This window comes from Enterobacter sp. Bisph1 (genome assembly GCF_000814905.1).
In the GTDB taxonomy this organism is placed as follows: domain Bacteria; phylum Pseudomonadota; class Gammaproteobacteria; order Enterobacterales; family Enterobacteriaceae; genus Kosakonia.
This window is the reverse complement of sequence record NZ_JXAG01000043.1, coordinates 1-57,671: the sequence shown is the minus strand read 5'-3', so window position 1 is coordinate 57,671 and position 57,671 is coordinate 1. Positions and strand designations below refer to the sequence as shown.

52 protein-coding genes and 1 pseudogene (1 of these 53 running past the window's edge) are annotated in these 57,671 nt (G+C 54.3%); 34 read left to right on the top strand and 19 right to left on the bottom strand.

Annotation, left to right across the window (positions count from 1 at the left end):
• The 5 genes from mrcB to fhuB all read left to right on the top strand — a co-directional run.
• Positions 1-1,573, top strand: the 3' portion of a protein-coding gene (mrcB, locus tag RW65_RS14095) for a bifunctional glycosyl transferase/transpeptidase (RefSeq protein ID WP_039057405.1). 947 nt of this gene lie to the left of the window's left edge; the window shows 1,573 of its 2,520 coding nt (coding positions 948-2,520); its start codon lies off the left edge, out of view; the stop codon is at positions 1,571-1,573.
• Positions 1,574-1,824: 251 nt separating this feature from the next.
• A complete protein-coding gene (fhuA, locus tag RW65_RS14090) occupies positions 1,825-4,077 on the top strand; it encodes a ferrichrome porin FhuA (protein ID WP_039057404.1) in 2,253 nt (750 codons plus the stop codon).
• Positions 4,078-4,124: 47 nt separating this feature from the next.
• Positions 4,125-4,922 carry a Fe3+-hydroxamate ABC transporter ATP-binding protein FhuC gene (gene fhuC / locus RW65_RS14085; protein WP_039057403.1) on the top strand — a complete coding sequence of 266 codons (798 nt, stop codon included), beginning with the start codon at positions 4,125-4,127 and terminating at the stop codon, positions 4,920-4,922.
• Positions 4,922-5,812, top strand: coding sequence for a Fe(3+)-hydroxamate ABC transporter substrate-binding protein FhuD (gene fhuD / locus RW65_RS14080; RefSeq protein ID WP_039057402.1), 891 nt, complete (start codon positions 4,922-4,924; stop codon positions 5,810-5,812). The genes fhuC and fhuD overlap by 1 nt, the downstream gene beginning before the upstream one ends.
• A complete protein-coding gene (fhuB, locus tag RW65_RS14075) occupies positions 5,809-7,791 on the top strand; it encodes a Fe(3+)-hydroxamate ABC transporter permease FhuB (RefSeq protein ID WP_039057401.1) in 1,983 nt (660 codons plus the stop codon). Before fhuD ends, fhuB begins: the two co-directional genes overlap by 4 nt.
• 33 nt (positions 7,792-7,824) lie before the next feature.
• Here the strand turns inward: fhuB and hemL are convergent, their stop codons facing one another.
• Positions 7,825-9,105, bottom strand: coding sequence for a glutamate-1-semialdehyde 2,1-aminomutase (gene hemL, locus RW65_RS14070; protein ID WP_039057400.1), 1,281 nt, complete (start codon positions 9,103-9,105; stop codon positions 7,825-7,827).
• Between the two features lie 168 nt (positions 9,106-9,273).
• On the opposite strand from hemL, the gene clcA reads away from it, so the two are divergent.
• A complete protein-coding gene (clcA, locus tag RW65_RS14065) occupies positions 9,274-10,680 on the top strand; it encodes a H(+)/Cl(-) exchange transporter ClcA (protein WP_039057399.1) in 1,407 nt (468 codons plus the stop codon).
• An 81-nt stretch (positions 10,681-10,761) separates the two neighbouring features.
• Positions 10,762-11,106: an iron-sulfur cluster insertion protein ErpA gene (gene erpA, locus RW65_RS14060; RefSeq protein ID WP_039057398.1), complete on the top strand. Its 345-nt coding sequence runs from the start codon at positions 10,762-10,764 to the stop codon at positions 11,104-11,106.
• A gap of 44 nt (positions 11,107-11,150) precedes the next feature.
• Here erpA and RW65_RS14055 read toward each other — a convergent pair whose 3' ends face one another.
• From RW65_RS14055 to mtnN, 3 genes are read right to left on the bottom strand one after another with little or no spacing between them, the layout of a single operon-like run.
• Positions 11,151-11,777, bottom strand: coding sequence for a TRIC cation channel family protein (locus RW65_RS14055; RefSeq protein WP_039057397.1), 627 nt, complete (start codon positions 11,775-11,777; stop codon positions 11,151-11,153).
• Positions 11,778-11,791: 14 nt separating this feature from the next.
• On the bottom strand, positions 11,792-12,592 hold the full coding sequence (gene btuF / locus RW65_RS14050; RefSeq protein ID WP_039057396.1) for a vitamin B12 ABC transporter substrate-binding protein BtuF: 801 nt from the start codon (positions 12,590-12,592) through the stop codon (positions 11,792-11,794).
• A complete protein-coding gene (gene mtnN / locus RW65_RS14045) occupies positions 12,585-13,283 on the bottom strand; it encodes a 5'-methylthioadenosine/S-adenosylhomocysteine nucleosidase (RefSeq protein ID WP_039057395.1) in 699 nt (232 codons plus the stop codon). Before mtnN ends, btuF begins: the two co-directional genes overlap by 8 nt.
• A 106-nt stretch (positions 13,284-13,389) precedes the next feature.
• Here mtnN and dgt point away from each other — a divergent pair, with 106 nt between their 5' ends.
• The 3 genes from dgt to cdaR all read left to right on the top strand — a co-directional run bounded on the left by dgt (position 13,390) and on the right by cdaR (position 17,788).
• Positions 13,390-14,904 carry a dGTPase gene (dgt, locus tag RW65_RS14040; RefSeq protein WP_039057394.1) on the top strand — a complete coding sequence of 505 codons (1,515 nt, stop codon included), beginning with the start codon at positions 13,390-13,392 and terminating at the stop codon, positions 14,902-14,904.
• A gap of 135 nt (positions 14,905-15,039) precedes the next feature.
• On the top strand, positions 15,040-16,473 hold the full coding sequence (gene degP, locus RW65_RS14035; protein ID WP_039057393.1) for a serine endoprotease DegP: 1,434 nt from the start codon (positions 15,040-15,042) through the stop codon (positions 16,471-16,473).
• 157 nt (positions 16,474-16,630) lie between these two features.
• Positions 16,631-17,788 (top strand): DNA-binding transcriptional regulator CdaR, encoded by a 1,158-nt coding sequence (cdaR, locus tag RW65_RS14030; protein ID WP_039057392.1) that lies wholly within the window; start codon positions 16,631-16,633, stop codon positions 17,786-17,788.
• 53 nt (positions 17,789-17,841) lie between these two features.
• Here cdaR and RW65_RS14025 read toward each other — a convergent pair whose 3' ends face one another.
• The 7 genes and pseudogenes from RW65_RS14025 to map form a co-directional block, all read right to left on the bottom strand.
• Positions 17,842-18,231: a DUF3461 family protein gene (locus RW65_RS14025; protein ID WP_039057391.1), complete on the bottom strand. Its 390-nt coding sequence runs from the start codon at positions 18,229-18,231 to the stop codon at positions 17,842-17,844.
• A 121-nt stretch (positions 18,232-18,352) separates the two neighbouring features.
• Positions 18,353-19,177 carry a 2,3,4,5-tetrahydropyridine-2,6-dicarboxylate N-succinyltransferase gene (gene dapD / locus RW65_RS14020; protein WP_039057390.1) on the bottom strand — a complete coding sequence of 275 codons (825 nt, stop codon included), beginning with the start codon at positions 19,175-19,177 and terminating at the stop codon, positions 18,353-18,355.
• Between the two features lie 32 nt (positions 19,178-19,209).
• Positions 19,210-21,885, bottom strand: coding sequence for a bifunctional uridylyltransferase/uridylyl-removing protein GlnD (gene glnD / locus RW65_RS14015; RefSeq protein ID WP_039057389.1), 2,676 nt, complete (start codon positions 21,883-21,885; stop codon positions 19,210-19,212).
• A 349-nt stretch (positions 21,886-22,234) separates the two neighbouring features.
• The gene (locus RW65_RS14010; protein ID WP_039057514.1) at positions 22,235-22,660 is read right to left on the bottom strand and encodes a hypothetical protein; all 426 of its coding nucleotides are present in this window, start codon (positions 22,658-22,660) and stop codon (positions 22,235-22,237) included.
• The gene (locus RW65_RS22030; protein ID WP_231564392.1) at positions 22,638-23,051 is read right to left on the bottom strand and encodes a polymorphic toxin type 44 domain-containing protein; all 414 of its coding nucleotides are present in this window, start codon (positions 23,049-23,051) and stop codon (positions 22,638-22,640) included. Before RW65_RS22030 ends, RW65_RS14010 begins: the two co-directional genes overlap by 23 nt.
• Positions 23,048-23,539 (bottom strand): annotated as a pseudogene (locus tag RW65_RS14005) (Hcp family type VI secretion system effector). The gene RW65_RS22030 and the pseudogene RW65_RS14005 overlap by 4 nt, the downstream one beginning before the upstream one ends.
• A gap of 360 nt (positions 23,540-23,899) precedes the next feature.
• Positions 23,900-24,691, bottom strand: coding sequence for a type I methionyl aminopeptidase (gene map / locus RW65_RS14000; RefSeq protein WP_039057388.1), 792 nt, complete (start codon positions 24,689-24,691; stop codon positions 23,900-23,902).
• 308 nt (positions 24,692-24,999) lie between these two features.
• Between map and rpsB the strand changes: the two genes are divergently transcribed.
• The 20 genes from rpsB (at position 25,000) to tilS (ending at position 48,554) form a co-directional block, all read left to right on the top strand.
• The gene (gene rpsB, locus RW65_RS13995; protein ID WP_039057387.1) at positions 25,000-25,725 is read left to right on the top strand and encodes a 30S ribosomal protein S2; all 726 of its coding nucleotides are present in this window, start codon (positions 25,000-25,002) and stop codon (positions 25,723-25,725) included.
• Between the two features lie 140 nt (positions 25,726-25,865).
• Positions 25,866-26,717 (top strand): translation elongation factor Ts, encoded by an 852-nt coding sequence (gene tsf, locus RW65_RS13990; RefSeq protein WP_039057386.1) that lies wholly within the window; start codon positions 25,866-25,868, stop codon positions 26,715-26,717.
• Positions 26,718-26,865: 148 nt separating this feature from the next.
• A complete protein-coding gene (pyrH, locus tag RW65_RS13985) occupies positions 26,866-27,591 on the top strand; it encodes a UMP kinase (RefSeq protein WP_039057385.1) in 726 nt (241 codons plus the stop codon).
• Between the two features lie 149 nt (positions 27,592-27,740).
• A complete protein-coding gene (frr, locus tag RW65_RS13980; protein ID WP_039057384.1) occupies positions 27,741-28,298 on the top strand; it encodes a ribosome recycling factor in 558 nt (185 codons plus the stop codon).
• Between the two features lie 97 nt (positions 28,299-28,395).
• Positions 28,396-29,592 carry a 1-deoxy-D-xylulose-5-phosphate reductoisomerase gene (ispC, locus tag RW65_RS13975; protein ID WP_039057383.1) on the top strand — a complete coding sequence of 399 codons (1,197 nt, stop codon included), beginning with the start codon at positions 28,396-28,398 and terminating at the stop codon, positions 29,590-29,592.
• A gap of 186 nt (positions 29,593-29,778) precedes the next feature.
• The gene (ispU, locus tag RW65_RS13970) at positions 29,779-30,537 is read left to right on the top strand and encodes a (2E,6E)-farnesyl-diphosphate-specific ditrans,polycis-undecaprenyl-diphosphate synthase (RefSeq protein WP_039057382.1); all 759 of its coding nucleotides are present in this window, start codon (positions 29,779-29,781) and stop codon (positions 30,535-30,537) included.
• Between the two features lie 12 nt (positions 30,538-30,549).
• Positions 30,550-31,407, top strand: a complete 858-nt coding sequence (gene cdsA / locus RW65_RS13965; RefSeq protein ID WP_039057381.1) for a phosphatidate cytidylyltransferase — start codon at positions 30,550-30,552, stop codon at positions 31,405-31,407.
• An 11-nt stretch (positions 31,408-31,418) separates the two neighbouring features.
• The gene (gene rseP / locus RW65_RS13960; RefSeq protein WP_039057380.1) at positions 31,419-32,768 is read left to right on the top strand and encodes a sigma E protease regulator RseP; all 1,350 of its coding nucleotides are present in this window, start codon (positions 31,419-31,421) and stop codon (positions 32,766-32,768) included.
• Positions 32,769-32,799: 31 nt separating this feature from the next.
• On the top strand, positions 32,800-35,217 hold the full coding sequence (gene bamA, locus RW65_RS13955; RefSeq protein ID WP_039057379.1) for an outer membrane protein assembly factor BamA: 2,418 nt from the start codon (positions 32,800-32,802) through the stop codon (positions 35,215-35,217).
• A 120-nt stretch (positions 35,218-35,337) separates the two neighbouring features.
• Positions 35,338-35,832 (top strand): molecular chaperone Skp, encoded by a 495-nt coding sequence (gene skp, locus RW65_RS13950; protein WP_039057378.1) that lies wholly within the window; start codon positions 35,338-35,340, stop codon positions 35,830-35,832.
• A 3-nt stretch (positions 35,833-35,835) separates the two neighbouring features.
• Positions 35,836-36,864 carry a UDP-3-O-(3-hydroxymyristoyl)glucosamine N-acyltransferase gene (gene lpxD / locus RW65_RS13945; RefSeq protein WP_039057377.1) on the top strand — a complete coding sequence of 343 codons (1,029 nt, stop codon included), beginning with the start codon at positions 35,836-35,838 and terminating at the stop codon, positions 36,862-36,864.
• Between the two features lie 159 nt (positions 36,865-37,023).
• Complete coding sequence (fabZ, locus tag RW65_RS13940; protein ID WP_039057376.1) at positions 37,024-37,479, top strand: 3-hydroxyacyl-ACP dehydratase FabZ; 456 nt, start codon at positions 37,024-37,026, stop codon at positions 37,477-37,479.
• 3 nt (positions 37,480-37,482) lie between these two features.
• On the top strand, positions 37,483-38,271 hold the full coding sequence (gene lpxA, locus RW65_RS13935) for an acyl-ACP--UDP-N-acetylglucosamine O-acyltransferase (protein ID WP_039057375.1): 789 nt from the start codon (positions 37,483-37,485) through the stop codon (positions 38,269-38,271).
• The gene (lpxB, locus tag RW65_RS13930) at positions 38,271-39,419 is read left to right on the top strand and encodes a lipid-A-disaccharide synthase (RefSeq protein ID WP_039057374.1); all 1,149 of its coding nucleotides are present in this window, start codon (positions 38,271-38,273) and stop codon (positions 39,417-39,419) included. The genes lpxA and lpxB overlap by 1 nt, the downstream gene beginning before the upstream one ends.
• Complete coding sequence (gene rnhB / locus RW65_RS13925) at positions 39,416-40,012, top strand: ribonuclease HII (RefSeq protein WP_039057373.1); 597 nt, start codon at positions 39,416-39,418, stop codon at positions 40,010-40,012. Before lpxB ends, rnhB begins: the two co-directional genes overlap by 4 nt.
• 38 nt (positions 40,013-40,050) lie before the next feature.
• Positions 40,051-43,533 carry a DNA polymerase III subunit alpha gene (dnaE, locus tag RW65_RS13920; RefSeq protein ID WP_039057372.1) on the top strand — a complete coding sequence of 1,161 codons (3,483 nt, stop codon included), beginning with the start codon at positions 40,051-40,053 and terminating at the stop codon, positions 43,531-43,533.
• A 12-nt stretch (positions 43,534-43,545) separates the two neighbouring features.
• Entirely contained in the window at positions 43,546-44,505 is a 960-nt protein-coding gene (gene accA / locus RW65_RS13915) for an acetyl-CoA carboxylase carboxyl transferase subunit alpha (RefSeq protein WP_017458011.1), read from the top strand.
• Positions 44,506-44,609: 104 nt separating this feature from the next.
• Positions 44,610-46,748: a lysine decarboxylase LdcC gene (locus RW65_RS13910; protein WP_039057371.1), complete on the top strand. Its 2,139-nt coding sequence runs from the start codon at positions 44,610-44,612 to the stop codon at positions 46,746-46,748.
• Positions 46,749-46,806: 58 nt separating this feature from the next.
• Complete coding sequence (locus RW65_RS13905) at positions 46,807-47,196, top strand: VOC family protein (RefSeq protein ID WP_039057370.1); 390 nt, start codon at positions 46,807-46,809, stop codon at positions 47,194-47,196.
• Positions 47,197-47,258: 62 nt separating this feature from the next.
• Complete coding sequence (tilS, locus tag RW65_RS13900) at positions 47,259-48,554, top strand: tRNA lysidine(34) synthetase TilS (protein WP_039057369.1); 1,296 nt, start codon at positions 47,259-47,261, stop codon at positions 48,552-48,554.
• 29 nt (positions 48,555-48,583) lie between these two features.
• On the opposite strand, the gene rof is transcribed toward tilS, so the two are convergent.
• Positions 48,584-48,844 carry a Rho-binding antiterminator gene (gene rof, locus RW65_RS13895; RefSeq protein ID WP_039057368.1) on the bottom strand — a complete coding sequence of 87 codons (261 nt, stop codon included), beginning with the start codon at positions 48,842-48,844 and terminating at the stop codon, positions 48,584-48,586.
• Entirely contained in the window at positions 48,831-49,031 is a 201-nt protein-coding gene (locus RW65_RS13890; protein ID WP_039057367.1) for a YaeP family protein, read from the bottom strand. Before RW65_RS13890 ends, rof begins: the two co-directional genes overlap by 14 nt.
• Before the next feature lie 195 nt (positions 49,032-49,226).
• On the opposite strand from RW65_RS13890, the gene RW65_RS13885 reads away from it, so the two are divergent.
• The 3 genes from RW65_RS13885 to nlpE are packed head-to-tail and all read left to right on the top strand — an operon-like array spanning position 49,227 to position 50,924.
• Positions 49,227-49,775, top strand: coding sequence for a YaeQ family protein (locus RW65_RS13885; RefSeq protein ID WP_039057366.1), 549 nt, complete (start codon positions 49,227-49,229; stop codon positions 49,773-49,775).
• On the top strand, positions 49,772-50,194 hold the full coding sequence (gene arfB, locus RW65_RS13880) for an alternative ribosome rescue aminoacyl-tRNA hydrolase ArfB (protein WP_039057365.1): 423 nt from the start codon (positions 49,772-49,774) through the stop codon (positions 50,192-50,194). The genes RW65_RS13885 and arfB overlap by 4 nt, the downstream gene beginning before the upstream one ends.
• A 34-nt stretch (positions 50,195-50,228) precedes the next feature.
• Positions 50,229-50,924, top strand: coding sequence for an envelope stress response activation lipoprotein NlpE (nlpE, locus tag RW65_RS13875; protein WP_039057364.1), 696 nt, complete (start codon positions 50,229-50,231; stop codon positions 50,922-50,924).
• Between the two features lie 128 nt (positions 50,925-51,052).
• Here nlpE and proS read toward each other — a convergent pair whose 3' ends face one another.
• From proS to metN, 6 genes are all read right to left on the bottom strand, one after another.
• A complete protein-coding gene (gene proS / locus RW65_RS13870; RefSeq protein ID WP_039057363.1) occupies positions 51,053-52,771 on the bottom strand; it encodes a proline--tRNA ligase in 1,719 nt (572 codons plus the stop codon).
• A gap of 112 nt (positions 52,772-52,883) precedes the next feature.
• Positions 52,884-53,591, bottom strand: coding sequence for a tRNA (N6-threonylcarbamoyladenosine(37)-N6)-methyltransferase TrmO (gene tsaA / locus RW65_RS13865; RefSeq protein ID WP_039057362.1), 708 nt, complete (start codon positions 53,589-53,591; stop codon positions 52,884-52,886).
• Positions 53,588-53,992, bottom strand: a complete 405-nt coding sequence (gene rcsF / locus RW65_RS13860; protein WP_039057361.1) for an envelope stress sensor lipoprotein RcsF — start codon at positions 53,990-53,992, stop codon at positions 53,588-53,590. The genes tsaA and rcsF overlap by 4 nt, the downstream gene beginning before the upstream one ends.
• Before the next feature lie 108 nt (positions 53,993-54,100).
• Positions 54,101-54,916: a MetQ/NlpA family lipoprotein gene (locus RW65_RS13855; protein ID WP_039057359.1), complete on the bottom strand. Its 816-nt coding sequence runs from the start codon at positions 54,914-54,916 to the stop codon at positions 54,101-54,103.
• Positions 54,917-54,958: 42 nt separating this feature from the next.
• Positions 54,959-55,612, bottom strand: coding sequence for a methionine ABC transporter permease MetI (locus RW65_RS13850; protein ID WP_039057358.1), 654 nt, complete (start codon positions 55,610-55,612; stop codon positions 54,959-54,961).
• Complete coding sequence (metN, locus tag RW65_RS13845; RefSeq protein WP_039057357.1) at positions 55,605-56,636, bottom strand: methionine ABC transporter ATP-binding protein MetN; 1,032 nt, start codon at positions 56,634-56,636, stop codon at positions 55,605-55,607. Before metN ends, RW65_RS13850 begins: the two co-directional genes overlap by 8 nt.
• Positions 56,637-56,826: 190 nt before the next feature.
• On the opposite strand from metN, the gene gmhB reads away from it, so the two are divergent.
• Positions 56,827-57,393, top strand: a complete 567-nt coding sequence (gene gmhB, locus RW65_RS13840; RefSeq protein ID WP_039057355.1) for a D-glycero-beta-D-manno-heptose 1,7-bisphosphate 7-phosphatase — start codon at positions 56,827-56,829, stop codon at positions 57,391-57,393.
• Positions 57,394-57,671 lie beyond the last annotated feature (278 nt).

Genomic DNA, 57,671 nt, shown 5'->3' with positions numbered 1-57,671 from the left:
CGATAACGAGATCCGCGGCTTCCCGCTGGCGAGCCTCTACTACTTTGGCCGCCCGGTTGAAGAGCTGAGCCTCGATCAGCAGGCGTTGCTGGTGGGGATGGTGAAAGGTGCGTCTATCTATAACCCGTGGCGTAACCCGAAACTGGCGCTGGAACGTCGTAACCTGGTGCTGCGTCTGCTGCAGCAGCAGAACGTGATCGACCAGGAAATTTACGACATGCTGAGCGCCCGTCCGCTGGGCGTGCAGCCGCGCGGGGGGGTGATTTCACCGCAACCGGCGTTTATGCAGATGGTGCGCCAGGAGCTACAGGCGAAGCTGGGGGATAAAGTTAAAGATCTCTCCGGCGTGAAGATCTTCACCACCTTTGACTCCGTGGCGCAGGATGCCGCTGAGAAAGCCGCCGTCGAAGGCATTCCGCTGCTGATCAAGCAGCGTAAACTGACGGACCTTGAAACGGCGATGGTGGTCGTTGACCGCTTTACCGGCGAAGTGCGCGCCATGGTCGGCGGGGCAACGCCGCAGTTCGCGGGCTATAACCGTGCGATGCAGGCGCGGCGCTCGATTGGTTCGCTGGCGAAACCGGCGACCTATCTCACGGCGCTAAGCCAACCGAATATCTATCGCCTGAATACCTGGATTGCCGATGCGCCGATCTCACTGCGCTTGTCCAATGGCCAGGTGTGGGCGCCGCAGAACGATGACCGTCGCTTCAGTGGTCAGGTGATGATGGTAGATGCGTTGACCCGCTCAATGAACGTACCGACGGTGAACCTCGGTATGGCGGTAGGTTTACCGGCGGTGACGGATACCTGGGAAAAACTCGGCGCGCCGAAAGATCAGCTGACGGGTATGCCGTCGATGCTGCTCGGTGCGCTGAACCTGACGCCTATTGAAGTGGCGCAGGCTTTCCAGACTATCGCCAGCGGCGGTAACCGCGCACCGCTCTCCGCGCTGCGTTCGGTGATTGCGGAAGATGGTACGGTGCTCTATCAGAGCTTCCCGCAGGCGGAACGCGCCGTTCCCGCTCAGGCAGCCTATATGACGCTATGGACGATGCAGCAGGTTGTCCAGCGCGGAACGGGCCGCCAGCTGGGTGCGAAGTATCCGGGGCTGCATCTGGCAGGCAAAACCGGTACCACCAACAATAACGTTGATACCTGGTTTGCCGGTATCGACGGGCGTGAAGTGACCATTACCTGGGTGGGTCGTGATAATAACCAGCCGACCAAACTGTATGGTGCCAGCGGTGCGATGGCGATTTACCAGCGCTATCTGGATAACCAGTCGCCGAACCCGCTGAACCTGACGCCGCCGGAAGATATTAATACTATGGGCGTCGATGAGATGGGCAACTTTGTCTGCGGCGGCGGTGGCGTGCGCCAGCTGCCGGTGTGGACCACCAACCCGGATTCTCTGTGCCAGCAAACCCAGCAGCCGCCGCAAACCGGCAACCCGTTTGATCAATCTCAGCCAGAGCAGCAACCGCAGCAGCAGCCTCAACAGCCGCCGCAGAAGGAGCAGAAAAGCGATGGCGTAGCGGGCTGGATTAAAGATATGTTTGGTGGCAATTAATCCTAATCCGTAATAAAAGCAGCAACCCCGATGGCAACATCGGGGTTTTTTCACCGTTGTTAAACATGCCAATAACGCTGGTTTAATTCCCTCGTAACTCCCTGCAAATACGCTGGTTACTTCTTCATCCCTTATCGCTTTTCCGGCTGCTTACTGCTTGCTATGCGCACAACGCTTCGCATATTATGCTGCGGTCATAATAATAATTCTCGTTTACGTTATCGTTCACTTATTTGATTAGAGAAAAATCCATGGCGCGTCCTAACACTGCTCAGCCAGTTAACACTACGCTGCGTAAAATCGCGGTTGTAGTAGCCACAGCGGTTAGCGGCATGTCTGTTTACGCACAGGCTGCAACCACCCAAAAAGAAGAAACTATTACCGTCACCACCAGCGCTGCACCGCAGGAAAGCGCCTGGGGACCGGCGGCTACGATTGCCGCGAAGCACACGGCAACGGCGACGAAAACCGATATGCCGCTGGAGAAAACACCGCAATCTATCTCCGTGGTGACCAGCGAAGAGATAGCGCTCCACCAGCCGAAATCCGTTAAAGAAGCCCTGAGCTACACGCCGGGCGTTGCGGTCGGTACGCGTGGCGCATCCAATACCTATGATTACCTGATTATTCGTGGTTTTGCCGCCGATGGGCAGACGCAGAACAACTACCTCGACGGTTTGAAGATGCAGGGCAACTTCTATAACGACGCGGTAATCGATCCTTATATGGTTGAGCGTGCAGAAATTCTGCGCGGCCCAACCTCCGTTTTATACGGCAAAAGCAGTCCTGGCGGCCTGTTGAATATGGTCAGCAAGCGCCCGACGACCACGCCTCTGTATGAAGTACAGTTTAAAGCAGGCACGGATAATCTTTTCCAGACCGGCTTTGATTTTAGCGATGCGCTGGACGATAACGGCGTATTCTCTTATCGCTTAACCGGGCTTGCGCGTTCCGCTAACGCACAGCAGCAGGGGATTAAAGAGCAGCGATACACGATTGCGCCGTCCTTTAGCTGGCGTCCTGATGACAAGACCAATTTCACCTTCTTGTCCTACTTCCAGAACGAGCCGGATACCGGCTATTACGGCTGGTTGCCGAAAGAGGGCACCGTTGAGCCGCTGCCAAACGGCAATCGTCTGCCGACAGATTTCAACGAAGGCTCGAAAAACAACACCTATTCACGTAATCAGAAAATGGTGGGTTACAGCTTCGAACACGCGTTCGACGATACCTTTACCGTGCGTCAGAATCTGCGTTATGCCGAGAATAAAACAGCGCATAACAGTACTTATGGCTACGGCATGTGTTCCGATAAGCTCTACGCGAACAGCCCATCAACCAGTCCATGTAAAAATATTGCGCAATCCGAATGGGGCCATTATCTGACGCGTCAGTACGTTATCGATCATGAGAAGCTGCAGAACTTCTCCGTCGATACGCAGCTGCAAAGCGCGTTCTCTACCGGCGCGGTGGATCATATCCTGCTGACCGGCGTTGATTACATGCGGATGCGTAACGACATTAACTCGTGGTTCGGCTATGCCGGTGCTGTCGCACCGTCTGATATCTACAATCTCGACCGCAACGATTTTGATTTCAGCGCGCATTCCACACCGTCCGGTGCCTATCAAATCCTCAATCGCCAGCAGCAAACGGGCCTGTACGCACAGGATCAGGCGCAATGGGATAAGGTGCTGGTCACGCTGGGCGGCCGTTATGATTGGGCTAAACAGAGTGCGTTTAACCGTACCACCAATGTGACCTCGCAACGTGACGATAAGCAGTTTACCTGGCGCGGTGGCGTTAACTACCTGTTTGACAACGGCGTTACTCCTTACTTCAGCTACAGTGAATCCTTTGAACCGGCTTCGACCACCGGCGCGAGCGGCGCTATTTTTACGCCGTCCAAAGGTAAGCAATACGAAACCGGCGTGAAATACAGCCCGAAAGACCAGCCAATTGTCCTGACCGGCGCGCTTTATCAGCTCACCAAGAGCAACAACCTGATGGCCGATCCAAATGGATCGATCTGGTCGGTTGAAGGGGGCGAGATCCGCGCGCGCGGCGTTGAGATTGAAGCGAAAGCGGCGTTGTCAGCCAACCTGAATATGGTCGGTTCTTACACTTATACTCAGGCTGAATACACCACTGATACCACTTATAAAGGCAACACCCCGGCCCAGGTGCCAAAACATATGGCATCTCTGTGGGGTGATTACACCTTCTATGATGGTGCGCTCTCTGGCCTGACGTTGGGCACCGGTGCACGCTTTAGCGGCTCCAGCTACGGCGATCCGGCTAACTCCTTTAAGGTAGGCAGCTACACGGTGGTTGATGCGCTGGTTCGTTACGATCTGGCTCGCTTCGGCATGGCCGGTTCGAACGTGGCGGTGCATGTTAATAACCTGCTTGATCGTGAGTACGTTGCAAGCTGCTTTAACACCTACGGCTGCTTCTGGGGCGCAGAGCGCCAGGTGGTGGCGACCGCAACCTTCCGCTTCTAATCTCTCTTCGGGCACGGTTCGCTGTGCCCGCTTATAAGTTGGCGATCATGCAGGAAAACAAAGCGCTTCCCGATACTACCTTTCAGCTGAGCGATGTCACCTTTCGCGTGCCTGGCCGCACGCTGCTGCATCCGCTTTCGCTGACCTTTCCGCTGGGCAAAGTCACCGGCCTGATTGGTCATAACGGCTCCGGTAAATCCACGCTTTTGAAAATGCTTGGCCGCCACCAGCCGCCAACCGACGGCGATATCCTGCTGGACGGGCAACCGCTGGACAGCTGGAACAGCAAAGCCTTCGCCCGCAAAGTGGCCTACCTGCCGCAACAGTTACCGCAGGCGGAAGGGATGACGGTACGTGAACTGGTGGCGATTGGCCGTTACCCGTGGCACGGGGCGTTAGGGCGTTTTGGCATTGCCGATAGAGAGAAGGTAGAAGAGGCCATTGCACTGGTGGGACTTAAACCGCTGGCGCACCGGCTGGTGGATAGTCTCTCCGGTGGCGAACGCCAACGCGCGTGGATCGCGATGCTGGTAGCGCAGGATAGCCGCTGTCTGCTGCTGGATGAGCCAACCTCGGCGCTCGATATCGCCCATCAGGTGGATGTGCTGGCGCTGGTGCACCGTTTAAGCCAGCAGCGCGGCCTGACGGTAATCGCCGTGCTGCACGATATCAATATGGCGGCGCGCTATTGCGACTATCTGGTGGCGCTGCGCGGCGGGGAAATGATCGCTGAAGGCGCGCCGGAGGCCATCATGCGCGCCGGGACGCTGGAACAGATTTACGGTATCCCTATGGGCATCCTGCCGCACCCTGGCGGGGCAGCCCCGGTGAGTTTTGTTTACTGATGGCTGAATTACTCTCTCTTAGCCGTCGACGTCTGCTGATGGCGATGGCGCTTTCACCCGTAATGTGGAACATGCGCAGTGCGAAAGCGGCTGCCATCGACCCCGCGCGTATCGTGGCGCTGGAGTGGCTGCCGGTAGAACTGCTGCTGGCGCTCGGCGTAATGCCTTATGGCGTCGCTGATGTGCACAATTACAACCTGTGGGTTAACGAGCCTTCATTGCCCGCATCGGTAATTGATGTAGGTCTGCGAACCGAACCGAACCTCGAACTGCTGACGCAGATGAAACCGTCGTGGATGGTGTGGTCGGCGGGCTATGGCCCGGCAGAAGAGAAGCTGGCAAAAATCGCGCCGGGCCGCGGCTTCACCTTTAGTGACGGTAAAAAGCCGCTGACCATGGCGAAACGTTCATTAATGGAGATGGCGCAAATCCTCAATCTGGAGGCGGCGGCCAAAAAACATCTCGACGACTTTGATGCACTGCTTGCCGAAAGAAAACCCCATTTTGCGCGGCGTGGCGAACGTCCGTTACTGATGATAACGGTGCTGGATCAGCGCCATGTTCTGGCGTTTGGGCCGAACTGCCTGTTCCAGGAAGTGCTTGATGAAGTCGGGATCCGCAACGCCTGGCACGGGGAAACCACCTTCTGGGGCAGCGTGGCGGTGGGTATCGACCGGCTGGCGGAATACAAAGATGTGGATGTTATCTGCTTCGATCACGGTAACGAACTGGAGATGCAGAAATTGATGGCGACACCGCTGTGGCAGGCGATGCCGTTTGTGCGCGCCGGTCGTTTTCAGCGCGTGCCTGCCGTCTGGTTCTATGGCGCGACGCTGTCGGCGATGCATTTCACCCGCGTACTCGATAGTGCGCTGGGAGGCCGGGCATGAGCCGACGCATATTACCTTTCCCGGCATTGCTGCTGGCGGTGTTGTTTATGGCCGCCGCCTGGCTGAGCTGGACCAATTTAACCCTTGCCCTGCCGCGTGCGCAGTGGGCGCAGGCGGTGTATGCGCCGGATATCAACCTTATCGATCAAATGCTGTTTCACTACAGCCTGCTGCCGCGTCTGGCGATCTCCTTGCTGGTGGGGGCCGGGCTGGGTCTGGTTGGCGTGCTGTTTCAACAGGTGTTACGAAACCCATTGGCCGAACCCACAACGTTAGGCGTGGCGACCGGCGCGCAGCTGGGTATCACCATTACCACGCTGTGGGCGATCCCCGGCGTTATGGCTGCGCAGTTTGCCGCACTTGCCGGTGCCTGCGCGGTGGGCGCGCTGGTGTTTGGCGTGGCGTGGGGCAAACGCTTATCGCCCGTCACACTGATCCTTGCCGGTCTGGTGGTTAGCCTCTATTGCGGGGCGATCAACCAACTGCTGGTGCTGTTTCATCATGATCAACTGCAAAGCATGTTTTTGTGGAGCACCGGAACGCTGACGCAAACGGACTGGAGCATTGTGCAGCGCCTGTGGCCACAGCTGCTGGGCGGCGCGGTGCTGACGCTGTTGTTGCTGCGTCCGTTAACCCTGATGGGGCTGGATGATGGCGTCGCGCGTAATCTTGGTCTCGCGCTGTCGCTGGCGCGGCTGGCGGCTCTGACGCTGGCAATTGCATTAAGCGCCTTACTGGTCAACGCCGTCGGCATTATTGGTTTTATCGGCCTGTTTGCGCCCCTGCTGGCGAAGATGCTCGGCGCGCGGCGCTTATTGTCGCGCTTGCTGTTGGCACCAGTGATTGGCGCACTGATTCTTTGGCTCTCAGATCAAGTTGTTTGGTGGCTAAGCCGCGTATGGATGGAAGTCTCCACCGGTTCTATCACTGCGCTGATTGGCGCACCGCTGCTGCTGTGGCTGCTGCCGCGTCTGCGCAGTATGAGCGCACCGGCGATGGATGCCGGCGACAAACTGGCCGCCGAGCGCCAGCATGTGCTGGGGTTTGCGCTGGCGGGTTTAGCGCTGCTGCTGTTAGGAATGTGGGTCGCGCTGACCTTCGGTCGTGATGCAACCGGCTGGCATTGGGCTACAGGCCCGCTGCTGGAAGAGCTGATGCCGTGGCGCTGGCCGCGCATCGTGGCGGCTCTTACCGCAGGCGTGATGCTGGCGGTGGCGGGGTGCATTATTCAGCGTCTGACCGGCAACCCGATGGCCAGCCCCGAAGTGTTAGGTATTAGTTCTGGAGCCGCGTTTGGCGTCGTGCTGATGCTGTTCTTCGTGCCGGGCAACGCCTTTGGCTGGCTGATGCCCGCCGGGAGTTTGGGCGCTGCGGTAACGCTGTTAATTATTATGGTTGCTGCCGGGCGGGGGGGCTTTTCGCCGCACCGCATGCTGCTGGCGGGGATGGCGCTCAGTACCGCGTTTACCATGCTGCTGATGATGCTGCAGGCGAGCGGCGATCCGCGTATGGCGACGATTTTGACGTGGATCTCCGGTAGTACCTATAACGCGTCAGGCGAACAGGTTCTGCGTACCGGCATAATGATGGTGATTTTACTGGCGCTGACGCCGCTGTGTCGTCGCTGGCTGATGATCTTACCTCTCGGCGGCGATACGGCGCGTTCCGTGGGGATAGCGTTAATGCCGTCGCGCGTCGGGCTGCTGCTGCTGGCGGCGGCGCTCACGGCAACGGCGACCATGACGATTGGTCCGCTCAGCTTTGTTGGCCTGATGGCACCGCATATCGCGCGGATGATGGGCTTTCGTCGCACCATGCCGCATATGGTGATTTCGGCACTGGCGGGGGGATTGCTGCTGGTCTTTGCCGACTGGTGTGGGCGAATGGTGATGTTTCCATTCCAGATCCCGGCGGGGCTGCTGTCGACCTTTATCGGCGCGCCGTACTTTATCTATTTGCTAAGGAAGCAGAGCCGGTAAAAAGCCTCTCCCGGCGGGGAGAGGCTACAGGCTTTAGAGTTGGGCAAACGCGCGGCGGGCGGCATCAATGGTGTTATTGATATCCTCCGGGCTGTGGGCCACAGACATAAAGCCCGCTTCAAACGCCGACGGCGCAAGATAGACACCCTCTTCCAGCATCAGGTGGAAGAAGCGCTTAAAGCGCTCGACATCGCACTTCACCACATCCTGATAGCTTGTCACGCTGTCGGCATCGGTAAAGAACAGACCAAACATCCCACCGACATGGTTCACCACTAACGGAATACCTGCTTCCTGCGCGGCATCCAGCAGGCCGTTCGCCAGTTGGGTGGTCAGCTCGGTAAGGGTAGTGTGAATGCCCGGCTGGGCGACTTCCGTTAAGCAGGCGTAACCCGCCGCCATCGCAATCGGGTTACCGGAGAGCGTACCCGCCTGGTAAACCGGGCCGGTAGGGGCCAGCGCGTCCATCACATCACGGCGTCCGCCAAACGCGCCGACCGGCATGCCGCCACCGATAATTTTACCCAGGCAGGTCAGATCCGGTTCGACACCGTAATAAGACTGCGCACCCGCCAGCGCGACGCGAAAACCGGTCATCACTTCATCAATAATCAACAGCGCGCCGAACTCATCGCACAGCGCGCGCAGGCCCGGCAGAAATTCCGGCAGCGGCGGCACGCAGTTCATATTCCCCGCTACTGGCTCAACGATAATGCAGGCGATATCACTCGGATACTGCTCAAAGGCTTCGCGCACGGAGCTAAGATCGTTATAGGTACAGGTCAGGGTATGTTTAGCGAAATCCGCCGGCACGCCCGGTGAATTGGGCTGGCCGAGAGTCAGCGCACCGGAACCGGCTTTCACCAGCAGACAATCTGCGTGGCCGTGGTAGCAACCTTCGAACTTGATGATCTTATCGCGACCGGTAAAGCCGCGCGCCAGACGAATGGCGCTCATTGTTGCTTCGGTACCGGAGTTGACCATGCGGACCATATCCATCGTCGGCACCAGCTCGGTAACCAACCGGGCCATTTTGACTTCCATCTCCGTTGGCGCACCAAAGCTCAGGCCGCGGCTGGCGGCTTCAATCACCGCGTTGCGAATAGCCGGATGGTTATGACCGAGCACCATCGGCCCCCAGGAGCCCACGTAATCGATATAGGCTTTGCCATCGGCATCATATAAATAAGCACCGTCAGCACGCTCGATAAACAGCGGCGTACCGCCAACGCCGGTAAAGGCGCGTACCGGTGAGTTAACACCGCCCGGGATCAGCTCACGCGCTGCGTTATAGAGGTTTTCAGACTTGCTCATGCTTTCATTCCTGGTTGGTGGAAAAATCTTTGCCGGTCATTCTATGTGATTAAAGGAAAGTTATAAAAGTCTTGCCCGGCGAAACGACACATTTTGCAGGGATTTTACTCGCGACGCGGCGGGCTTTGCTGGGTAAAATGCCTCTTTTGTATTACCTGTCGAATACCTATGCCAGTACAAACTCCCTCATTCGAACAACAGCAGGTTGAACAACGGCGACGCCGCAATATTCTTCGCCAGATGCTGCAACGCGACAAAACACCGCTGGCGATCTTACTGGTCGCAGCCGTAGCGGGCGCGCTCACGGGACTGGTCGGCGTGCTGTTTGAAAAAGCCGTTAATGCGGTGTTGAACGCGCGTATCGGCGCGCTGGCGCAGATGGCGGGAAGCTGGCTGGTCTGGCCGCTGGCCTTTGCCGGCTCGGCGCTGCTGGCAATGGTAGGCTACTTCCTCGTACGGCGCTTTGCTCCCGAAGCAGGCGGATCCGGGATCCCGGAAATTGAAGGCGCGCTGGAGGAACTGCGTCCCGTGCGCTGGTGGCGCGTCTTACCGGTTAAGTTTTTGGGCGGGATGGGGACGCTGGGCGCAGGAATGGTGCTGGGGCGGGAAGGGCCCACCGTGCAGATTGGCGGCAATATCGGGCGCATGATGAGCGATCTCTTTCGCCTGCGCAGCGGTGAAGCGCGGCATACGTTACTGGCTACCGGGGCGGCGGCAGGGCTTTCCGCCGCCTTTAACGCACCGCTGGCGGGCATTTTGTTCATCATTGAAGAGATGCGTTCGCAGTTTCACTACAACCTGATCTCGATTAAAGCAGTCTTTACCGGCGTAATTATGTCGAGCATTGTGTTTCGCCTCTTTAACGGTGAAGCGGCGGTAATCGACGTCGGTAAACTCAGCAATGCGCCGGTCAATACCCTGTGGCTTTATCTGCTGCTGGGGATGATTTTTGGTGTGATTGGGCCGCTGTTTAATACGCTGGTGCTGCGCACCCAGGATTTTTTTGCCCGTATTCACGGCGGGCACACCGGAAAATGGGTGCTGGTGGGCGGGCTTATCGGTGGCTGCTGCGGCGTGCTGGGTTTGATTGCGCCTGCGGTTTCCGGCGGCGGCTTTGCCCTTATCCCGATTGCGACGGCGGGAAATTATACCGTTGGCGCACTGCTGCTGATATTTCTTATTCGCGTCGCCACAACCTTACTCTGTTTTAGCTCCGGCGCGCCGGGCGGTATTTTCGCGCCGATGCTGGCGCTCGGTACTGTGCTCGGCATGGCGTTTGGCAGCGCCAGCATGGTAATTTTCCCACATTATCAGCTTGATGCCGGCACCTTCGCCATCGCTGGAATGGGCGCGTTACTGGCCGCTTCACTGCGCGCGCCGCTGACCGGTATTGTGCTAGTTCTGGAAATGACTGACAATTATCAGCTTATTTTGCCAATGATCATTACCTGTCTTGGTGCGACACTATTAGCGCAGTTTTTGGGCGGCAAACCGCTCTACTCCGCGATTCTGGCACGTACACTTGCCAGGCAGGATGCGGCTCGCGACAGCGCAGTCGCGCGGGAGAATACTTGAACGATTTGGTCGGGTATTGGATAATAGCTCAATAGGTCGGGTCAATATTTGCCCAGATCGCAGTATCAACGGGAGTAAGAGATGAGTGATGACGTAGCGTTGCCGCTGCAGTTTACCGACGCAGCAGCCAGCAAAGTAAAAAACCTGATTGCGGATGAAGATAACCCAAATCTGAAGCTGCGTGTCTACATCACCGGCGGTGGTTGCAGCGGCTTCCAGTATGGTTTCACCTTTGACGATCAAATCAACGAAGGCGATATGACCATTGAGAAGCAGGGCGTTGGCCTGGTGGTTGATCCCATGAGCCTGCAATACCTGGTTGGCGGTTCGGTCGACTACACCGAAGGTCTGGAAGGTTCCCGTTTTGTGGTCACTAACCCGAATGCGACCAGCACCTGCGGCTGCGGTTCTTCGTTCAGCATTTAATCGCCGTTGAGCCAGAGCTTATCTCTGGCTCAATTGCGCACCCTCTAGCGGTTCCCGGTTTCATCCAGCGCAAAGGTGGGCAGTTTCAGGTGCCAGCGAATGGCTGCCAGTCTGATAACGAGCGTCACCACCATCCCCAGCATACTGGCGTTTTCCAGCGGTACGGCAAAGAAGTGGTACGCCGTGGCGTGAACGATCCCGCCGGCAATACAGGCGGTGGCATAGATTTCCGTACGCAGGATCATCGGCACTTCGCGCGCCAGTACATCGCGAATAATCCCGCCGCCCACGCCGGTGACAACACCCATGCAAATCGCCACCAGCGGGCCGGTTTCGGCGAGAAACGCTTTGTTGACGCCAATGCCGACAAAAACCGCCAGACCGACGGCATCCAGCACCGGCAGGACCCATTTCGGCATCCGACGCGGCTGGCGCACCAGCAGGATCGTCAACATGCAGGTCACCATCGCCACCACTAAATCCGTGGGATCTTTAACCCAAAATACCGGGCCGTGATCCAGCGCCATATCACGAATAGTTCCGCCGCCGACGGCGGTCACCACGCCGAGTACCAGCACGCCAAACGGATCCATTCGCAATTTTCCCGCCAGCAGTACGCCTGATATAGCAAACACGGCGGTGCCGATAATATCCAGCCAGTAAACCAGCATGGTGAGTTCCCCGGTTATTTCACCTGCGCAAGGGCAGTGCAGAGTTGTTGAGCGGCGAGGATAATACGCGGGCTTGCGCGTTCAAACCAGTCATCGTGCAGAGAAATAATCGGTACTTTTAGCTGTTTTCCCCAGAATTGTTCAATTTCCGAAATTTCTTTCCCATCGCCCGCCACCACAATCGCCTGCGGCTGGCGTGCCAGCACCTGTTCGCGGCTCACCTGCGGCCAGGGCACGTGGCTTCCGGCAAAGATATTTTCCCCGCCGCACAGCTCCAGCACCTGGTTTTGAATCGAGCCTTTACCGCTGGTAAACAGCGGCTGCGCGCCAAATTGCAAGAACACGCGCTTTTTGGGCTGGCTGGCGTAGCGGGTTTTCAGCATCTGATACTGTTCAAGCAGCGTTTGCGCCGCCTGTTCCGCCTGCTGGGGCTGCGGGCTATAGGGTTTGAGCTGGCGTAACGTGTCGATGACCTGCTCAATGGTTATCGCATCCACCCAGATGACGGTAATACCAAACTGCTTAAGCTGATTAACCTGGCGCTCGGTGTTGCCGCCGCGCCACGCCAGCACCAGATCGGGCTTCAGCGCAATAATGCGTTCCAGGTTTATCCCTTGCCAACTGGCCACTTGCTCAATCTTTGCCGCCTGCGGTGGATAATCGGAATAACTGCTAACGGCGACGGGCGTGATACCCGCCGCAAACAGCAGTTCGGTATTGGCAGGCGAAAGGGAAATAACACGCGGCGCGGCAACCAGCCACGCCGGGATAACAATAAGCAGGGCGGTGAATACCCTGATAAACGACTTAGCCACGCGTCAATTTCTGTAGCAGCGTTTCAACCATCAGGCTGGACTGCTTCGCCGCCACTACCAGGAACTCGTCAAAGCTCAGATGGGATTGCTGATCCGCCACGTCGGAAATAGCACGCACCACCACGAATGGAACGCCAAAGTTATGGCAAACATGCGCGATGGCGGTCGCTTCCATCTCGACGGCGATAGCCTGCGGGAAGTTTTGACGGATTTTCGCCAGACCTTCGGCACCGTTAATAAAGGCATCGCCGCTGACAATCAGGCCGCGTACCGCATGCAGATTCAATTCATTAATACAGGCTTCGGTCGCAGCAATCAGCTTGTCGTCCGCTTTGAACCCCGCCGGGCAACCGGGCAACTGACCCAGCTCATAACCAAACGCCGTGACATCAGCATCGTGATAACGCGCTTCGTCGGAGACCACGATATCACCCACTTTCAGCGTCGATGCCAGCCCGCCTGCAGAGCCGGTATTGATAATCACATCCGGCTGGCAATGCATCAGCAGCAGCGTTGCGCCCATCGCGGCGGCCACTTTACCAATGCCGGATTTTAACAGCGCAACCTCTGTACCATTTAGCGTACCGGTGTAGATTTCGCTCCCGCCGATATTCAGGGTTTGACGGTTGTCGATTTTGTCACGCAGCAGCGTAACTTCTTCTTCCATTGCACCAATAATGCCAATTTTCATGGAGATACTCGCTAATGTGATAGAACAGAAATACGTTTTCAGGGCATAGTCTATCATGGCATACACAATTGCATGATATCCCGTGACGCTACGCACAGGAGAGGAAATGGCAGAGATCGACTTTCGCAACAAGATAAACTGGCACCGCCGCTACCGTTCGCCGCAGGGTGTTAAAACAGAGCGTGAAATTCTGCGCATCTTTGAAAGCGATCGTGGTCGCATTATCAACTCTCCCGCTATTCGGCGTTTGCAGCAAAAAACTCAGGTATTCCCGCTGGAACGTAACGCGGCGGTGCGCACACGGCTCACGCACTCGCTGGAAGTTCAGCAGGTGGGGCGCTATATCGCCAAAGAGATTTTAAGCCGCCTGAAAGAGCAGCGCCTGCTGGAAACCTACGGTCTGGATGAGCTGACGGGGCCGTTTGAGAGCATCGTGGAGATGGCCTGCCTGATGCACGATATAGGCAATCCGCCGTTCGGACATTTTGGCGAGGCGGCGATCAATGACTGGTTCCGCCAGCGGCTGGCACCGGACGACGCCGTAAGCCAACCTCTGACGGACGATCGTTGTGAAGTGGTCTCTTTGCGCCTGCGTGAAGGCGAAGAGACACTCAATGCGTTGCGCCGGAAAGTGCGCCATGATTTAAGCCATTTTGAAGGTAACGCGCAGGGCATTCGTCTGGTGCATACCTTAATGCGCATGAACCTTACCTGGGCGCAGGTGGGGTGTATCTTAAAATATACGCGTCCGGCGTGGTGGATTGGTGAGCCGCCCGCCACGCACAGTTATTTAATGAAAAAACCAGGGTTCTTTTTTTCTGAAGAGGCCTATGTCGAACGGTTACGTAAAGAGTTAGACCTCGATATTTACAGCCGCTTTCCCCTGACGTGGATAATGGAAGCCGCGGACGATATTTCATATTGCGTGGCTGACTTAGAAGATGCGGTTGAAAAGCGTATTTTCAGCGTCGAGCAGCTCTATCAGCATCTTTATGACGCCTGGGGCAACCATGAAAAGGGATCGCTATTTTCGCAAGTGGTCGAAAATGCCTGGGAGAAATCGCGCGCTAATTCCCTGAGCCGTAGCGCGGAAGATCAATTTTTCATGTATCTGCGCGTCAATACGCTCAATAAACTGGTGCCCTATGCGGCGCAGCGTTTTATTGACAACCTACCGAAGATTTTCAGCGGCGAATTCAATCACGCGTTATTAGAAGACGATAGCGGTTTTAGTCAGCTACTTGAATTATATAAAAATGTCGCCATAAAACAGGTGTTCAGCCACCCTGAGGTCGAACAGCTTGAATTACAGGGCTATCGCGTCATCAGTGGATTGCTGGATATTTATCGCCCGCTGTTACAGTTGTCAACGGCGGATTTCAGCGAGCTGGTGGAAAAAGATCGCCTGCGGCGTTTTCCGATTGAATCGCGGTTGTTTCAAAAGCTTTCAACGCGCCATCGGCTCGCCTATATCGAGGCGGTGAGTAAATTATCCCCCGCCGCAGTGGAGTACCCGGTGCTGGAGTATTATCACCGTTGTCGATTAATTCAGGACTATATCAGCGGTATGACGGATTTATATTCATGGGATGAATATCGTCGTTTGATGGCGGTGGAATAACCCGCGAGATTTGTAAAGAGCGACAATATTTTTTTACTTTTTCCAGACGCTTAATACCTGAACTTAAGGCTATAAATCGACTCTGAGTGTCACGTACACAGCAGTTTGTGTTAATCGGTAAAGAGAAAGAGAGACATGAAAAAAACCACATTTGCAATGAGTGCACTGGCTTTGAGTTTAAGTTTAGCGCTGTCTCCTCTGCCGGCTTTGGCGGCGGAAACGGCATCTTCAGCTACCCCATCGCAACAAATGCCGAGCCTCGCGCCGATGCTGGAAAAAGTGATGCCGTCGGTAGTCAGTATCAACGTTGAAGGTAGCACCACCGTCAACACGCCGCGTATGCCGCGCAACTTCCAGCAGTTCTTTGGCGACAATTCACCGTTCTGCCAGGACGGATCGCCGTTCCAGAGCTCGCCCTTCTGCCAGGGCGGCGGCGCGCCGGGTGGCCAGGGCGATAGCCAGCAGCAGAAATTTATGGCGCTGGGCTCCGGCGTTATCATTGATGCGACAAAAGGTTATGTCGTTACCAACAACCACGTAGTGGATAACGCCACCACCATTAAAGTACAGCTGAGCGACGGGCGTAAATTTGACGCCAAAGTCGTGGGTAAAGATCCGCGTTCCGATATTGCGCTGGTGCAGATTCAGGATCCGAAAAACCTGACGGCGATTAAACTGGCGGATTCCGACGCGCTGCGCGTGGGGGATTACACCGTGGCAATCGGTAACCCGTTTGGGCTGGGTGAAACCGTCACTTCCGGGATTGTCTCCGCGCTGGGCCGCAGCGGCCTGAACGCGGAAAACTATGAAAACTTTATTCAGACCGATGCGGCGATCAACCGGGGTAACTCCGGCGGCGCGCTGGTCAATCTGAACGGTGAGCTGATCGGTATCAACACCGCCATCCTTGCGCCGGATGGCGGCAACATCGGTATCGGTTTTGCTATTCCGAGCAACATGGTGAAAAACCTCACCGGACAGATGGTTGAGTACGGCCAGGTTCGCCGCGGTGAGCTGGGCATTATGGGGACCGAACTGAACTCTGAGCTGGCGAAAGCGATGAAGGTCGATGCGCAGCGCGGGGCGTTTGTCAGCCAGGTAATGCCAAATTCCGCCGCCGCGAAAGCCGGTGTCAAAGCGGGGGATGTTATCACCTCGTTGAACGGCAAACCGATTAGCAGCTTTGCCGCGCTGCGTGCGCAGGTAGGCTCAATGCCGATCGGCAGTAAGATTGAGCTCGGCCTGCTGCGCGACGGTAAACCGGTCAATATCACCCTTGAGCTGCAGCAGAGCAGCCAGAATCAGGTTGAGTCGAGCACCATCTTCAGCGGTATTGAAGGTGCCGAGATGAGCAATAAAGGCAAAGATGGCGGCGTGGTGGTTAACGCGGTAAAAGCGAATACCCCGGCAGCGCAGATTGGCCTGAAAAAAGGTGATGTGATTGTCGGCGCGAACCAGCAGCCGGTGAAAAATATCGCCGAGTTGCGCAAAATCCTCGACAGCAAACCTTCCGTGCTGGCGCTGAATATCCAACGTGGTGACACCTCTATCTATCTGCTGATGCAGTAACATGCATTAATCCTCTTCCCCGTTCGTGGGGAAGAGGAACTCTCTATTTTGTGAGTCCTTCCACAACTCCATACTTATCACCTTTCCTTTGTGCATCTGCACAGTGCACGCGAAAATATATTGCCATATGCTTTGGCTCTGCACAGGGGAGGGGTAAATGGCTGGCTGGCATCTTGATACCAAAATGGCACAGGATATCGTGGCGCGCACGATGCGCATCATTGATACGAACATTAACGTGATGGATGCACGGGGTCGCATTATCGGTAGCGGCGATCGCGAACGAATTGGGGAATTGCACGAAGGCGCGCTGCTGGTGCTCTCCCAGGGGCGCGTGGTTGATATTGATGATGCCGTTGCCCGCCATCTCCATGGCGTACGTCAGGGCATCAACCTGCCGCTGCGTCTCGAAGGGGAAATCGTAGGCGTCATTGGCCTGACGGGAGAACCGGAAACGCTGCGCAAATATGGTGAACTCGTCTGTATGACCGCCGAAATGATGCTGGAGCAATCGCGCCTGATGCATCTTCTGGCGCAGGACAGCCGTCTGCGTGAAGAGCTGGTGATGAACCTGATCCAGGCAGAGGAACATACCCCGGCGTTGACCGAGTGGGCGCAGCGTTTAGGTATCGATTTAAACCAGCCGCGCGTGGTAGCGGTGGTGGAAGTGGACAGCGGTCAGTTGGGCGTCGATAGCGCGATGGCGGAACTGCAGCAGCTGCAAAATGCTCTTACCACACCGGAGCGCAATAACCTGATTGCCATTGTTTCCCTGACAGAAATGGTGGTGCTCAAACCGGCTTTCAATCAGTTTGGCCGCTGGGATGCTGAAGATCACCGTAAGCGTGTGGAGCAGCTGATCGGCCGGATGAAAGAGAATGGTCAATTGCGTTTTCGTGTCGCGCTGGGTAACTACTTCTCCGGCCCCGGCAGCATCGCCCGTTCGTACCGTACGGCACGCACCACGATGATGGTGGGAAAACAGCGAATGCCGGAAAGCCGCAGCTATTTTTATCAGGATTTAATGTTGCCGGTGCTGCTTGATAGCCTGCGAGGCGGCTGGCAGGCCAACGAACTGGCGCGTCCGCTCACCCGGCTAAAAGCGATGGATAACAACGGTCTGTTGCGGCGCACGCTGGCGGCCTGGTTTCGTCATAATGTGCAGCCGCTGGCGACATCGAAGGCGCTGTTTATTCACCGCAATACCCTGGAATATCGCCTGAATCGCATCTCGGAACTGACGGGGCTGGATTTGGGGAATTTCGACGACAGATTACTGCTGTATGTGGCGCTGCAGCTGGATGAACAGCATTAACGAAAAATATGCCGGGTAGTTAACCCGGCATGAGGTTATCTACTACAGGGAATTTACTTCCCGCGGGTCAGCTTTTCCAGATCGGACTCGATTTCGTTGATCTTATTCGTGACCACGCTTTCCAGGTGACGCAGATCGTCAAGGATCTTACGTTTCAGATCCACTTCGGTGCGATCGCGCTGGCAAATCTGATCTAATTCATCAATCACATAGCGCAGGTTTGGACTGATTTCCTGCACCTCTTTGTAACCCTGACCGACGCCATCGGCGACGACAGTTTTACGCTGGCGTGGGTATTTGAATTTAACGCTTTTGGCAAAAAACTCGCCTCGATCCTTATGAAAATAGATTTTCAGAATATCGTTGTTTGCTTCCTGGCGGAGGCTATAACGATCGATTTCATCAGGATTGGTAATGCCTAAACTTTTCAGATTATCGTACATAGCGGTACCCTTAAGCTCAACATAACCTATGAATAATTAACGAAAAAATATTTTTTAGCCAGCTATGATTGTTAAAAAGGCGCGCTATATCACCCTCTCCCAAAGCGGGAGAGGGAACCCCTTAGTCGATGGTGCGCAGCAGTTCGTTAATGCCCACTTTGCCACGGGTTTTCGCATCCACTTTTTTCACAATCACCGCACAGTACAGGCTGTATTTACCGTCTTTCGACGGCAGGTTGCCGGAGACAACGACAGATCCCGCCGGTACGCGGCCATAATGCACTTCGCCTGTTTCACGATCGTAAATACGGGTGCTCTGGCCGATATAGACACCCATCGAAATAACAGAGCCTTCTTCAACGATAACACCTTCTACTACTTCAGAACGTGCGCCGATAAAGCAGTTATCTTCAATAATAGTCGGGTTTGCCTGCAGTGGTTCCAGAACGCCGCCAATACCGACGCCGCCGGAGAGGTGCACGTTTTTACCGATCTGCGCGCAAGAGCCGACGGTCGCCCAGGTATCAACCATGGTGCCTTCATCAACGTAGGCACCAATATTGACGTAAGAAGGCATCAATACGGTATTACGGGCAATAAACGCACCCTGACGCACCGCAGCAGGCGGCACCACGCGAAAGCCTTCTTTCTGAAAACGCGCTTCGTCGTAGTCGGCGAATTTCATCGGCACTTTATCGAAGTAGCGGCTTTCCGCACCGTCGATAACCTGGTTATCGTTAATGCGAAAGGAGAGCAAAACCGCTTTTTTTAGCCACTGGTGGGTTACCCACTGACCCTCGATTTTTTCTGCGACACGAAGCGCGCCGGCATCAAGCAGAGCAATAACCTGATTTACCGCTTCACGGGTAACGGTATCGACATTTGCTGGGGTTATTTCTGCACGACGCTCGAAAGCGGATTCAATAACGTTCTGTAACTGCTGCATTGTTTACTCTTTCCATCTATGTAAAAAAATAATCACCCTTTATCGTTTGGATTGAGGGCCTCTGTCAACCGTTGTTGCACCTCCTTTTGCAGCGCATTATTAAGGCCGCGCCGGTCGGCGGTCGCGATTATAAATAAATCTTCTACTCGCTCGCCGATAGTGGTAATTCTCGCCCCGTGCAGGGAAATTCCAAGGTCGGCAAACACCTGACCGACGCGCGCAAGCAGCCCTGGCTGGTCAAGGGCAATCAATTCCAAAAACGATTTTCGATCGGTATGGGTCGGCAGGAAATTGACTTCGGTCTCAACGGTAAAGTGGCGCAATTTTGCCGCCTGGCGACGCGGTTGCGGCGGCTGCCAGCTGTGCTGCGTGATGGCCTGTTTCAGCCCAAAGCAAATGGCCTCATGGCGATCGGCAGAAAGCGGGCTGCCGTCCGGCTCCAGCACGATAAAGGTATCCATTGCCATGCCATCGCGGGTGGTAAAAATTTGCGCGTCATGAACGCTCAGATTGCGCCGGTCAAGCTCGGCGCAAACCGCCGCAAACAGATACGGCCGATCCGGGCTCCAGATAAAAATCTCCGTGCCGCCGCGCGTCGCCTGTGGGCTGAGCAGAATCATCGGCTTACTCAGATCGTGTTGCAGCAGGTGACGCGCATGCCAGGCAAGCTGATTTGGGCTGTGGCGAACAAAGTAGTTCGCGCGACAGCGCGCCCAAATCTGATGCAGCTGCTCTTCATCAATATTATCCATGCGCAGCAATGCCAGCGCTTGAAGCTGATGATGGCGCACACGTTCGCGCATATCCGGCGTGTTTTGCATCCCGCGGCGCAGCTGTTTCTCGGTGGCGAAATAGAGTTCACGCAGCAGGCTCTGTTTCCAGCTGTTCCACAAGGTTTCATTGGTGGCGCAAATATCAGCCACCGTCAGGCAGACCAGGAAGCGCAGGCGGTTTTCCGTCTGCACCTCTTCGGCAAACTGTTTGATGACTTCCGGATCCTGAATATCACGGCGCTGGGCGGTCACCGACATTAACAGGTGATGACGCACCAGCCAGGCAACCAGCTGTGTTTCACGAGAGTTAAGGCCGTGTAATTCGGCGAATTTCAGCACATCCTGCGCGCCGAGGACCGAGTGATCGCCGCCGCGCCCTTTAGCGATATCATGGAACAGCGCCGCAATCAGGATCAGTTCCGGGTGGTTTAAACGTGGCCACAGCTCCACGCATAACGGATGCTTATTACGCGTCTCCTCTTTGGCAAAACTCTCAAGCTTTAACAGTACGCGAATGGTGTGTTCATCCACGGTATAGGCGTGAAAGAGATCGAATTGCATCTGTCCAACAATATGCGACCACTGCGGCATATAGGCCCACAGCACGCTGTGGCGATGCATTGGCAGCAGACCGCGGCTGACGGCACCGGGATGGCGCAGCATGCTGAGGAACAGGGCGCGCGCCTCGGCGTTATAGCATAAGGGCTGCGTCAAATGACGGCGGGCGTGGCGCAGGTGGCGCAGCGTCGTTGAATAGATACCGGTGATAGCGCTGTTACGCACCATCATATAAAACATGCGCAAAATCGCCTGCGGCTCGCGGATAAACAGCGTTTCGTCGCGCAGATCAATAAGCGAGCCGCGCAGCTGAAATTCATCATCAATCGGGCGCGGTTTTTCATCGGTGGTTAGTGCCAGGATCGCTTCATCAAACAGCTGGAGCAGCATTTGATTGAGCTCCGTAACGCGGCGGGTGACGCGAAAGAAATCCTTCATCATATGTTCGACAGGCTCATTGCCTTCGCCGACATAGTTCAAACGCTGCGCCACGCTCAACTGACGGTCGAACAGCAGGCGATTATCGTAGCGGTTCACTTCCAGATGCAGCGCAAAGCGAATACGCCACAGCAGATGCAGACACTCATTGAGTTCGTTGCGCTCGGCGACGGTAAGAAAGCCAAAGCCGACCATTTCATCCAGCGATGTCGCACCAAAGTGACGCCGGGCGACCCACTGCAGCGTGTGGATATCGCGCAGCCCGCCGGGGCTGCTTTTAATGTCCGGCTCCAGATTGTAGCTGGTTCCGTGGTAACGCTGATGGCGCTCGTGTTGTTCAGTCACTTTCGCCGGGAAAAAGGTTTCCGACGGCCAGAAGCTGTCGCTGAAGATATGTTTTTGCAGCTCAAGAAACAGCGCAACGTCGCCCACCAGCAGGCGAGACTCAATCAGGTTGGTCGCAACGGTGAGATCCGACAGCCCTTCCTGTAAACACTCATCCAGCGTGCGTACGCTGTGTCCCACTTCCAGCTTCACGTCCCAAAGCAGGGTGAGCAACTCGCCAATCTTCTGCGCCTGCTCGTCCGACAGTTTACGCCGGCTGAGGATCAGCAAATCAATATCCGACAGCGGATGCAGTTCGCCGCGACCATATCCGCCAACCGCCACCAGCGCAGTATCGGGAACGTCGCCAAAGCCGTACTCGAGCCATAAGCGTTGCAGAAGCTGATCGATAAATTCCGTACGCGCCTCAATCAGCTGTTCAGCCGAGATACCCGCATCGAAAACCTGCCCCAGCCACTGCTGGAAAGCATCAATATGGGCTTTAATTGTTGCGCACTGAAGCTGGTCTGCTGACCAAACGCCGGGATATTCAGGCTGGCCGGGAAGGGTGGGTTGTACCGCGCTGACAAATTGTTCGGAAGTGAGATTGCTCATTATTGGCCACCCGTCTGGAGTGCATATGCATAGCAAAACAACTTAAAAGAGATAATGAGAAATGAAAAGTCGTTTATATGTATGACCCAGCTTGGGAAGGAGGTGTGTAAACACGACTTGTGCAGCGGATATTGTCCATCTGGCTGGCTGTTTTTTAACAGACCTGGCCAGAGATATGTGGTCTTTGTAGACTCACCGGCTGCCTGCGGCGAATAGATTGCTTACGTGTGCCCAAGTAATCATCTGTGAACTTATTATGCAACACCACCCCTGCGTATTTAACCAGCATGCTTTCCATGTATGAAAGGTTACTGCAGGAAAAGCGCCAGCGTTAACGCTGGCTTTGCTTTCAGAAGGGGGAAAAGACGAGGTGAACGGGAAGAGAGTAAGGTGAACCGTTAGCCAGATAACCCGCAGGACTGTGAAAGGAATAGACGGTTCCTTTCACAGACAGAAATATTGCGCCATTCTCGATTTTCTCCAGTCCGTCTTTATCGGTAGTGATCATAAACGGCTCGTTATCACCCTTTAGACTTGCCATAAACGCGTTATCGTCTTTGGAGGCATCATATAGATAAAAGCGATAAGAATAGCCTGTAGTGGCCCCTGCGCTCGCTTCTGTGATGTACAGGTTCGCCAGATTGTTTACCTTCATTTTCTTGATAATCACTTGCTCAAGAGGAGTGAAGTGCAATAGCGGGTAAACCCCAAAGGCCATAATGACTAGCAGGAGGAGAAGAATATACCGTTTCTTAAAAACCAGCGCGTTTTGCATAGTCGATGCCCGCTTTAATCCAGTACTGGTCGTCAGGATCATCACCATAAGGAGCTGATCCATACCAAACACCAAAAGTGGGGTCAGATGTGCCTGCCATACTTTGCGCCCATCCTGCACCTCTTAGTAATATTTCATCGGGAATGCCGGCAGCACGGCCAACAGCGCCGAAATGGAAGTTGCCAAAGTTTTCGAACTGCCGTCCGTGCTGTTTATAATCCCATGGGCCACGACCTCTTACCTGCTGATAAAACCATGCATAGGTAAGCGCTGATGGCCCCCGATGAAATCGCGCCAGCATCATGTTATTGACGATGCTCACCCCAGTAGGGGTGAAAGAGGAGACATCATATGGCGGATGAGGTGATGCCGCTAATGTTGGGCGTCTCACGCTTGTGCTCTCTCGTTCCAGCTATCCGTGAACATGATATTGCCATCGCAATGCCGCCAGGTAATTTTTTCATAGCGAATCTCTACGCACTCAAGGTGATTATGCTTTTCTTTGGTCGGATCTTTCGTATCGTGCATCACTGGCGAAACACCGACAATCTTCACCCCTTCAAGCAGCATGTTGAAATACTCCGCTTCCTGACCAGCGTCATTGATGCGATACCATTTAAATTCTGCTGATTTAAGCGTTTGACCCGTTGCCACAGCTTTATAAAGCCAGGGGCTGGAGCTATCGAATTCCTTTTAAATAATCACTGCGGAATGCTGACGTGTTCCGGTTATTTTACCCGTCATACCATCTGTCGGGATGCGCAGATTATGGGAAAAACCGTTGACCTCAATGCTACCATCGCGGTCTTGAACATCCACCGATCCTTTGATGTGCGCACCACCGTCGTCCTTGAGCCATAAATAAGCGGGAATTGCCATTTTTCCTTTTCCTCATCTGGTGATAAATCCACATAAAAAGTGTATTTAATGTCCAGTGGTGAGTAAATCATCATAGGTTGCAAGGTGCGAGATTCGGAATGTATTCATGACGTGGTTGTGAACAGGTGAGGGGGCTGACGAACCGCTTCACTTGCCAGCCATTGACGCCCCTTGCGGACGGCACGAGCGGCGACGAAGGGTTGCATAATACCTGGCAGGAAATGTCCCGTGATGTAGATTCGATAGGCATAAAAAAACCGGAAACGAATGTTCATTTCCGGATTCTTAAATAATGATTCGAGCCCTTACCAAACGCTATTATCCGCAGAGCGGGCCGTTTAGTGGGTTGCCAGCGCAGGATTATGCGGCGGTCAGCACCGCATCAATAGTGTCATCTTTACGCAGGGTCATGATTTCGCAGCCCGTTTCAGTCACCACAATAGTGTGCTCATACTGCGCGGAAAGGCTGCGGTCTTTGGTTTTCACCGTCCACCCATCTTTCATGGTGCGAATACGGTAATCGCCGGCGTTAACCATCGGCTCGATGGTAAAGGTCATGCCCGCCTGTAATACCACGCCGCCGTCATCGGCATCGTAATGCAGCACCTGCGGCTCTTCGTGGAAAACGCGGCCGATACCGTGGCCGCAGTATTCACGCACCACGGAGAAGCCTTCACCTTCAACGTATTTCTGAATTGCCGCGCCCAGGGTACGCAGACGGATGCCCGGTTTAACCATACGCAGCGCCAGATACAGGCTCTCTTGGGTGATGCGGCACAGGCGCTCGCCCAGAATGGTCGGTTTGCCGACGATAAACATCTTCGAGGTATCGCCGTGATACTCATCTTTAATTACGGTCACGTCGATATTGACGATATCGCCATCTTTCAGCAGTTTTTCATCATCCGGAATCCCATGGCACACCACTTCATTAATAGAGATACAGACGGATTTCGGAAAGCCATGATAGCCAAGGCAGGCGGAAACGGCATGCTGCTCGTTGACGATGTAATCATTGCAGATGCGATCAAGTTCACCGGTGCTGACGCCCGGCTTAATGTACGGTTCAATCATTTCCAGCACTTCGGCGGCGAGACGGCCAGCGACGCGCATTTTTTCGATTTCTTCAGGGGTCTTAATAGAGATAGCCATGGAAAGTGTCCATCAGTGTCGATTTTTTCGACTATACCAGGATTAGTGCTGTCAATGGTATCAGTGGTGCCAAGGTTGTGCCAAATCGAGAATCATTAACAGCACACAGCGTCAACAACTATTGGTTTCCAGGCGGCTTTTATGATATAAAGCGCGCCGGACTTCCGTTCCATTTTGGGATAGAAGCCACAAATCTCACTTTGTGTAATAACACACACGTATCGGCACATATTCCGGGGTGCCCTTCGGGGTCGGTAATATGGGATACGTGGAGGCATAACCCCAACTTTTATATAGAGGTTTTAAACATGGCAACTGTTTCCATGCGCGACATGCTCAAGGCTGGCGTTCACTTTGGTCACCAGACCCGTTACTGGAACCCGAAAATGAAGCCTTTCATCTTCGGTGCGCGTAACAAAGTTCACATCATCAACCTTGAGAAAACTGTACCAATGTTCAACGAAGCGCTGGCTGAGCTGAACAAGATTGCTTCTCGTAAAGGCAAAATCCTGATCGTTGGTACTAAACGCGCTGCAAGCGAAGCGGTGAAAGACGCTGCTCTGAACTGCGACCAGTTCTTCGTGAACCATCGCTGGCTGGGCGGTATGCTGACTAACTGGAAAACCGTTCGTCAGTCCATCAAACGTCTGAAAGACCTGGAAACTCAGTCTCAGGACGGTACCTTCGACAAGCTGACCAAGAAAGAAGCGCTGATGCGCACTCGTGAGCTGGACAAGCTGGAAAACAGCCTGGGCGGTATCAAAGATATGGGCGGCCTGCCGGACGCACTGTTCGTTATCGACGCTGACCACGAGCACATCGCAATCAAAGAAGCAAACAACCTGGGTATCCCGGTATTTGCTATCGTTGATACCAACTCCGATCCGGACGGCGTTGACTTCGTTATCCCGGGTAACGATGACGCAATCCGTGCTGTTAGCCTGTACCTGAATGCCGTTGCTGCTACCGTTCGTGAAGGCCGTTCTTCGGATCTGGCGACTCAAGCGGAAGAAAGCTTCGTAGAAGCTGAGTAATAAGGCACGCTCTTTGAGCCCCTTATTGAGCAGGTAGTACCGAGTTTGGTTAGGGGGCCTGTCAATGGCCCCCTTTTTCACTTTTAAGCCTGTTTGGTTCCTGGAACCGGGCAGGTCATATCTCTCCCGAGGATTAAAGAATGGCTGAAATTACCGCATCCCTGGTAAAAGAGCTGCGTGAACGTACTGGCGCAGGCATGATGGATTGCAAAAAAGCGCTGACTGAAGCGAATGGCGACATTGAGCTGGCGATCGAGAACATGCGTAAGTCTGGTGCTATCAAAGCGGCGAAAAAAGCAGGCAACGTTGCTGCTGACGGCGTGATCATCACCAAAATCGACGGCACCTACGGCATCATTCTGGAAGTTAACTGCCAGACTGACTTCGTAGCGAAAGACGGTGGTTTCCAGGCATTTGCTAATAAAGTTCTGGATGCAGCGGTTGCTGGCAAAATCACTGACGTTGAAGTTCTGAAAGCGCAGTTCGAAGAAGAGCGCGTTGCACTGGTTGCTAAAATCGGTGAGAACATCAATATCCGTCGCGTTTCCGCGCTGGAAGGCGAAGTTCTGGGCTCTTATCAGCACGGCGCGCGTATCGGCGTTCTGGTTGCTGCTAAAGGCGCTGATGGCGAGCTGGTTAAACAGCTGGCTATGCACATTGCTGCAAGCAAGCCGGAATTCGTTAAGCCGGAAGACGTTTCCGCTGAAGTGGTAGAAAAAGAGTACCAGGTTCAGCTGGACATCGCCATGCAGTCTGGCAAGCCGAAAGAAATCGCTGAGAAAATGGTTGAAGGCCGTATGAAGAAATTCACCGGCGAAGTTTCCCTGACCGGCCAGCCTTTCGTAATGGATCCGAGCAAATCTGTTGCTCAGCTGCTGAAAGAGCACAACGCTGACGTAACGGGCTTCATCCGCTTCGAAGTGGGCGAAGGCATCGAGAAAGTTGAGACTGACTTCGCAGCAGAAGTTGCTGCCATGTCCAAGCAGTCTTAATCAATAAAAGGAGCCGCCTTAGGGCGGCTTCTTTTTATGTCCATCATCTGAAAATCAGCCAGCTCACTAGTGTTTGCGCTGGTAGGCGACGTATCATATGCGCCAGTATTCACCCCGTCCAATTGTTGACAGTCAAAGGCAAAGAAACATGACTACCAATGCAAAACCCGTCTACAAACGCATTCTGCTTAAGCTGAGCGGCGAAGCACTCCAGGGATCTGAAGGCTTCGGTATCGACCCAAGCATTCTTGACCGTATGGCGCAGGAAATTAAAGAGCTGGTCGAACTGGGGGTTCAGGTTGGCGTGGTAATTGGCGGCGGCAACCTGTTCCGCGGAGCGGGTCTGGCGAAAGCGGGAATGAACCGTGTAGTGGGCGACCACATGGGTATGCTGGCAACCGTGATGAACGGGCTGGCCATGCGTGATGCGCTGCATCGTGCCTATGTGAACGCACGTCTGATGTCCGCGTTCCCGTTAAATGGTGTTTGCGACAATTACAGCTGGGCAGAAGCGATTAGCCTGCTGCGTAACAACCGTGTGGTTATTTTTAGCGCCGGTACCGGCAACCCGTTCTTTACCACCGATTCCGCAGCGTGCCTGCGCGGTATTGAGATTGAAGCGGATGTGGTGCTGAAAGCCACTAAAGTAGATGGCGTCTTTACCGCCGATCCGGTGCTGGATCCGACCGCTACGCTGTGTGAACAGTTGAGCTACAGCGAAGTGCTGGAAAAAGAGTTGAAAGTGATGGATCTGGCGGCGTTTACGCTGGCCCGCGACCATAAATTGCCGATTCGCGTATTCAATATGAACAAACCCGGCGCGCTGCGCCGCGTGGTAATGGGCGAAAAAGAAGGCACATTGATTACGGAATAATTCCCGTAAACAATAAATAAAGGTAAGATTCCGCTTTAATTTATTTAGCAGTTCTTTCTGGCATCTTTAGGGTGCCATAAATCGAACAGGCTATACTTAGCACATTCGCCGTATGGCCTGCCTGCGACAAGATTTCAAGGATCCGTAACGTGATTAGCGATATCAGAAAAGATGCTGAAGTGCGCATGGACAAATGCGTAGAAGCGTTCAAAACTCAAATCAGCAAAGTGCGTACTGGCCGCGCTTCCCCAAGCCTGCTCGACGGCATCGTTGTTGAATATTATGGTACGCCGACGCCGCTGCGCCAGCTGGCTAGCGTGACCGTTGAAGACTCCCGTACACTGAAAATCAACGTCTTCGATCGTTCAATGAGCCCGGCCGTCGAAAAAGCGATTATGGCTTCCGATCTCGGTCTGAACCCGAGCTCTGCGGGCAGCGATATTCGCGTTCCGCTGCCGGCGTTGACGGAAGAGCGTCGTAAAGATCTGATCAAAGTCGTACGCGGTGAAGCTGAACAAGCCCGTGTTGCCGTACGTAACGTTCGTCGTGATGCGAACGATAAAGTGAAAGCCCTGCTGAAAGATAAAGAAATCAGTGAAGACGACGATCGTCGCTCACAGGATGACGTGCAGAAGCTGACCGACGCGGCTATCAAGAAAGTGGATGCGGCGCTGGCGGACAAAGAAGCGGAACTGATGCAGTTCTGATTCGCATAATACCGACTAAAACGCCGTACAGAGAGCCGCACAGGTGGCTCTGCTGACGGCGTTTTGCTTTTTATCCTTGCAACGTTGCGAGCGTTTCATGAAGCATTTAACTCTTCTTGGCTCAACAGGTTCTGTTGGTTGCAGCACGCTGTCTGTGGTTCGCCACAATCCCGATCGTTTCGCTATCACCGCGCTGGTTGCCGGTAAGAACGTGGCCCGCATGGTTGAGCAGTGTCTTGAGTTCGCGCCGCGTTTTGCGGTGATGGATGATGAAGAGAGCGCAAAGCAGCTTAAGCGCGCTCTGCGCGAGCATGGCAGCCAAACGGAGGTGTTAAGCGGGCAGCAGGCCGCCTGCGAAATGGCGTCCCTTGGCGAGGTCGATCAGGTGATGGCCGCTATTGTTGGTGCCGCCGGTCTGGTGCCGACCCTTGCCGCTATTCGCGCCGGGAAAACGGTGCTGCTGGCGAATAAAGAGTCGCTGGTCACCTGTGGCCGCCTGTTTATGGACGCGGTGAAAGAGAGTAAAGCGCAGCTTTTGCCGGTGGACAGCGAGCATAACGCTATTTTTCAGAGTTTGCCGGAAACAATCCAACACAACCTGGGGTACGCTGATCTGGAGCAGAATGGCGTATCGTCTATTCTACTTACCGGGTCTGGTGGCCCGTTTCGGGAGACGCCGATAGCGGATCTGGCTGCAATGACGCCGGATCAGGCCTGTCGTCATCCGAACTGGTCTATGGGGCGCAAGATCTCCGTTGACTCCGCCACTATGATGAATAAAGGTCTGGAATACATTGAAGCGCGCTGGTTGTTTAATGCTTCTGCCCGGCAAATGGAAGTGCTGATTCATCCACAATCGGTGATCCACTCCATGGTTCGTTATCACGATGGCAGCGTATTAGCGCAACTGGGCGAGCCGGATATGCGTACGCCGATTGCACAGACCATGGCGTGGCCAAAACGTGTGCCATCAGGTGTGAATGCCCTCGATTTTTGCAAACTGAGTTCGTTAAGTTTTGCGAAGCCCGATTACGATCGCTACCCGTGCCTGAAGCTGGCTATGGATGCGTCCGATGCCGGGCAGGCGGCCACCACGGCGCTCAATGCGGCGAATGAAGTGGCGGTTGCGGCATTCCTGGCGCAGGCTATCCGCTTTACGGATATTGCCGCCCTTAATCTGTCCGTGCTGGAACGGCTGGATGTGCACGAACCGCAGAGCATTGATGACGTGCTGGCTGTCGATGCGCTGGCTCGCGCGGCTGCGCAACAACAAGTGATGCGTCTCGCAAGCTAGTGATATTACAGCTTTGAGTGACGGCGCTATTTGTTAGCGTTGGCCTTCGGTGATATAGTCTGCGCCACAAAATTGCCAGTTTGGATGATGGCGTTTAGTGTAAGCCGTGGTTTACACGGCTTTTTTGCGTAAAGGCTTTTGTATTCCTGAGTACCGCTAAATCCTTTTCAGGGACTAAAACGCGTTATGTTGTCTGCTAACCAACCGATAAGCGAAAGTTTGCCAACGCATGGCTGTCGCCATGTAGCAATCATTATGGATGGCAATGGTCGCTGGGCGAAAAGACAAGGAAAACTTCGGGCTTTTGGTCATCGAGCCGGGGCGAAATCTGTACGCCGTGCGGTCTCCTTTGCCGCCAATAATGGTATTGATGCGCTGACGCTTTATGCTTTTAGTAGCGAGAACTGGAATCGCCCGGCGCAGGAAGTAAGCGCGCTGATGGAGCTGTTTGTGTGGGCGCTGGATAGCGAAGTAAAAAGCCTGCACCGTCATAATGTGCGTTTACGCATTATTGGCGATACGAGTCGTTTTAATACGCGTTTGCAGGAGAGAATCCGCAAGGCGGAAGCGTTAACCGCCCAGAATACCGGGCTGACGCTGAATATCGCAGCGAACTACGGTGGCCGCTGGGATATCGTTCAGGGCGTTCGGCAGCTTGCCGTGCAGGTGCAGGAAGGGCTATTGCGTCCGGATCAGATTGATGAAGAGATGCTGAATAAGCAAGTCTGCATGCACGAGCTGGCGCCTGTTGATTTAGTGATTAGGACTGGTGGGGAACATCGCATAAGTAATTTTTTACTTTGGCAAATTGCCTATGCCGAACTTTACTTTACAGATGTTCTTTGGCCCGATTTTGATGAACAAGACTTTGAAGGTGCGCTGCATGCCTTTGCCAATCGAGAGCGTCGTTTCGGCGGTACCGAGCCTGGTGGCGACACAGCCTGATGGGGGTTGCTTTTGCTGAAGTATCGCCTGATTTCTGCTTTTGTATTAATACCCATTGTTATTGCAGCGCTTTTTTTGCTGCCGCCGGTGGGATTTGCGATCGTTACGCTCGCTGTTTGCATGCTCGCCGCGTGGGAGTGGGGGCAATTGAGCGGCTTCACGTCCCGTACGCAGCGCATCTGGCTGGCGGTGCTATGCGGTTTTCTGCTGGCGTTGATGCTATTTACCTTGCCGGAATATCACCATAATACGCATCATCCGTTGGTGAAGATTTCCCTGTGGGCTTCGCTGGGCTGGTGGCTGGTGGCATTAGCGCTAGTGCTGAGCTATCCCGCGTCCGCCGCCTTCTGGCGTCACTCTAAAGCGTTGCGTCTGATTTTCGGTATTCTGACCATTATCCCTTTTTTCTGGGGCATGCTGGCGCTGCGCGTGTGGCATTACGATGTCAATCACTACAGCGGTGCGCTGTGGTTGCTGTACATCATGATCCTCGTTTGGGGCGCGGATTCCGGGGCGTATATGTTTGGCAAGCTGTTTGGCAAACATAAGCTCGCGCCGAAAGTTTCACCCGGAAAAACCTGGCAAGGTTTCCTTGGCGGCTTATTGACCGCTGGCCTAATCTCGTGGGGTTATGGCGCATGGGCGAACCTGGACGTTGCGTCGTCCACGCTGTTTATCTGCTCGCTGGTGGCTGCGCTGGTATCGGTGCTCGGCGATCTCACGGAAAGTATGTTCAAACGTGAAGCCGGAATTAAAGATAGTGGGCATCTTATTCCGGGCCATGGCGGTATACTGGACCGTATTGACAGCCTGACAGCGGCAGTACCGGTATTTGCCTGCTTGTTATTGCTGGTTTTCAGGACGATTTGACGGAAGGTTTTATGCTGAGCATTCTCTGGAATCTGGCAGCGTTCATTGTTGCGCTAGGTGTACTGATCACCGTGCACGAATTTGGCCATTTCTGGGTTGCTCGCCGCTGTGGCGTCCGGGTTGAGCGTTTTTCCATCGGTTTTGGTAAAGCGCTGTGGCGTCGCACTGACAAACACGGCACTGAGTTCGTTATCGCCCTGATCCCGCTGGGCGGCTATGTCAAAATGCTTGATGAGCGCGTTGAGGCGGTGACGCCAGAAATGCGCCACTGTGCGTTTAACAATAAAACGGTGGGTCAACGTGCCGCCGTTATCGCCGCGGGTCCCATCGCTAATTTCATCTTTGCTATCTTTGCTTACTGGCTGGTGTTTATCATCGGCGTTCCCGGCGTGCGTCCGGTTATTGGTGAAATAACACCCAACTCTATCGCCGCCAACGCGCAAATTGCGCCGGGGACGGAACTTAAAGCGATTGACGGCATCGAAACGCCTGATTGGGATGCTGTGCGCCTTCAGCTGGTGTCTAAAATTGGTGATAGCCAGACGACAATTAGCGTAGCGCCGTTCGGCAGTAACAATCGTCAGGATAAAGTGCTGGACTTACGTCACTGGGACTTTGCGCCTGATAAAGACGATCCGGTGATGTCCCTCGGGATGACGCCGCGGGCGGCACAGCTTGAGCCGGTGCTTGCAGAGGTGCAGCCCGGTTCGGCTGCCAGCAAAGCGGGTTTGCAAGCGGGCGACAGGATCGTTAAAGTCGATGGTCATCAATTAGCGCAGTGGATGACCTTCGTTATGCTGGTGCGGGATAATCCCGGTACGTCGCTGGCGCTGGAAGTAGAAAGACACGGGGCTCCCTTGTCTTTGACGTTAATACCGGATACAAAGCCCGGTAACAAAGCAGAAGGTTTCGCAGGCGTTGTGCCTAAAGTTATTCCGCTGCCAGATGAATACAAAACAGTACGCCAGTACGGGCCATTTAGCGCCATCGTGGAAGCCACGGATAAAACGTGGCAGTTGATGAAGCTAACGGTCAGTATGTTGGGGAAATTGATAACCGGTGATGTAAAACTGAACAACCTCAGTGGGCCGATCTCAATCGCCCAGGGGGCTGGGATGTCAGCGGAGTTCGGGTTGATTTACTATCTGATGTTCCTCGCTTTGATAAGCGTGAACTTGGGCATTATTAACCTGTTCCCTCTACCTGTCCTTGACGGCGGGCATCTGCTGTTTTTGGCAATTGAGAAGCTGAAAGGCGGACCGGTATCCGAGCGAGTTCAAGACTTTAGTTATCGCATTGGCTCTATCTTGCTGGTGCTGTTAATGGGGCTTGCACTTTTCAATGATTTCTCTCGCTTGTAAGAGAGTATGTTAGGAAGAACGCATAATAACGATGGCGATGAAAAAGTTGCTCATAGCGTCGCTGCTGTTTAGCAGCGCCACCGTATACGGTGCTGATGGATTCGTAGTGAAAGATATTCATTTCGAAGGCCTTCAGCGTGTCGCCGTTGGTGCGGCCCTCCTCAGTATGCCAGTACGCCCTGGCGATACGGTGAATGATGAAGATATCAGTAACACCATTCGCGCGTTGTTTGCCACCGGCAACTTCGAGGATGTTCGTGTCCTGCGTGATGGCGATACTCTCCTTGTTCAGGTGAAAGAACGCCCGACAATCGCCAGCATCACTTTCTCCGGTAACAAGTCGGTGAAAGATGAGATGCTGAAACAGAACCTTGAGGCTTCTGGCGTACGTGTCGGCGAATCACTGGATCGCACCACGCTTTCCGATATCGAAAAGGGGCTGGAAGATTTCTACTACAGCGTGGGTAAATACAGCGCCAGCGTCAAAGCTGTCGTCACCCCGCTGCCGCGCAACCGCGTTGACCTGAAGCTTGTGTTCCAGGAAGGCGTGTCCGCGCAAATCCAACAGATTAATATTGTCGGCAACCATGCCTTCACCACCGAACAGCTGATCTCCAACTTCCAGCTGCGTGACGAAGTGCCATGGTGGAACGTGGTCGGCGATCGCAAATACCAGAAACAGAAACTGGCGGGTGATTTGGAAAGCCTGCGCAGTTACTACCTGGATCGCGGCTACGCGCGCTTTAATATTGATTCGACGCAGGTAAGCCTGACGCCGGACAAAAAAGGCATCTACATTACCGTTAACGTCACCGAGGGCGATCAATACAAACTCTCTGGCGTGCAGGTCAGCGGAAATCTCGCAGGCCACTCAGCGGAAATTGAAGGCCTGACCAAAATCGAGCCGGGCGAGCTGTATAACGGCGCCAAAGTGACCAAAATGGAAGACGATATTAAAAAGCTTCTGGGTCGCTATGGTTACGCCTATCCGCGCGTTCAGTCTCAGCCTGAAATCAACGATACGGACAAAACCGTTAAGCTGCATATCAACGTTGATGCCGGCAACCGTTTCTACGTGCGTAAGATTCGCTTCGAAGGTAACGACACCTCGAAAGATGCCGTACTGCGTCGCGAAATGCGCCAGATGGAAGGGGCGTGGCTGGGTAGCGATTTAGTCGATCAGGGTAAAGAACGTCTGAACCGTCTGGGCTATTTCGAAACTGTCGATACCGACACCCAGCGCGTGCCGGGCAGCCCGGACCAGGTTGATGTGGTCTATAAAGTCAAAGAGCGTAATACCGGTAGCTTTAACTTCGGTGTCGGTTACGGTACCGAAAGCGGCGTCAGCTTCCAGGTCGGCGTGCAGCAGGATAACTGGTTAGGTACCGGTTACTCCGTCGGTATTAGCGGAACCAAAAACGACTACCAGACCTACTCCGAGTTGTCCGTGACCAACCCGTACTTTACGGTGGATGGTGTCAGCCTTGGCGGTCGTATCTTCTATAACGACTTTAAAGCGGATGATGCAGACCTGTCCTCTTATACCAACAAGAGCTACGGTCTTGATGGAACGCTCGGCTTCCCGATTAACGAATATAACTCCCTGCGTACCGGTTTAGGCTATGTTCATAACAGCCTGTCGAAGATGGAACCGCAGGTGGCGATGTGGCGTTATCTGGATTCTGTAGGTCAGAGAGCCAGTACGCAGGATGACAGTAACGGTTACTCGGCGGACGATTTCACGTTCAACTACGGCTGGACTTACAATAACCTCGACCGCGGTTACTTCCCGACCAAAGGTTCGCGTGTCAACCTGAACGGTAAAGTGACGATGCCGGGCTCGGATAACGAGTTCTACAAAGTTACTGTTGATACCGCGTCCTACTTCCCGATCGACGACGATCATAAGTGGGTGGTTCTGGGTCGTACGCGTTGGGGTTACGGGGACGGTTTAGGTGGTAAAGAGATGCCGTTCTACGAGAACTTTTACGCAGGCGGCTCCAGCACCGTACGCGGCTTCCAGTCCAATAACATTGGTCCGAAAGCGGTTTACTACGGCGGCAGTGGCCAGAGCAACTGTAATAACAACGTTGCAAACTCGCTTTGTAAGTCTGATGATGCGGTGGGCGGTAACGCAATGGGCGTGATCAGCGCCGAGCTGATTACCCCGACGCCGTTTATTAGTGATAAATATGCGAACTCTGTGCGTACTTCCTTCTTCTGGGATGCGGGTAGCGTATGGGATACAAATTGGCAAAATACCGCGCAGATGAAAGCGCTGGGTATTCCGGATTATAGCGATCCGAGCAATATCCGCATGTCCGCCGGTATCGCGTTGCAATGGATGTCCCCATTGGGGCCGTTGGTCTTCTCCTACGCCCAGCCGTTTAAAAAGTACGATGGAGACAAAGCGGAACAGTTCCAGTTTAACATTGGTAAAACCTGGTAACGACGCCGTACTGCAAAGGAATGCGCGAGCAGTGTAGTGATGGCTGTGGCTTTCAACGCAAAGCCCAGCCACGCAAAGAGCTGTACCTCCGGGTACAAACGGGATGGTAAGGAGTTAATTGTGAAAAAGTTGTTATTAGCTGCGGGTTTAGGTTTGGCAATGGCTGCGTCAGCTCAGGCCGCTGACAAAATTGCAATTGTTGATATGGGTAGCCTGCTGCAGCAGGTTGCGCAGACGTCCGGCGTTTCTCAGACCATGAAAAACGAATTCGGCGGTCGTGCGAGCGAACTGCAAAGCATGGAATCCGACCTGCAAGCAAAAGCACAGCGTTTGCAGCGTGACGGTTCTACTATGAAGGCGAGCGATCGCAGCAAGCTGGAAAAAGATATCACTACCGGCCGTCAGGCATTTGCTCAAAAAGCACAGGCTTTCGAGCAGGATCAGGCGCGTCGCTCTAACGAAGAGCGTGGCAAACTGGTGACTCGCATTCAGACCGCAGTGAAAAAAGTGGCTGCCGATCAGGGTGTTGATCTGGTTGTTCCTTCTAACGCCGTTATTTACAACAGCAATGATGTTAAAGACATCACCGCTGATGTACTGAAACAGGTTAAATAAGTAATGCCTTCAATTCGACTGGCTGATTTAGCTCAGCAGTTGGATGCAGAACTACACGGTGATGGCGATATCGTCATCACCGGCGTTGCGTCCATGCAATCTGCCGTAGCGGGCCATATCACTTTCATGGTCAATCCTAAGTACCGTGAACACCTGACCGCCTGTCAGGCTTCTGCCGTTGTCATGACGCAGGACGATCTTCCTTTTGCCAGCAGCGCAGCGTTAGTGGTGAAAAACCCTTACCTGACCTACGCGCGTATGGCGCAGATTCTTGATACCACGCCGCAGCCTGCGCAGAATATCGCGCCTGGCGCCGTTATTGATCCCACCGCAAAGCTTGGTAACAACGTTGCCATCGGTGCGAACGCCGTGATTGAATCCGGCGTGACCCTGGGTGATAACGTGGTCATCGGCCCGGGCTGCTTCGTGGGAAAAAATACCAAAATTGGCGCAGGCTCGCGTCTGTGGGCCAATGTCTCCGTTTACCATGAGATTGAGATCGGTGAAAATTGCCTGATTCAGTCCGGTACGGTGATAGGTTCCGACGGCTTTGGTTATGCCAACGATCGCGGCAACTGGGTTAAAATTCCGCAGCTTGGCCGGGTGATTATCGGTAATAACGTCGAGATCGGTGCCTGTACGACCATCGATCGCGGCGCGCTGGATGATACCTGTATTGGTAATGGCGTCATTATCGATAACCAGTGCCAGATTGCACATAACGTTATGATTGGCGACAATACCGCCGTGGCCGGTGGCGTTATCATGGCGGGCAGCTTGAAAATTGGTCGCTACTGCATGATTGGCGGCGCCAGCGTGATCAACGGGCATATGGAAATTTGCGACAAGGTTACCGTAACGGGAATGGGGATGGTCATGCGTCCTATTACTGAGCCGGGTATTTACTCCTCCGGTATCCCGCTGCAACCTAATAAAACGTGGCGAAAAACCGCAGCTCTGGTGATGAATATTGATGATATGAGCAAGCGCCTGAAAGCTGTCGAGCGCAAGGTTAATCAACAAGACGAATAATTCATCCGCTTAACGCTTGTACACAAGACTTCGGGGAGCAGAAAAGCCTCTGCACCTCAAAGCATAAAGTGTATATACTTCCCGGCCTGTTGGCATTCTGATGATTGCCGCGGGCCGTGTTATTATTGCTTTTTAGTATATTTAGACAGGAAGAGTATTTTGACTACTGACACTCATACTCTGCACATTGAAGAGATCCTGGAGCTTCTGCCGCACCGTTACCCGTTTTTACTGGTTGACCGCGTGCTGCATTTTGAAGAAGGTCGTTTTCTGCGCGCAGTTAAAAATGTTTCGGTAAACGAGCCGTTTTTCCAGGGGCATTTCCCTGGCAAACCGATTTTCCCGGGCGTGCTGATTCTTGAAGCAATGGCGCAGGCAACCGGTATTCTGGCGTTTAAAAGCGTCGGCAAACTGGAGCCGGGTGAGCTGTATTACTTCGCCGGTATCGACGAAGCGCGCTTTAAGCGTCCTGTTGTACCTGGCGATCAGATGATCATGGAAGTCACTTTCGAGAAAACCCGCCGTGGCGTTACCCGTTTCAAAGGGGTCGCGCTGGTTGACGGTAAAATTGTTTGTGAAGCTACTATGATGTGTGCACGTAGCCGGGAGGCCTGATACGTGATTGATAATACCGCCTTTATTCATCCTACCGCCATTGTTGAAGACGGTGCCGTTATCGGCGCTAACGCTCATATTGGCCCATTTTGTATTGTTGGACCTCACGTAGAAATAGGTGAGGGCACCGTACTGAAATCCCACGTTGTGGTAAATGGTCATACGACGATTGGCCGCGACAATGAGATTTATCAGTTCGCCTCCATCGGCGAGGTTAACCAGGATCTGAAATATGCTGGTGAACCGACGCGCGTGGAAATTGGCGATCGCAACCGCATCCGCGAAAGCGTCACCATCCATCGTGGAACAGTACAGGGAGGTGGGTTGACGAAGGTGGGCAGCGATAACCTGCTGATGATCAATGCGCACGTTGCGCACGATTGCACCGTCGGAAGTCGCTGTATCCTCGCGAACAACGCGACGCTGGCCGGTCACGTTTCCGTTGACGATTTCGCCATCATCGGTGGCATGACCGCAGTGCATCAGTTCTGCATTATCGGTGCGCATGTGATGGTGGGCGGCTGTTCCGGCGTTGCGCAGGACGTCCCGCCTTACGTTATCGCGCAGGGCAACCATGCCACGCCATTCGGTGTGAACATCGAAGGCCTGAAACGTCGCGGCTTTAGCCGGGAAGCGTTAGTGGCTATTCGTAATGCGTACAAATTGCTGTACCGCAGCGGTAAAACGCTGGAAGAGGCGAAACCGGAAATTGCTGAGCTTGCCGCTAAGCACCCGGAAGTTGACGCGTTTATGCAATTCTTTGAACGTTCAACGCGCGGTCTGATTCGTTAATGATCGACTCGCGTCCTCTTACGATAGCCCTCGTCGCCGGAGAAACCTCCGGCGATATTCTTGGTGCCGGTCTTATCCGGGCACTGCGCGCACGCGTGCCGAACGCGCGCTTCGTTGGCGTTGCCGGGCCGCGCATGCAGGCAGAAGGGTGCGAAGCCTGGTATGAAATGGAAGAGCTGGCGGTCATGGGCATCGTTGAGGTGCTGGGGCGGCTGCGTCGTTTGCTGCACATCCGTGCCGATCTGACCCGTCGCTTCAGAGAACTCCAGCCGGATGTCTTTGTTGGTATCGATGCGCCAGATTTCAATATCACCCTCGAAGGCAAGCTGAAAGAGCAGGGCATTCGAACGATTCACTACGTCAGCCCCTCCGTCTGGGCGTGGCGACAAAAACGCGTTTTCAAAATTGGCAGAGCCACCGATCTGGTGCTCGCGTTTCTGCCTTTCGAAAAAGCGTTTTACGATAAATTTAACGTCCCGTGCCGTTTTATCGGCCATACGATGGCCGATGCGATGCCGTTAGATCCGGACAAGCACGCGGCGCGGCAACATTTAGGCATTACGGCTGATGTCCACTGTCTGGCGTTGCTGCCGGGAAGCCGCGGTGCGGAAGTGGAAATGCTCAGCGCGGATTTCTTGCGTACCGCCGAGCTGTTGCGGGAGCGCTATCCCGATCTGCAAGTGCTTGTGCCGCTGGTCAATGCGAAACGGCGCGAGCAGTTCGCGCGCATCAAAGCGGAAATTGCGCCCGATTTGCCGGTGCAGATGCTCGACGGCCAGGCGCGGGAAGCGATGATTGCTGCCGATGCCGCGTTGCTGGCATCCGGGACCGCCGCGCTGGAGTGCATGCTGGCGAAATGCCCGATGGTGGTGGGCTATCGCATGAAGCCGTTCACCTTCTGGCTGGCAAAACGTCTGGTAAAAACGCCCTATGTTTCGCTGCCGAACCTGCTGGCCGGGCGCGAACTGGTTAAAGAGCTGCTGCAGGATGAGTGCCATCCGCAGGCCCTTGCCGCGGCGTTAGATCCTTTACTGGCTAACGGCAAAACCAGCCATCAGATGCACGATATTTTCCGCGAGCTGCATCAGCAGATTCGTTGCAATGCCGATGAACAGGCGGCTGATGCCGTACTGGAGCTAGCAAAATGATAGAGTTTGTCTATCCGCACACGCACCTCGTTGCGGGTGTGGATGAAGTTGGGCGTGGCCCGCTGGTGGGTGCGGTGGTCACGGCGGCGGTGATCCTCGATCCGGCCCGTCCGATTGTCGGCCTCAACGATTCCAAAAAATTATCCGAAAAACGCCGTATCTCGCTCTATCATGAGATCAAAGAGAAAGCGCTGGCCTGGAGCCTCGGCCGCGCGGAGCCTCATGAAATCGATGAGCTGAACATTTTGCACGCCACGATGCTGGCGATGCAGCGCGCCGTTGCCGGGTTGACCATTGTGCCGGAGTTTGTTCTGATCGACGGCAACCGCTGCCCGGCGCTGCCGATGCCATCTTTGGCGGTGGTTAAAGGCGATAGCCGCGTGGCTGAAATCAGCGCCGCGTCTATTCTCGCCAAAGTGACCCGCGATGCAGAGATGGCAGCACTTGATGTTATCTTTCCGCAATATGGCTTTGCGCAACACAAAGGCTATCCGACCGCTTTTCATCTGGAAAAGTTGGCGGAGCACGGCGCAACGGAGCATCATCGCCGCAGCTTTGCGCCGGTTAAACGCGCGCTGAGCCAGGTCCTCTGATTCTTGTGAACGTGAAATAACCAGGCTGGATTCTGAAAATGGCTGAACCACGTTTCGTACACCTGCGGGTGCATAGCGACTACTCCATGATTGATGGGCTGGCGAAAACCGGACCGCTGGTAAAAAAGGCGGCCGCCCTCGGCATGCCTGCGCTGGCAATCACCGATTTTACTAACCTGTGCGGTCTGGTGAAGTTTTACGGAACGGCACACGGTGCCGGGATAAAGCCGATCGTCGGTGCGGATTTTCATGTGCAAAGCGATCTGCTCGCGGATGAGATGACGCAACTGACCGTGCTCGCCCTCGACAACATCGGCTATCAAAACCTGACGCTGCTTATCTCGCGCGCCTATCAGCGCGGTTATGGCGCGGCGGGGCCGTGGATCGACCGTGATTGGTTAGTGGAGCTGAAAGAGGGTTTGATTCTGCTCTCCGGCGGGCGTATGGGCGATGTCGGTAGATGCCTGCTGCGCGGCAATAGCGCGCTGGTGGAGCAGTGTCTCGACTTCTATAAAACTCATTTTCACGATCGCTACTATCTGGAACTGATTCGCACCGGCCGTGCGGATGAAGAAACGTATCTGCATGCCGCCGTCGCGCTGGCCGAAGAGCATGGTTTGCCGGTGGTCGCCACCAACGATGTGCGCTTTAACGATGCTGGCGACTTCGACGCTCATGAGATCCGCGTTGCGATCCATGACGGTTTTACCCTCGACGATCCTAAACGGCCGCGCAACTACTCGGCGCAGCAATATATGCGCAGCGAAGAGGAGATGTGCGAACTCTTTGCGGATATCCCGGAAGCGCTGGAAAACACCGTCGAAATCGCCAAACGCTGTAACGTCACCGTGCGCCTCGGCGAATACTTCCTGCCGCAATTCCCGACCGGGGATATGACCACCGAAGATTTCCTCGTCGTGAAATCGAAAGAGGGGCTTGAAGAGCGCCTGGCATTCCTGTTCCCGGACGAGCAGCTACGCGCCAAAAAACGCCCGCCTTACGATGAGCGCCTCGATATTGAACTCCAGGTGATTAACCAGATGGGGTTCCCGGGCTACTTCCTTATCGTTATGGAGTTTATCCAGTGGTCGAAGGATAACGGCGTGCCGGTAGGACCTGGCCGTGGTTCCGGTGCCGGTTCGCTGGTGGCCTATGCGCTGAAAATCACCGACCTCGATCCGCTGGAGTTCGACCTGCTGTTCGAACGTTTCCTTAACCCGGAACGTGTTTCAATGCCCGACTTCGACGTCGATTTCTGCATGGAAAAACGCGACCAGGTTATCGAACACGTCGCGGATATGTACGGCCGCGATGCGGTATCGCAAATTATCACCTTCGGTACTATGGCGGCGAAAGCGGTTATCCGCGACGTTGGCCGCGTACTCGGTCATCCGTATGGCTTTGTCGATCGCATTTCAAAACTGGTGCCGCCGGATCCGGGGATGACGCTGGCAAAAGCGTTTGAAGCCGAACCGCAGCTGCCGGAAATTTACGAAGCTGACGAAGAAGTTAAAGCGCTGATCGATATGGCGCGCAAGCTGGAAGGGGTGACGCGAAACGCCGGTAAACATGCCGGTGGTGTTGTTATCGCGCCAACCAAAATTACCGACTTTGCGCCGCTCTATTGCGATGAGGCCGGTCAGCATCCGGTCACGCAGTTCGATAAAAACGACGTTGAATACGCGGGCCTGGTGAAGTTTGACTTCCTCGGCTTGCGTACGCTGACCATTATCAACTGGGCGCTGGAGATGATTAACGCCCGGCGTGAGAAGAACGGCGAGCCGCCGCTGGATATTGCCGCTATCCCGCTGGAGGACAAGAAAAGTTTCGACATGCTGCAGCGCTCGGAGACCACGGCGGTATTCCAGCTTGAATCCCGCGGCATGAAAGATCTGATTAAGCGCCTGCAGCCAGACTGCTTCGAAGATATGATTGCGCTGGTGGCCCTGTTCCGTCCGGGGCCGCTACAGTCGGGCATGGTAGATAACTTTATTGACCGTAAACACGGCCGCGAAGAGATCTCCTACCCGGATGTACAGTGGCAGCATGAGAGCCTGAAACCGGTACTGGAGCCTACCTACGGCATTATCCTGTATCAGGAACAGGTGATGCAGATTGCGCAGGTGCTCTCCGGTTACACCCTTGGCGGCGCGGATATGCTGCGTCGTGCGATGGGTAAGAAAAAGCCGGAAGAGATGGCCAAGCAGCGCTCTATTTTTGAAGACGGGGCGAAGAAAAACGGCGTCGACGGCGAACTGGCGATGAAAATCTTTGACCTGGTGGAGAAATTCGCCGGCTACGGATTTAACAAATCGCACTCTGCCGCCTATGCTTTGGTGTCGTACCAGACGCTGTGGCTGAAAGCGCACTATCCGGCCGAATTTATGGCGGCGGTAATGACTGCCGATATGGATAACACGGAAAAAGTGGTCGGCCTGGTCGATGAGTGCTGGCGTATGGGATTAAAGATCCTGCCGCCGGATATCAACTCGGGTTTATACCATTTCCACGTTAACGACGACGGGGAGATTGTGTACGGCATTGGCGCAATCAAAGGCGTCGGTGAAGGCCCGATTGAGGCAATCATCGAAGCGCGTAACAACGGCGGTTATTTCCGTGAACTGTTCGACCTTTGCGCCCGTACCGATATCAAAAAGCTTAACCGCCGGGTGCTGGAAAAATTGATTATGTCCGGGGCGTTTGACCGCCTCGGTCCGCATCGCGCCGCGTTAATGAACTCGCTGGGCGATGCGCTGAAAGCCGCCGATCAGCATTCGAAAGCCGAGGCGATTGGCCAGGCGGATATGTTCGGCGTGCTGGCGGAAGAGCCGGAGCAGATTGAGCAGTCTTATGCCAGCTGCCAGCCGTGGCCGGAACAGACGGTGCTCGACGGCGAGCGTGAAACGCTGGGGCTGTACCTTACCGGACACCCGATTAATCAGTATTTAAAAGAAATTGAGCGCTATGTCGGAGGCTACCGGCTGAAAGACATGCATCCGACCGAACGTGGGAAAGTGACCACGGCGGCGGGGCTCGTTATTGCCGCGCGGGTTATGGTCACCAAGCGTGGCAATCGTATCGGCATCTGTACGCTGGATGACCGTTCCGGGCGTCTGGAGGTGATGTTGTTCACCGATGCACTGGATAAATACCAGCATCTGCTGGAAAAAGACCGCATACTTATCGTCAGCGGACAGGTCAGCTTTGATGACTTCAGCGGTGGGCTTAAAATGACCGCTCGCGAAGTGATGGACATTGACGAAGCCCGGGAAAAATATGCCCGCGGGCTTGCTATCTCGCTGACGGACAGGCAAATTGATGACCAGCTTTTAAACCGACTCCGTCAGTCTCTGGAACCTCACCGTTCGGGAACCATTCCAGTACATCTCTACTATCAGAGGACGGATGCGCGCGCGCGGTTACGCTTCGGCGCAACGTGGCGTGTCTCTCCGAGCGATCGTTTACTTAACGATCTGCGTGGCCTCATTGGTTCGGAGCAGGTGGAACTGGAGTTTGACTAATACAGGAATACTATGAGTCTGAATTTCCTTGATTTCGAACAGCCGATTGCTGAGCTGGAAGCGAAAATCGATTCTCTGACCGCCGTTGGCCGTCAGGATGAAAAACTGGATATTAACATCGACGAAGAAGTGCATCGTCTGCGTGAAAAAAGCGTAGAGCTGACGCGTAAAATTTTCGCCGATCTTGGCGCATGGCAGGTTGCTCAACTGGCACGCCATCCGCTGCGTCCATACACCCTGGATTATGTCCGCCTGGCTTTCGACGAATTTGACGAACTGGCAGGTGACCGTGCTTATGCCGACGATAAAGCCATTGTTGGCGGTATCGCGCGTCTGGACGGTCGTCCGGTGATGATCATCGGTCATCAGAAGGGGCGCGAAACCAAAGAGAAAATTCGCCGTAACTTCGGTATGCCGGCACCGGAAGGCTATCGCAAAGCGCTGCGCCTGATGGAAATGGCGGAACGCTTTAACATGCCGATCATCACCTTTATCGATACGCCGGGGGCTTATCCGGGCGTAGGCGCTGAAGAGCGCGGTCAGTCAGAAGCTATCGCGCGTAACCTGCGTGAAATGTCTCGCCTGAACGTGCCGGTTATCTGCACCGTAATCGGCGAAGGCGGCTCCGGCGGCGCGCTGGCGATTGGCGTGGGCGACAAAGTGAATATGCTGCAGTACAGCACCTATTCCGTTATCTCCCCGGAAGGCTGCGCCTCAATTCTGTGGAAAAGCGCCGATAAAGCGCCGCTGGCCGCTGAAGCGATGGGCATTATCGCGCCGCGTCTGAAAGAGCTGAAGCTTATCGATTCCATTATCCCGGAACCGCTGGGCGGCGCTCACCGTAATCCGGAAACGATGGCGGCGTCTTTGAAAGCGCAGCTGCTGGCCGACCTGGCCGATCTGGATGTGCTCAGCAAAGACGATCTGCGTAACCGTCGTTACCAGCGTCTGATGAGCTACGGCTACGCCTAATCTATCTCTTCATCCCATTCTGAAAAGCCGCACCGCTGTGCGGCTTTTTTTTATCCGTCGTTTAGCTCTACTATGCTTAGCAAAGGTTTTTGACGGAGGTAGCGGTGAATATTATTGCCATCATGGGACCCCATGGCGTTTTCTATAAAGATGAGCCGATTAAGGAGCTGGAGCAGGCGCTACAGGCACAAGGTTTTAAACTTATCTGGCCGCAAAACAGCAACGACCTGCTGAAGTTTATCGAACACAACCCGCGCATCTGCGGCGTTATCTTTGACTGGGATGAGTACTCCCTCGATCTGTGCAGTGAAATCAACCAGCTCAACGAGTATTTACCCCTCTACGCGTTTATCAATACCCACTCGACGATGGATATCAGCGCCCAGGATATGCGCATGGCGCTGTGGTTTTTCGAGTACGCCCTCGGCGTGTCCGAGGATATCGCTACGCGCATTGGCCAGTACACCAAAGAGTACCTCGACAACATTACACCGCCGTTTACCCGCGCACTGTTTACCTATGTAAAAGAGGGGAAATACACCTTTTGTACGCCGGGGCATATGGCGGGCACCGCTTATCAGAAAAGCCCGGTTGGTTGCCTGTTTTATGATTTTTTCGGTGGTAATACGCTGAAAGCGGATGTTTCGATCTCGGTCACCGAGCTGGGATCGTTACTGGATCATACCGGCCCGCATCTCGAAGCCGAGGAGTATATTGCCCGCACCTTTGGCGCTGAGCAGAGCTATATGGTGACTAACGGCACGTCAACGTCGAATAAAATAATCGGTATGTATGCCGCGCCGGTGGGTAGCTCCGTATTGATTGATCGTAACTGCCATAAATCCCTCGCCCATTTGCTGATGATGAGCGATATCACACCCCTGTGGCTGAAGCCGGAGCGTAATGCGCTGGGGATTTTAGGCGGTATTCCGCGTCGCGAATTCTCCCGTGCCAGCATCGAAGAGAAGGTGGCGAAAACCGCCGGCGGGCGCTGGCCGGTTCATGCGGTGATCACCAACTCAACCTATGACGGTCTGCTGTATAACACAGACTGGATCAAAAAGACGCTGGATATCCCGTCGATTCATTTCGACTCTGCCTGGGTTCCCTATACCAATTTTCATCCGATCTATGCCGGAAAAAGCGGGATGAGCGGCGAGCGAGTGCCGGGCAAGGTTTTCTTTGAAACCCAGTCGACGCACAAAATGTTGGCGGCATTTTCGCAAGCTTCGCTGATTCACATTAAAGGTGAATATGATGAAGACGCGTTTAACGAAGCTTTTATGATGCATACCACCACCTCACCCAGCTATCCGCTGGTGGCGTCTATCGAAACGGCGGCGGCGATGCTGCGCGGCAATCCGGGAAAACGCCTGATCAACCGTTCGGTCGAGCGCGCGCTGCATTTTCGCAAAGAAGTGCAGCGGCTAAAAGATGAAGCCGAGGATTGGTTCTTCGATATCTGGCAGCCGGAAGAGATCGATGAAGCCGATTGCTGGCCGGTTGCGCCTGGCGAAAGCTGGCACGGTTTTCGTGATGCCGATGCCGAACATATGTACCTCGACCCGGTGAAAGTCACCATTCTTACACCAGGCATGGACGAGTTGGGAAATATGAGCGAGGAAGGGATCCCGGCGGCGCTGGTGGCGAAATTCCTTGATGAGCGCGGCGTAGTCGTGGAGAAAACCGGCCCGTATAATTTACTCTTCTTATTCAGTATCGGCATCGATAAAACCCGCGCGATGAGCCTGTTACGCGGACTGATGGAGTTTAAACGCTCTTACGATCTCAATCTGCGGGTGAGAAATATGCTGCCGGATCTGTATGCCGAAGATCCCGATTTCTACCGCAATATGCGTATTCAGGATCTGGCACAAGGGATCCATAAACTGATTCGCCAGCACGATTTACCGCGCTTGATGCTGCAAGCCTTCGATGTGCTGCCGGAGATGAAGTTGACGCCACACCAGGCCTGGCAGCGGCAGGTTCAGGGTGAAGTGGAAACTATCGAACTGGAACAGTTAATTGGCCGTATCTCGGCGAATATGATCCTGCCCTATCCTCCCGGCGTGCCGCTGGTGATGCCCGGCGAGATGATTACCGAAGCCAGCCGGGCGGTGCTGGATTTCCTGTTGATGCTCTGCGCCATCGGCCGCCATTACCCCGGTTTTGAAACGGATATTCATGGCGCGAAGCGGGATGAAGAGGGCGTTTATCGGGTACGAGTCCTAAAAGTCCAGTGAGCTATTGCGGGCATCTGCGGGCGGGAGTAACGTTCTGGCAACAAAAAAAGGAGAGATTATGCTGGGTTTAAAACAGGTTCATCATATTGCCATCATTGCTACGGACTACGCGAAGAGCAAAGCGTTTTACTGCGATATTCTGGGGTTTACGTTGCAAAGCGAGATCTATCGCGAAGCGCGCGACTCCTGGAAAGGCGACCTGGCGCTTAACGGCCAGTATGTGATCGAGCTGTTTTCATTCCCTTTCCCGCCAGCCCGTCCCAGCCGACCGGAAGCGTGCGGCCTGCGCCATCTGGCGTTTAGCGTTGATGACATCGAGCAGGCGGTAGCGCATTTAACCGCTCACGGCGTACAGTGCGAAGCGATCCGCGTCGATCCCTGTACCGACAAACGTTTCACCTTTTTTAACGATCCCGACGGTTTACCCCTCGAGCTTTACCAGCAGTAGTGCTTGCCAGCTCTATCAATGCCCGGTAACGTGCCGGGCATGACTTCGTTTTAATAGCCCCTATGACCACGCCATTTCTTGCATCAATGCCGAACATATCGCACCAGTTTCTGCTGGCGTTTAGCGGCGGGCTGGATTCCACCGTCCTGCTGCATCACTTTATGCTTTGGCGTCAGCAATTCCCCGAACTACAGCTGCGGGCGATTCATATTCATCACGGGCTGAGCCCGCACGCCGATGAGTGGGTTAGCCATTGCCAGAAGGTTTGCGCACAATGGCAGATTCCATTGCAAGTGGTCCGCGTTCAGGTGGTAAATGAAGGTGAGGGGCTGGAAGCGCAGGCGCGCAAAGCGCGTTATCAGGCCTTTGCCGCTGCCTTAATACCCGGTGAAGTATTGGCGACGGCCCAGCATCTGGACGATCAGTGCGAAACCTTTTTGCTGGCGCTAAAACGCGGTAGCGGACCGGCCGGGCTGTCGGCGATGCCCGAAAAGCTGCCTTTCGCCGGCACGCAGCATATTCGCCCGCTGCTAAACCAAACGCGAGAATCCCTGCAACAGTGGGCGCTTCATCATCGGCTGTCATGGATTGAGGATGAGAGTAACAATGACGCTCGTTTTGACCGCAACTTTTTACGCTTAACGGTATTACCGCTTCTCAATGCGCGCTGGCCGCATTTTGCCGACGCCGTCGCGCGCAGCGCAGCGCTGTGCGGTGAGCAGGAGCAGTTACTTGATGAACTGCTGGCAGAGGAACTTGCCACGGCGATGACCGATGAAGGGGCGCTGAGGATTGATGCTCTGCATGGGGTAAGCGATATTCGCCGTCGGGCGTTACTGCGCCGCTGGCTGGCGCAGCGCGGTGCTGTGATGCCCTCACGCGCGATGCTCGATCGCTTATGGCAGGAAGTGGCATTAGCGCGTGAGGATGCGACACCTAACCTGCGGCTGGGCGAGTTCGCGGTGCGGCGTTATCAATCCTGTTTGTGGTGGACGCGGGCGATTGATAGCCAACGCGAGACGCAACTTTGCTGGCCTGCACCTTTTAACCCGCTGAGTTTGCCGGCGGGGCTGGGCGAGTTGTTGCTGGTAGCGGGAGGGGAAATTCGTGCCCCCGGCGCTAACGAAAGGGTAACTGTGCGTTTTCAGGCACCCGGCATGGTGCATATTGTCGGGCGCAACGGTGGACGCAAGCTGAAGAAACTCTGGCAGGAGTTAGGCGTAGCGCCCTGGTTGCGCGATACCACGCCGCTGCTGTTTTATGGTGAAACGCTTATCGCGGCGGCGGGAGTGTTTGTTACGCAAGACGGAAGGAAAAGCGCGGAACAGACGGGCGTGCAGCTAGAATGGCGAAGATAACGGGCAGCGTGCGCTGCCCGTAAAAAATATCAGGACTCGCTCACCACAACGGTGCCGATTTCAGGATGGCTGAAGCTGGTAATTTTATCGAGACGCAGTTCGCGGGCGCTGCCTGCAACGTCGACCACCAGATACTCCACATTTTTACGTGAGACCAGATCGCTGGCTTTGGCGCTGAGCACCTCGCCGTCTTTTAGTTCCAGCGTCAATAAAAGATGATGCTGGCAGGCGAGCTCAAGGTTGTCATAGTCATCACAGTTGATGGGTTGATAGGCATCATTCATTGACATAATCGCTCACCAGTAAGTTCGCGGCAGCATACGCCGCCTTTTCCCTGACCGACTCTGAAACGGTGTCATCCGACGCCATTTCATTCAGCACTTTCAACACGCACCCCAGCGCATCCGGGATATACCCTAAATCTCCGCTGGCGATTTCCGCATAACGTCTGCGTACTAACTCACAATAATTGTTCATATCACCTCCTGTCAGCAAGCTGACTTTACTGTGAGATACCTCTAAGCCTACGAAGTTACACTGTGTTTAGCAAGGTGACTATACCATACCTTGTTAATCATTATCAGAGCGATGAATACCCGCAGCGGCAAGAGATAACAGCGCGTTATGCTTATATTCGCTACAATAGCGGCCATTTTATGAAGGAGCGGTGTTATGGCCTTAAAGGCAACAATTTATAAAGCGACGGTGAACGTGGCTGATTTGGATCGTAATCAGTTTTTAGATGCGACGTTAACGCTGGCTCGCCATCCTTCCGAAACGCAGGAGCGTATGATGCTGCGCCTGCTGGCCTGGATGAAATATGCCGATGAACGTCTGCAGTTTACCCGCGGCCTCAGCGCCGATGACGAGCCGGAAGTATGGCTGCGCAATGACTATCTCGGCATCGATTTGTGGATTGAACTTGGCCTGCCGGATGAGAAACGATTGAAGAAAGCCTGCTCACAGGCAAAAGAGGTGGCGCTTTTTACCTATAATTCACGAGCGGCGCAAATTTGGTGGCAGCAAAACCAGTCGCGCTGTGCGTCGTTGAGTAATCTGAGCATCTGGTATCTGGATGATACACAGCTGGCGCAATTGAGCGCGTTTGCCAGCGACAGGACCATGACGCTGCAGGCGACGATACAGGATGGAGCTATCTGGTTATCGGACGCCCGTCAGAACCTGGAAATTCATTTCGACGTCTGGCAGACGCTGAAATGATTGTCATCTCCCGTTCGGTCTCTATCAATGAACAAGAGCTGGAGATTACCGCCGTGCGGGCGCAGGGCGCGGGCGGTCAAAATGTGAATAAAAGCTCCACGGCTATCCATTTGCGTTTTGACATTCGGGCCTCAAGCCTGCCTGAGTATTATAAAGCGCGATTACTGGAAACGTCGCACCATCTGATTAGCAGCGATGGCTGGGTGGTAATAAAAGCGCAGGAGTACCGCAGTCAGGAGATGAACCGCGAAGCGGCGATTGCCCGACTGGTGGCGCTAATTAAAGAGTTAACCGCAGTGCAAAAGAGCCGCCGGGCGACGCGTCCGACCCGCGCATCCAAAGAGCGGCGACTGACGGGCAAGGCGCAAAAATCGTCGGTAAAAGCGCTACGCGGCAAGGTTCGTCGCCATGAGGGCTGACGGGGAATCATTAACACAACATAAGGAATTGAGCGTGAAAAATGCGATTTTAGCTGTGCTGGCGGGATGTTCTCTGTTTACGCTTTTCGGTTGTTACCACCGAGGCGACGTTGAGACCGTACAACCAACACGGGTTGAAGAGTTAAAAACGATGCAGCAGAGCTGGCGCGGCGTTTTGCCCTGCGCGGACTGCGAAGGCATCGAAACCTCGCTGTTTCTGGAAAAAGACGGCAGTTGGGTGATGAACCAGCACTATCAAGGGAGAAAAGCGCCTTCGATGTACGGTTCATACGGTAACTGGGCGCGCACCGCGGATAAGTTGATCCTCACCGATACGCACGGGGAAAAAATCTATTTCCGCGTCAAAGGTGATGCGCTGGAGATGCTTGATCGGGCAGGCAACCCGATTTCCTCACGGCTTAATTACACGCTCCAGCCGGTGAATGCGGCCCTGCCGGCGACGCCAATGGCGATGCGCGGCATGTATATGTATATGGCCGATGCGGCGGTGTTTACCGATTGTTCAACCGGTAAGAAAGTGAGCGTTGCCAGCAACGCGCAGCTTGAGCGGGATTACGCCGCAGCGCGCGGGACCGATACAAAACCGATCCTGCTGGTGGTTGAGGGGCACTTTACCTTAGAACCGAACCCGGACACGGGCGAAGGGGTGAAAACATTAGTGGCGGATAAAGACGCTAAATTTATCGCCGATAAGCATTGCGGCAATTAAGCGCATCCCTGCAATGAGCCGAGCGGCCCGCGATGGCGGACCGCTCTTTTTGTCTATAGCCCCTGAGCTAAGCCAGAGGGGGGTTCTATAGATAAAAAAAGAGGCCCTGAAATGGACCTCTTATGCCATCAACCTTTAATCTGTTTTACCAGATAGCTGACGATGTCGCCGGTTTTGATGAGCTGCTTCTCGCCATTACGACGGTATTTGTACTCAATATCGTCGTTATCGAGGTTGCGATCGCCAATCACCACCGTGTGCGGAATACCGATCAGTTCCATATCGGCAAACATCACGCCCGGGCGCTCTTTACGGTCATCCATCAGCACTTCAATGCCCTGCGCACGCAGCTCGGCGTAGATTTTTTCCGCCAGCTCCTGCACGCGATAGGATTTGTGCATGTTCATCGGCAGCAGCGCTACCTGGAACGGGGCAATCGCATCCGGCCAGATGATCCCGCGTTCGTCGTTGTTCTGCTCAATCGCCGCCGCGACCACGCGCGTTACGCCGATACCGTAGCAGCCCATGGTGAGGATCTGGTTACGGCCATCTTCGCCCTGAACTGCGGCGTTCAACGCCTGTGAGTATTTGGTGCCCAGCTGGAAAATATGACCAACTTCAATCCCGCGCTTGATAAGCAGCGTCCCTTTGCCGTCCGGGCTCGGATCGCCGGCAACAACGTTACGGATATCCGCAACGGTCGGGGTGGCGACATCGCGATCCCAGTTGATGCCAAAGTAGTGCTTACCGTCGATATTGGCACCGGCGGCGAAATCGCTCATTGCCGCCACCGTGCGATCGATAATCACCGGAACCGGCATGTTGACCGGGCCAAGGGAACCCGGACCCGCATTCACCAGCGCGCGGATTTCCGCTTCGGTAGCGAAGGTTAACGGCGCGGCAACCAGCTCCAGCTTCTCGGCTTTCACTTCGTTCAGCTCATGGTCGCCACGAACCAGCAGCGCAACCAGCGGCGAGCTGCTGCCTTCTACCGCTTTGACCAGCAGGGTTTTGACGGTTTTTTCAATCGGCAGATTAAACTGCTCAACCAGCTCGGCGATGGTTTTCGCGTTCGGCGTGTCAACCAGCGTCATTTCCTGCGTAGCGGCGGCGCGCGGCGCTTTCGGGGCCAGCGCTTCGGCAAATTCGATGTTAGCGGCAAAGTCGGAAGAGTCAGAGAAGATCACATCATCTTCACCGCTCTGCGCCAGCACCTGGAACTCATGGGAAGCGCTACCGCCGATAGAACCGGTATCCGCCTGTACCGCGCGGAAATCGAGACCCATACGGCTAAAGATTTTGCTGTAGGCGGCGTACATCGCATCGTACGTCTCCTGCAGAGATTCCTGAGACGTATGGAAAGAGTAAGCATCTTTCATCAGGAATTCGCGTGAGCGCATTACGCCGAAACGCGGACGCACTTCATCGCGGAATTTGGTCTGGATCTGAAAGAAGTTCAGCGGCAGCTGTTTGTAGGAGTTCAGCTCGTTACGAATCAGATCGGTAATCACTTCTTCATGAGTCGGGCCAAGCACAAACGGACGATCGCCGCGATCGACAAAGCGCAGCAGCTCCGGGCCATATTGCTCCCAGCGGCCGCTCTCCTGCCACAGGTCAGCGGGCTGCACTACTGGCATGGACACCTCAATCGCACCGGCGTTATTCATCTCTTCACGCACGATGTTTTCGACTTTTTTCAGAACGCGCAAACCGGTCGGCAACCAGGTGTACAACCCGGAGGCCAGTTTGCGGATCATCCCGGCGCGCAGCATCAGCTGATGGCTGATGACTTCGGCGTCGGCAGGCGTCTCCTTCAGAGTAGAGAGCAAGTATTGGCTAGTACGCATGTTGTTACGGTTCCATTTGGACAATTGGCACAGGCCTGCGAGAGGCCTGACACAGAAAAAAGTGGCTTAGTTTATCAGCCTGGCAGAGATGCCAAAAGAGAAGGAAATAAAATTAGCGTGCTTCAAGAGCAAAGACTTCAAATCCGTCATCCGTTACGCGCCAGCGCACGTTGAAATCAAGCAGCCAGACGGCATAGGTTTTCCCTTGCTCTTCGCCTTTCTTATAAGCCGGACGCGGATCCTGCGCCAGCACTTCCCGCAGAAAGTTTTTTATCTGCGGATAGCGTGCTTCAAGAAGGGTTAGCTGCGATTCAACACCCGCGCTAAACGTAACGGCTATTTCCGCTACGGGCGCCTGCTGCGCGTAGCTTGCCTGTGCCTGCGGCAGGGCTTCGGCAAAGGGCAAATAGGGTTTAATATCCACCACCGGCGTGCCATCGACCAGATCGAGGCTGCCAAGCTGCAAAATGACACGATCCTTCTCACAGCATATCCCTTTCAACTCAACCAGCGACATGCCAACCGGGTTAGGGCGAAAGGTCGAGCGGGTGGCGAACACTCCCATTCTGGCGTTTCCCCCCAGCCGCGGCGGACGCACGGTGGGGCGCCAGCCGCCTTCCATCGTTTGATGAAACACGAAAAGCACCCACAGATGGCTAAAACCTTCAAGACCACGGACGGCATCGGGCTGGTTATAAGGAGGCAGTAAGTGAAGTTCGCCGCCGCCGTGTTTCACAAGGCCTGGCTGGCGCGGTACGGCAAACTTCTCTTTATAAGGTGAGCGGATGACGCCGATTTGCTCGAAAGCAAATGTACTCATTTGCTCGAGATATTCAGCGCAGATCCGACACAAACCGCCTGACGGTAACAGCCCGGCGTGCCGCTGGTTACTTCACAGCTGTGCTGCAGAACCGCATTCGCTTTCAGCTTAGAGGCGTTAATCTGCATGCGTTTACGCGCGGTAGGGATGTTTGGCGGCGAGTCCTGGTTAGTGGCCTGGCAAGATTCACCGGTGACTTCACCCAGATCGCGGAACGGTTTACCGACCAGTTCAGCGGGATCCGTAATGACTCTTACCGGTGCTGCGCGCGTGGCCTTTGGTTTCTCCGGTTCTGCTTTTGGCGCCGAGGCGGTGCTTTTAACAGGTGGGACAGGGGATCTGCTTAGCAGTGAACAGCCGCTTAGCATGAATGCTAATAAACAGATCGGTAAAGCACGCATAATGTATCCTCGAAGTAATGTTCTTAACGCCGCTTATTGAATCAGGCGCGTGCACAAATGACAAGGCGGGCTTGCGCCCGCCTTGAATGATATTACAGACGGCAGAGATTACCAGCCCTTCACCGCGCCGCCGTTGAAGACTTTATTGGCGGCTTCGCTGACTTCATCAGAATGATAAGCCTGCACGAATTTCTTCACGTTTTCCGCGTCTTTATTATCTTCGCGAGCAACGATCAGGTTGACGTACGGTGAGTTTTTATCTTCCACGAAGATGCCATTTTTTTCCGGCGTCAGGTCAATCTGGCTGGCGTAAGTGGTGTTAATGACCGCCAGTGCGATCTGCGCATCGTCGAGAGAACGCGGCAGCTGTGGCGCTTCCAGTTCAACAATCTTAAGATTTTTCGGGTTTTCGGTGATGTCCAGCACGCTTGGCATCAGACCTACGCCGTCTTTCAGCTTAATCAGGTTCTCTTTCTGCAACAGCAGCAGGGAACGGCCAAGGTTGGTCGGATCGTTGGGTACCGCTACCTGAGAACCGTCCTGCAGTTGCGTCAGGGATGTGATTTTTTTCGAATAGCCGGCGATCGGGTAAACGAAGGTATTACCGACCGGAACCAGTTTAAAACCACGGTCTTTAATCTGCTGATCGAGGTACGGTTTATGCTGGAAAGCATTGGCGTCGATATCGCCTTTACTCAGGGCTTCGTTCGGTAACACGTAATCATTGAACGTGACCAGTTCAACGTCGAGGCCATATTTTTCTTTCGCCACTTTCTGTGCCGCTTTAGCAACCTGCTCTTCAGCACCCACGATCACCCCGACTTTGATGTGATTCGGATCTTTTTCGTCCTGGCCGCAACCGACCAGCGCCAGCGAACCCAGCAGAGCACCGACTGCCGCAACGGTCTTAAATTTAAACGCCATGATGTTTTCCTTTCTATCTGAATCGTTATGTTGTGTGTAACGTTATTTGTGCGTCACAGCCCGGACGATACGATCGCCTGCGAACTGAATTAAGTAAACCAGCACCACGAGCAGGATCAGTACAGAATTCATTACGAATGGATCGTAGGTCACATAGCCGTAGCGGATACCTAATTGCCCAAGACCACCTGCACCGACAGCTCCGCCCATAGCTGAGTAACCCACCAGGGTAATTAAGGTAATAGTCGCTGCGTTAATCAGCCCCGGCAGCGCTTCAGGTAGCAGCACTTTGCGAATGATCTGCATCGGCGTCGCGCCCATAGCGCGTGAAGCTTCAATCAGACCAGCAGGCAACTCCAGCAGCGTGTTTTCTACCATCCGCGCAATAAAGGGTGCCGCGCCGATGGTCAGTGGAACGATAACGGCGTAAAGCCCAATTGATGTACCGACAATCACGCGGGTGAACGGGATCATCCAGACCAGTAAAATGATAAAGGGAATGGAGCGGAAAATATTCACCAGCGCCGAGATCACGCGATACAGCCCTGGGTTTTGCATAATCTGACCCGGGCGCGTCACATACAGCAGCACGCCAAACGGCAGACCGATGACAAAGCCCAGCAGGCCTGAAGCAAAGGTCATAAATAACGTTTCCCAGATGCTGCGGGCAAAGAGCCACATCATTGCCTCAGACATAACCGAGTACCTCTACTTTTACATGGTGTTCTTGCAACCAGGCGATAGCCGCCTGCGTATCCTGCGAAGTGCCGTGCATCTCCGTCAACATAATGCCGAATTTCACGCCGCCCGCGTAATCCATCTGCGCGCTGATAATATTGTTGTTCACATTAAACCGACGCGCCGTTTCCGACAGCAGCGGGGCATCGACGGACTGGCCGGTAAACTCCATTCGCAGCATCGGTACGCTGTGCGCCCGGGGTTGCGTATGCAAACGTTGCAAATAATCTTCTGGGATATCCAGATGCAGCGTCGCCTGAATAAACTGCTGCGCCAGCGGCGTTTTCGGATGGGAGAACACTTCGCTCACCGTATCCTGTTCAATCAGTTCGCCGTTGCTGATCACCGCCACACAGTCGCAAATGCGTTTTACCACGTCCATTTCATGAGTAATCAGCAGGATGGTCAGGCCAAGGCGACGGTTAATGTCTTTCAACAGTTCGAGAATAGAACGGGTGGTGGCCGGGTCTAAGGCGCTGGTGGCTTCATCACACAGCAGCACTTTTGGGTTACTGGCAAGGGCACGCGCAATGGCGACGCGCTGCTTTTGCCCGCCGGAGAGATTTGCCGGGTAGCTATCATGCTTATCCGCCAGACCCACAAGATCGAGTAGTTCTTTTACCCGACGGGTGATTTCATCACGCGGGGTGTTATCCAATTCCAGCGGCAAAGCCACATTGCCGAAAACGGTGCGCGAAGAGAGCAGGTTAAAGTGCTGGAAAATCATGCCAATTTGGCGGCGAGCTTTGGTTAAATCGGCGGACGACATCTGGGTCAGATCCTGACCGTCGACCAAAACGCTGCCCTGCGTTGGACGCTCCAGCAGGTTGACGCAACGGATAAGCGTACTTTTACCCGCACCGGATGCGCCAATAACGCCATAAATTTGGCCAGCGGGAACGTGCAGGCTAACGTTATTTAACGCCTGAATCGTACGGTTCCCTTGCTGGAACACTTTGGTGATATTGGAAAGTTTAATCATTAGATTATTTTTATCGTAGTAAGGGTTAGCCGTGGCATTTTCTTTCGCCGGTTACGGCTACGTGCCGTAAACAGAGTGGATGGTAAGGCATCCAGACGTCTAAATCAATGTCACTCATCAACGATGAGCACTTTCCTGCGTGGCGAAACATGAGATACTAAGCGCATAGGCCTTTTTCAGGAGCAACCCCGTGGCAACGTCTGTACCCGCTATTTTTCTCGATCGAGATGGCACTATTAATGTCGATCATGGCTATGTCCATGAAATTGACGCGTTCGAATTTATTGATGGCGTCATTGACGCTATGCGTGAACTGAAGGAAATGGGTTTTGCGCTGGTGCTGGTCACTAACCAGTCGGGTATTGCCCGCGGCAAATTTACCGAAGCGCAGTTTGAAACCTTAACGGAGTGGATGGACTGGTCTCTGGCCGATCGTGGCGTTGACCTGGACGGTATCTATTATTGTCCGCATCATCCGCAGGGCACCGTTGAGGAGTTCCGCCAGGTATGTGATTGCCGTAAACCGCATCCGGGCATGCTTATCTCTGCGCGCGATTTTCTGCACATTGATATGGCCGCTTCTTATATGGTTGGCGATAAGCTGGAAGATATGCAGGCGGCATCGGCGGCCGATGTTGGCACCAAAGTATTGGTGCGCACCGGTAAACCGATAACGGAAGAAGCGGAAAATAGCGCCGATTGGGTGATAAACAGCCTTGCAGAGCTGCCGGCGGCGATTAAAAAGCGCCAAAAATAGCCGTTATGACGAAAAGATGAGCGGTTGAAATAAAAATGCATTTTTCCGCTTGTCATTCCTTCCTGGCTCCCTATAATGCGCCTCCATCGACACGGCGCTAGCGAAGAACATCCCGCAGCGACGTTAAGTCGGAAGAGAAAAAATCCTGCAAAACGGGGTTGACTCTGAAAGAGGAAAGCGTAATATACGCCACCTCGCGACAGTGAGCTGAAAGCCGCGTCGCAACTGCTCTTTAACAATTTATCAGACAATCTGTGTGGGCACTCAGATGACTGGAT

Bases quoted from the DNA above. Each gene is read 5' to 3' on its own strand.
- rnhB (WP_039057373.1), top strand. From the start codon at position 39,416: ATGATAGAGTTTGTCTATCCGCACACGCACCTCGTTGCGGGTGTGGAT.
- pyrH (WP_039057385.1), top strand. From the start codon at position 26,866: ATGACTACCAATGCAAAACCCGTCTACAAACGCATTCTGCTTAAGCTG.
- bamA (WP_039057379.1), top strand. From the start codon at position 32,800: ATGGCGATGAAAAAGTTGCTCATAGCGTCGCTGCTGTTTAGCAGCGCC.
- erpA (WP_039057398.1), top strand. From the start codon at position 10,762: ATGAGTGATGACGTAGCGTTGCCGCTGCAGTTTACCGACGCAGCAGCC.
- rcsF (WP_039057361.1), bottom strand. From the start codon at position 53,992: ATGCGTGCTTTACCGATCTGTTTATTAGCATTCATGCTAAGCGGCTGT.
- RW65_RS13855 (WP_039057359.1), bottom strand. From the start codon at position 54,916: ATGGCGTTTAAATTTAAGACCGTTGCGGCAGTCGGTGCTCTGCTGGGT.
- tsaA (WP_039057362.1), bottom strand. From the start codon at position 53,591: ATGAGTACATTTGCTTTCGAGCAAATCGGCGTCATCCGCTCACCTTAT.
- ispC (WP_039057383.1), top strand. From the start codon at position 28,396: ATGAAGCATTTAACTCTTCTTGGCTCAACAGGTTCTGTTGGTTGCAGC.
- ispU (WP_039057382.1), top strand. From the start codon at position 29,779: ATGTTGTCTGCTAACCAACCGATAAGCGAAAGTTTGCCAACGCATGGC.
- glnD (WP_039057389.1), bottom strand. From the start codon at position 21,885: ATGAGCAATCTCACTTCCGAACAATTTGTCAGCGCGGTACAACCCACC.
- dapD (WP_039057390.1), bottom strand. From the start codon at position 19,177: ATGCAGCAGTTACAGAACGTTATTGAATCCGCTTTCGAGCGTCGTGCA.
- tilS (WP_039057369.1), top strand. From the start codon at position 47,259: ATGACCACGCCATTTCTTGCATCAATGCCGAACATATCGCACCAGTTT.
- metN (WP_039057357.1), bottom strand. From the start codon at position 56,636: ATGATTAAACTTTCCAATATCACCAAAGTGTTCCAGCAAGGGAACCGT.
- fhuD (WP_039057402.1), top strand. From the start codon at position 4,922: ATGGCTGAATTACTCTCTCTTAGCCGTCGACGTCTGCTGATGGCGATG.
- RW65_RS14055 (WP_039057397.1), bottom strand. From the start codon at position 11,777: ATGCTGGTTTACTGGCTGGATATTATCGGCACCGCCGTGTTTGCTATA.
- clcA (WP_039057399.1), top strand. From the start codon at position 9,274: ATGCCAGTACAAACTCCCTCATTCGAACAACAGCAGGTTGAACAACGG.
- RW65_RS14010 (WP_039057514.1), bottom strand. From the start codon at position 22,660: ATGCAAAACGCGCTGGTTTTTAAGAAACGGTATATTCTTCTCCTCCTG.
- fhuC (WP_039057403.1), top strand. From the start codon at position 4,125: ATGCAGGAAAACAAAGCGCTTCCCGATACTACCTTTCAGCTGAGCGAT.
- accA (WP_017458011.1), top strand. From the start codon at position 43,546: ATGAGTCTGAATTTCCTTGATTTCGAACAGCCGATTGCTGAGCTGGAA.
- map (WP_039057388.1), bottom strand. From the start codon at position 24,691: ATGGCTATCTCTATTAAGACCCCTGAAGAAATCGAAAAAATGCGCGTC.
- proS (WP_039057363.1), bottom strand. From the start codon at position 52,771: ATGCGTACTAGCCAATACTTGCTCTCTACTCTGAAGGAGACGCCTGCC.
- RW65_RS13905 (WP_039057370.1), top strand. From the start codon at position 46,807: ATGCTGGGTTTAAAACAGGTTCATCATATTGCCATCATTGCTACGGAC.
- cdaR (WP_039057392.1), top strand. From the start codon at position 16,631: ATGGCTGGCTGGCATCTTGATACCAAAATGGCACAGGATATCGTGGCG.
- RW65_RS13885 (WP_039057366.1), top strand. From the start codon at position 49,227: ATGGCCTTAAAGGCAACAATTTATAAAGCGACGGTGAACGTGGCTGAT.
- dgt (WP_039057394.1), top strand. From the start codon at position 13,390: ATGGCAGAGATCGACTTTCGCAACAAGATAAACTGGCACCGCCGCTAC.
- fhuA (WP_039057404.1), top strand. From the start codon at position 1,825: ATGGCGCGTCCTAACACTGCTCAGCCAGTTAACACTACGCTGCGTAAA.
- degP (WP_039057393.1), top strand. From the start codon at position 15,040: ATGAAAAAAACCACATTTGCAATGAGTGCACTGGCTTTGAGTTTAAGT.
- lpxB (WP_039057374.1), top strand. From the start codon at position 38,271: ATGATCGACTCGCGTCCTCTTACGATAGCCCTCGTCGCCGGAGAAACC.
- rof (WP_039057368.1), bottom strand. From the start codon at position 48,844: ATGTCAATGAATGATGCCTATCAACCCATCAACTGTGATGACTATGAC.
- rpsB (WP_039057387.1), top strand. From the start codon at position 25,000: ATGGCAACTGTTTCCATGCGCGACATGCTCAAGGCTGGCGTTCACTTT.
- mtnN (WP_039057395.1), bottom strand. From the start codon at position 13,283: ATGAAAATTGGCATTATTGGTGCAATGGAAGAAGAAGTTACGCTGCTG.
- tsf (WP_039057386.1), top strand. From the start codon at position 25,866: ATGGCTGAAATTACCGCATCCCTGGTAAAAGAGCTGCGTGAACGTACT.
- dnaE (WP_039057372.1), top strand. From the start codon at position 40,051: ATGGCTGAACCACGTTTCGTACACCTGCGGGTGCATAGCGACTACTCC.
- fhuB (WP_039057401.1), top strand. From the start codon at position 5,809: ATGAGCCGACGCATATTACCTTTCCCGGCATTGCTGCTGGCGGTGTTG.
- hemL (WP_039057400.1), bottom strand. From the start codon at position 9,105: ATGAGCAAGTCTGAAAACCTCTATAACGCAGCGCGTGAGCTGATCCCG.
- lpxD (WP_039057377.1), top strand. From the start codon at position 35,836: ATGCCTTCAATTCGACTGGCTGATTTAGCTCAGCAGTTGGATGCAGAA.
- RW65_RS13850 (WP_039057358.1), bottom strand. From the start codon at position 55,612: ATGTCTGAGGCAATGATGTGGCTCTTTGCCCGCAGCATCTGGGAAACG.
- RW65_RS14025 (WP_039057391.1), bottom strand. From the start codon at position 18,231: ATGTACGATAATCTGAAAAGTTTAGGCATTACCAATCCTGATGAAATC.
- RW65_RS13890 (WP_039057367.1), bottom strand. From the start codon at position 49,031: ATGAACAATTATTGTGAGTTAGTACGCAGACGTTATGCGGAAATCGCC.
- rseP (WP_039057380.1), top strand. From the start codon at position 31,419: ATGCTGAGCATTCTCTGGAATCTGGCAGCGTTCATTGTTGCGCTAGGT.
- arfB (WP_039057365.1), top strand. From the start codon at position 49,772: ATGATTGTCATCTCCCGTTCGGTCTCTATCAATGAACAAGAGCTGGAG.